The following is a 57,671-nucleotide window of genomic DNA, read 5'->3' as shown; positions in this document are numbered from 1 at the left end:
GGGGCTGCGGCGGCGGCCGGGTCACTAGCGTCGGAACCGGTCCAGCTGTCGCCGACCGACGAAGGGGCGCGAACACCATGCGCGATGAGATGCTCGGTTCCGAGGACGTTCTAGACCTGCTGCTCGACGATGAACTCGGCGGGAATGACCCGGACGGGACCCCTCGGCATCTCGGCGTGACCGCGGCGCACGAGGCGCCGCTGTCCTTCGCCCAGCGACCCGTGTGGTTCTTCGAGCGCTGGCACGCGGGCAGCCCCACCTACAACGTCGCCACGGCGTTCCGCGTCGCCGCGGACCTCGACGTGGACGTGCTGCGCCGGGCCCTGCACGACGTCGCGGCCCGCCACGACAGCCTCCGCACCGTCTTCGCCGAGCGGCACGGCGACCCGGTCCAGATCGTGCAGGCGGAGCCGGTTGTCGATCTGGTCGAACGCTCGGTCGGCGAGCTTCCGGCCGCCGACCGGGACGCCGCCGCGCTGCGGCTGGCCGAGGACGCCGCACGGACGCCGTTCGACCTCGCCACCGTGCACCCGTGGCGGGTCCTGCTGGTCCGCCTGGGCGCCGGCCGCTGCCTGCTCGGCATCACCGTGCACCACATCGCTTTCGACGGCTGGTCACTGGACATCCTGCTCGGTGACCTCGCCGCCGCTTACGACGCGATCGCCGCCGGCGAGCCGGCACCGGCGTCGCCCCGGTCGGCCCGCTACATCGACTTCGCCACGTGGGAGCACCGGCGGTGGCGCGGCGGTGCGCTGGAGTCGGAGCTGCGGTACTGGCGGGAGCAGCTGGCCGACGCCCCGGAGGCGCTCGCACTGCCGAGCAAGGACCGGCGCCCCGCCATGCAGACGTTCGTCGGCCGCACGCGCCAGTTCCCGGTGCCGGTGGGCACCGACGAGGCGATGCGCCGCGTCTGCGAGAGCCACGGCGTCACCCCGTTCATGACGATGCTCGCCGCGTTCCAGCTCCTGCTGGCCCGCTACACCGGCCAGACCGACGTGATCGTCGGCGTTCCGGTCGCCACCCGGGACTCCGCGAAGCTGGAGAACGTCGTCGGGCTGCTGGTGAACACCGTGCCGGTGCGGCTGCGGCTGTCCGGTGACCCGACCTTCGCCGAACTGCTCGACGAGGTGCGCAACGCGACCCTGGAGGCGTACGCGCACCAGAACCTGCCGTTCGAACGGCTCGTCGACGAGCTCAAGGTCGAGCGGGATCTGAGCCACAGCCCGATCGTGCAGGTCGTGTTCGGCATGAACGAGGCGCCGCAGCGCGGTCGTACCCTCGGCGGCGAACCGCTGGAACCGGTGCTGGTCGACCGGTGCACGGCCAAGTTCGACCAGACCTGGTCCATTGTGGATGGACCGCGGCCGATGGTCGAGGTGGAGTACAACACCGACCTCTTCGACGACGACTTCATGGCGGCGATGGTGACGCACTACCTGCGGCTGCTGGACGCCGCGGTGGCGGACCCCGCTCGCCCCTGCGGCGACCACCAGATGGTGACGCCCGCCGAGGTGCCGGCCGGGCCGCAGGTCGATGCCCCCGCCGAGCTCGTCGCCGCCGACCTGCCCGGCCTCGTCGAGTCGTGGGCCCGGCGGCGCCCGGACGCGGTCGCGCTCGTCGACCGCACCGGTGACCACACGGCTGAGCCCGCGGGCGGCCGTACCGAGCTGAGTTACGCCGAGCTCGACCGGCGCGCCGGACAGCTCGCCGCCGGGCTCGCCAGGCGGCGCGGGAACGGAGCCGGCGACCGCGGGATCGTGGGCATCTGCCTGGAGCGCGGCGCGGACATGATCGTCGCGGTGCTCGGCGTGCTGAAGTCCGGCGCGGCCTACCTGCCGCTGGACCCGGCCTACCCGCAGGAGCGGCTGCGGTTCATGCTCGAGGACGCCGGCGTCGACGTCGTGATCGCCGGCGGCAGCACCCGCGGACAGCTCCCGGACGGCGCGTGGTCGGTCATCGGCATCGAGGACGCCGCCGACGACGACCCGGGCCCGGCCGTGCCGGTGCGCGTGGACCCCGACGACCTCGCCTACGTCATCTACACGTCGGGCTCGACGGGCCGGGCCAAGGGCGTCGGCGTCACCCACCGCAACGTGACGCGGCTGCTGGCGAAGACCCAGCAGTGGTACGGCGTCGATCACGAGGACGTCTGGCCGCTGTGCCACTCCTACGCCTTCGACGTGTCGGTGTGGGAGATATGGGGCGCGCTCGGCCATGGCGGCCGGCTGGTCGTCGTGCCGCACGAGGTGATCCGCAACCCGGCGCGGCTGAGCACCGTGCTGCGCGAGGAGCGGGTCACCGTGTTCAACCAGACGCCGTCGGCGTTCCGTCAGTTCGAGGCCGCCGACGCGCAGCAGTCGCAGGACGGCCCGGACCACCTCCGCCTGGTGATCTTCGCCGGTGAGGCGGTGGACCTCGCCAGCGTCGGGCGCTGGTTCGACCGGCACGGCGAGGAGCGGCCCCGGCTGGTCAACATGTACGGCATCACCGAGACCACGGTGCACGTCACGTATCGCGTCCTCACCCGCGCCGACGTCGCCGCCGGGGTCAGCCCGGTCGGGGTGCCGATCCCGGACCTGCGGGTGCTCGTGCTGGATCGGTGGGGCAACGCGCTGCCCGCCGGTGTGCCCGGCGAGCTGTACGTCGGCGGGCCCGGCGTGGCCCGCGGCTACCTCGGCCGGCCCGCACTGACCGCGGAGCGGTTCGTGCCCGACCCGTTCGCGCCCGAACCTGGCGGCCGGCTGTACCGCTCCGGGGACCTCGCCCGCTGGAGCGCCGGCGGCGAGCTGGAGTACCTCGGACGCAACGACAACCAGGTCAAGGTCCGCGGCTACCGCATCGAGACCGGTGAGGTCGAGGCCGCGCTGGCCCGGCTGGACGGCGTCACGGGCGCCGCCGTGCGCATCCGCCGGGACGAGGCCGGCAACGCGTCCCTCATCGGCTACCTCGCCACCGACCGGGTGCTCGGCGTCGAGGACGTCCGTGCGGCGCTCGGTGCGCGGCTGCCGTCCTACATGGTGCCGGCCGTGTTCGTGTTCCTCGACTCGCTGCCGCTGACCCCCAACGGCAAGGTGGACCTGCGGGCGCTGCCGGAGCCGGCGAGCGGGCGCCCGGCGCTGTCGCAGGAGTACGTCGGGCCGCGGAACCCCGTCGAGGAGCAGCTCGCCGCGATCTGGCGGGTCGTGCTGGACCTCGAGCAGATCGGCATCCGCGACAACTTCTTCGATCTCGGCGGCGACTCGATCCGCAGCCTGCAGGTCCTGGGCCGGGCCCGGGAACGCGGGCTGGAGTTCTCGCTGCAGGACCTGTTCGCCACCCCTACCGTCGAGCGGCTCGCCGCCGTCGCCCGGGTGCTGGACGCCCCGCCGCCGCAACCGGACCGGGAGCCGTTCGCGCTGGTGTCCGCGGCCGACCGGGCGAAGCTGCCCGCCGACCTCGCCGACGCGTACCCGATGGCGACCCTGCAGACCGGCATGGTCTTCCACATGCAGCTGGACCCGGAGACCCTGCCCTACCACAACGTCAACAGCTACCACCTGCGCGCGCCGTTCGATGCCGAACGGTTCGGCCAGACCATGCGGGACGTGATCGACCGGCATCCGATCCTGCGGACCGGTTTCGACATCACCGGCTACTCGCAGCCTATGCAGCTGGTGTACCGCGACGCCACCGTGCCGCTCGTCGTGGAGGACCTCCGCGGCGTACCCGCCGCGGAGCAGGAGCGGCTGCTCGCCGAACTCGTGCAGCAGGAGCGGCAGCGTCCCTTCGACATCGCCCGCCCGCCGATGCTGCGGTGCTTCCTGCACCGGCGCACCGACGACACGTTCCAATGGACGCTGACCGAGCACCATGCGATCCTCGACGGCTGGAGCCTGTTCTCCACCCAGGCCGAGATGCTGCGCCGCTATCTGGAACTGCTGGCCGACCCGGCACTGCCGGTCGAGCCGGAACCGGCCTCGTCCTACCGCGACTTCATCGCACTGGAGCTCGACAGCCTCCGCGACAGCACCGACCGGGACTACTGGGCCGGCCGCCTCGCCGGTCTCGTCCCGGCGGACCTGCCGCGCTGGTCCCCGCCCGGCTCCGGCACGGTGCCCGTCGAGCGGTTCGAGACACCGGCCGACGGCGAACCGGCCATCGCCGGTGCGCGACAGTGGCGCACCATCGCCACGGCGTCGGGCTCCCACCGGTCGCTGGAGACGGCGGTGCCGCCGCAGCTGTTCCGGGACGTCATCGCGTTCGCCGCCGGGGCAGGCGTGCCGGTGAAGACCGCGCTGCTGACCGCCCACATGAAGGTGCTGGGGCTCATCAGCGGCCGCACGGACGTCGTGGCCGGGATCTCCTCCAACGGCCGGCCCGAGGACATCGGCGGCACCGAGTCGCGCGGTCTGTTCCTCAACGTCCCGCCGTTGCGGATCCGCCTCGGCGGCGGAAGCTGGGCGGAACTGGCCCGCGAGGTGTTCGGTGCGGAGCAGGAGCTGCTGCCGCACCGCCGCTACCCGCTGGCGCAGATGCAGTGGGACCTCGGGGTGCCCCGCATCTTCGACAACACCTTTCTGTACAACCATTTCCACGTCATGCAGGAGGCGCTGGGCGGCGACGTCGACGTGCTCGACGACCACCCGGACGACGACCTGCTCACCCGCGACGGCGGCACCGCCCGGATCCGGTTCGGCCACTCGTTCCGGGCGGAGCCGACCAGCTTCAACGTCTCCACCGGTTTCCTGCGCATCCCCGGCTCGGACCAGCTGCAGCTGCGCCTGGACTACTACGCCGAGGCGTTCACCGACGAGCAGATCGTCGCGATGCGCGACGCGTACCTCGCCGTCCTCGACGCGATGCGTCGCCCCGATGAGCGGCACGAGACGCTGCCGCCGCCGGACAGCGCCCGCCGGCATGCGCTGATCGCCCGGTCGCAGGGACCGCGGCGGCCCGTTCCGGCGCACGCGTGCCTGCATGAGCTCGTCGCCGAACAGAGCCGCCGGACGCCAGGCGCGGTCGCGGTCACCGACGCCGCCGGGGACCTCACCTACGGCGAGCTCGACCGGCAGGTCAACCGCCTGGCACACCATCTGCGCGGGCTCGGCGTCGGACCCGGCCGGGTGGTCGGGGTGGCCCTGCCCCGCAACCGCCACCTCGTCGTGGCGCTGCTCGCCGTCATGCGGGCAGGCGGCGCGTACCTGCCGCTGGACGACGCGTACCCGGCCGAACGGATCCGGTTCATGCTCGCCGACGCCGGTGCCGGACTCGTCATCGGCCGCGCCGACGGCACGGCGGGCGTGCCGGTGCTCGATCCGGTCGAGGACGCCGTGCAGATCGCGGCGCAACCGGCGGACGACCCGGGCCGCATCGCCGGCCCCGCCGACCTGGCCTACGTGATGTACACGTCGGGCTCGACCGGCACCCCGAAGGGCGTCGCGGTCCCGCACGCCGGAGTGGTCAACTACCTGTCGTGGTGCCGCGACGCCTACGCCCGCAACGGCGACGGCGGAGCGCCGGTGTTCTCCTCGTTCGCGTTCGACATGATCGTGCCCAACCTGTACACCCCGCTCATCATGGGTCAGCGCGTGGTGATGTTCGAGCACACCGACCCGCTCCGGCTCGGCGAGCAGCTCGCCGGCGCCGGACCGTACACCTTCATCAAACTCACACCGGGGCAGCTGGACATTCTGGCGAGCACGCTGGACGCCGGCGCGGCCCGGGCGCTCGCCGGCACCCTCGCCGTCGGCGCGGACGCATTCCCGCACCGAGTGCTTTCGGCGTGGCGGCGCCTGGACCCGGCCACGCCCGTGCACAACGAGTACGGGCCGACGGAGGCCTCGGTCGGCAACTGCGTGGAACTGGACTGCCCGGGCGACGACGTGGCCGGTGGCCTGGTGCCGATCGGTCATCCGATCCCCAACACCACCATGTACGTGCTGGACGACGACTTCGAGCCCTGCCCGGAAGGGGTCGCCGGTGAGCTGTACATCGGCGGCGACTGCGTGGTGCGCGGCTACGTCGGCCGGCCGGCGCTCACCGCCGAGCGGTTCGTGCCGGACCCGTTCGCCGAGCGACCCGGTGCCCGGCTGTACCGCACCGGCGACATCGGCCGCTGGCTGCCCGCCGGCAGCGTCGAGTTCCTGGGCCGCGTCGACGATCAGGTCAAGGTCAACGGCTACCGGGTCGAACCGGGCGAGGTCGAGGCCGCCCTGGCCGGGCATCCCGCGGTCCGGCAGGCCGTCGCCGCGCTCGTCGGCATCGGCGAGCACCGCAGGCTCGTCGCCTACTGGGTGCCCGGCGCACCGGCCACCGAGGAGGAACTCGCCGGCTACCTCGCCGAGCGGCTGCCCGCATACCTGCGGCCGGTCCTGATCGTGCCGATCGACGCGGTGCCGCTCAACGCCAACGGCAAGGTCGACCGCAAGGCGCTGCAGGATCCCCGCACGAACCGGGGCTACCCCCGCGAACTGGCCTACTGGGCGCAGGAGGTGCCCCGGCTGCGGTCCACCACCAGCCCCGTGGCGTCGCACCGCACCGAGGAGGTGACCGTCGCCGTCCCCGCCGCGGCGGCCCGGGCACTCGTGCGGCGCTGTACCGCCGACGGCGTGACACCGTACGCGATGGTGCTCGCCGCGCTCGTCGCCGCGTTGCCGTTCCCCGAGGCCCAGTTCGTCGTCGCGGCGACGGTGCCGTCCGGCGCCGGCGCGCCGGCCGACCAGGTGCCGCTGCGGTTCGAACCGCAGGACCGCGGGGCGCTGCCCGAGGTGCTGGGCGCGGTGCAGCACCGGGTCGCGGCGGGTCTCGGCCATCAGCTGCCGTCGCCGCTGCTGCGGGAGCTCGGCGACGGCACGACCGTGGACGTCGACGTCGACTACGCGGGGGAGACCACGGCGGCGGCCACGGAGGAGCTCGGCACCGGAAACGCCCCGCTCGCCGTCGGTTTCGACCCGGGCGTCACGATGCTGCGCTGCGCCTACGACCCGCGGCTGGTCGAACCGGACCGGGCCCGGCGGTTGCTCACCGCCGCTGTCGCCGCACTGCGCGGCCATGCGGGCGAGCCCGGGGCGGGGGCGGCGTGATGCAACCGACGCACACCGGGCAGACCTCGGCCGCATGGACCCCGCTGTGCGGGGACGGCACCGGCCGCCGGGTCCTGGCGTTCGACTTCGACGGCAGCGGGCGCCGGGAGGCGACCTTCCGTGACCTCGTCACGCTGCTGCCCGCCGGGTTCGACGTGAGCCACGCGGTCCCGCCTTCGACGCCGCCCGCGGAACCGTCCGAGTACGTGCGGTGGTGGCTGCCGGACGACGGCACGCCGCCGGTCGACGCGATCATCGGCTACTGCGCGGGCAGCGTGTTCGCCGGTGCGGTGGCCGACGCGCTCGCCGCCCGCCAGGCACGAGCCCCGGTCCTGGTGCTGTTCAACCCCGGTGCCCCGAGCGTCGGCACGCTGCGCCGCGACGCGGCCGGTGTGCTGGACGGCATGACCGTCCTGACCGCGCCGGAACGGGCGCGGCTGCGGGCGATGCTCGACGAGCCGGGTGACTTCGACTCCCTCGCCTCGCGGTTTCTGCGCCTGTACGCCCAGACCTGCGCCGTGGCGTTCGACCGGCTCGGTATCGCGGCCGACCTCGGCGACCAGCTGATCGGCCTGTTCCGTGCCTACCTCGGCTACCTCACCGCGGCCCGGCAACTGCGACGCCCCAGTTCGTGGGCGTCGGCGACGGCCCTCAACGCGGCCGACCACGAGGAGCCGTCCTGTACCGGCCGGACGCGCAGGTTCGCGGCCGGCCGGGCTGATCTGCTGCGTTCGGCACCCGTCGCCGCAGCCGCGCTGGAACTGATCGACACCGAGTACGACAGGTGGTGACCCGCATGTCCGCACCAGTGGTTCCGCAACTGTTCGCGGCCCAGGCCGCCCGCGTTCCCGACGCGGTCGCCGTGGCCGACGGCGCGCGCGTCCTCACGTACCGGGAGCTCGACGAGAGCTCCGACCGCCTGGCCCGGCTGCTCGTCGACCGTGGCGCCGGACCCGACCGGCTGGTGGCGGTGCTCCTGGACCGCTCCATCGAGCTGGTCGTCACCCTGCTGGCGGTGCTGCGATCCGGCGCCGGATACGTCCCGGTGGCCCCGCAGGACCCGCCGGCCCGGGTGCGTCACATCCTCGACGACGCCCGGCCCGTGCTCGTCGTCGCCGTCGATCCGGCCGACGCACCGCCCGGCGTGGACCGGGTGGATCCCGCCGGTTCGCCGCCGCCGGGCGCTCCGCCCCCGGGTCCCGTGCGATCGGGTGACGTCGCCTACGTCATCTACACGTCCGGCTCGACGGGCCGGCCCAAGGGTGTCGTCATCGAGCACGGTGCCCTCGGCGCCTATCTCGCGTACGCGGTGGGTGCCTACCCGGGCCTCGCCGGTCGCACCCTGCTGCACTCGTCGGCGTCGTTCGACATGGCGGTGACCAGCTTGTTCGGGCCGCTGCTGGCCGGCGGAACCGTCGCGGTCACCGACCTGCAACGGCTGGCCGCCGGGGACGCGCCGCCGCCGGGCACCGCCACGCTGCTGAAGGTCACACCGTCGCACCTGCCGCTGCTGGAGACAATGGCGCAGCCGTGCTGGCCGGTCACCGACCTGATCGTCGGGGGTGAGGCACTCGCCGGCGCCGACCTCGCCGCCTGCCGCCGGGCCCGGCCGCAGCTGCGCGTCGTCAACGAGTACGGGCCGACCGAGGCGACCGTCGGGTGCTGCGTGCACACCGTCGCGCCCGGCTCGGAGGTGCCGGACCAGGTCCCGATCGGTCGTGCCGTGGCCGGGACCCGGCTGTACGTCCTGGACGAGGCGCTGCGACCGGTCGCCGAGGGCGTCCGCGGTGAGCTGCACATCGCCGGCGGGCAACTGGCGCGCGGCTACCTGCACCGGCCGGGGGCCACCGCGGACCGCTTCCTGCCGGATCCGTCCGGCCCGCCGGGTTCGCGCATGTACCGCACCGGCGACCTCGTGCGGGCACTGCCCGGCGGGGACCTGGAGTACCTCGGCCGCATCGACGCCCAGGCAAAGGTCAACGGCTACCGGGTCGAGCCCGGCGAGGTCGAGGCGATGCTCACCACCTGCGCCGCCGTGCGCGCCGCGGCGGTGGTCGTGGAGCGCGGCTCCGGCGGGGCGCGCCTCGTCGCCTACGTCGTGCCCGCGGCAGGAGGCGACCCGGGCACTCTGGACCTTGCCGCCATCCGCTCCCACGCGGCGGCGAACCTGCCGGCGTACCTCGTGCCGGCCCGGCTGGAGGCGGTGCCGCGGCTGCCCCTGACCGCGAACGGCAAACTGGACCGGGCGGCGTTGCGGCCCGCGGACCCGTCGGACCGGCCCGCCGGCCCGCCGGCGCAGCAGCACCGCGAACCCGCCGCCGCGGAGTTGCTGCGGGGACTGTTCGCCGAGGTCACCGGCGCCGCCGAGGTTGGCCTCGACGACGACTTCATCGAGCTCGGCGGCAGCAGCATCGCCGCGGCGCGGCTGGTCACCCGCGCCCGCCGGGCCGGCCTGCAGATCGGGCTGATGGACGTGCTGCGCAAGCGGACCGTGCGCGACATCCTGGCCGCCGCGTGATGCGCCGACGGTCCGCCGTGAAGGGAAGGACTGACATGACCCCTGCCATCCTCGGCGGGCGGCCGATCCGCTCGACGCCGCTGCCGATCACCCGCCCCACGCTGAACACCGATGACGAGGTCGCCGACCGGTTGCGGGCGATCCTCGCCTCCGGTGACCTCACCAACGGCGTGCACGTCGCCGCATTCGAACGGGAAGCCGCCCTGTACCTCGGCGTCGCCGACGTCGTGGCGGTGAGCAGCTGCACCGCCGGCCTGATGCTCGTGCTGCAGGCATTGCAGCTGCGCGGCACCGTCGCCGTGCCCAGCTTCACGTTCATGGCCTCGGGCCACGCCGTCATCTGGAACGGACTGCGACCCGCCCTCGTCGACTGCGCCCCGGACACCCTCACCACCGGCGTGGGTGACGTCACGGGCGCGCTGACCGCGGGCGCGTCCGCGGTCCTCGGCGTGCACACGTTCGGTGTGCCGTGCCCCGCCGACGCCCTCGCCGCCGCGGCCGCGAGGACCGGTGTCCCGCTCGTGCTGGACTCGGCGCACGGCTTCGGCGCCAGGTACCCCGACGGCACCAGGGTCGGCACGAAAGGCGTCGCGGAGGTGTTCAGCCTCAGCCCGACCAAGTCGCTGCCGGTGGGGGAGGGCGGGCTGATCGCGACCGGCGACCCGGACCTGGCCCGGCACCTGCGGACCGCACGCAACTACGGCAACCCCGGCGACTACGACGCCCGCTTCGCCGGCCTCAGCGCCCGCATGCCGGAGATGGCCGCCGCGGTCGGGCGCAGCGGCCTGCCCCACGTGGACGGCTGGCTGGCGCGGCGGCGGGCGCTGGTCGGCCGGTACCTCGACAACCTCGCGGGCCTGCCAGGGCTCACCTTCCAGCGCGTCCCGGCCGGAGCGGTGAGCACCTACAAGGACTTCTGTGTCCTCGTGGACGCCGACGGTTTCGGGCTCGGCCGGGACCCCCTCGCCGCCGCGCTCGCCGCCGAAGGCATCGCCACGCGCAAGTATTTCGATCCTCCGCTGCATCGGCAGCGGGCCTACTCGCAGTACCAGGTGGCCGGCGGGGGCCTGCCGGTCACGGAGACCGTCGCGGGGCGGTGCCTGTCGCTGCCCCTGTACTCCCATCTGGACGGCGCGTCGGTGGACCAGGTGTGCACCGCGGTGCACGCCGTGCACCGGCACGCCGAGGCGATCGCCGCGCGGCTGACCGAGCGTGAGAGTGTCCCCTCATGAGCTACATCGCCGAACTGCGCGCCCTCGTCGGTACCCGCCCCCTCATCCTGCCCGGCACCTCCGTCATCGTCGTGGACGAACGCGGGCACCTGCTGCTGGTGCGGCGGACAGACATCGCCGGCTGGGGGTTGCCGGGCGGGTTCATGGAGCCCGGGGAGTCCTTCGAGGAGGCGGGCATCCGCGAGACGAGGGAGGAGACCGGCCTGCAGATCGAGGACCTCCGGCTGCTCGGCGTCTTCTCCGGTGCCGAGTACTACTACCGCTACCCGCACGGCGACGAGGTCCACAACGTCACCGCCGCGTACGTGGCCCGGCCCGGTGCGCTCCCGCTCGCGGTCGACGGCGCTGAGCTGGCCGGCGCCGAATACTTCGCACCGGACGCCCTGCCCGACGGCATCATCTCCCCGGAGCTGCCCATCGTCGAGCACTACCTCGCAGAGGAGAGGAAACGGACATGAGCGCCGACACCGCTGCCGGTCTGCTGCACAACGCCCACACCGCCGTGCTCGTCCACGACGTCGCGGCAGGCACCGCCGAGGAGCCGCTCGCCTGGGTGACACGGCACCGCGACGGGCTGCGCGCCCGGCTCCGCACCCACGGCGCCGTGCTGCTGCGCGGCCTGCCGGTGGACGTCGCCGTCTTCCACGAGGTCGTGCGGTGCGTCGGCGGTGAGCTGCTGTCCTACACCGAACGCTCCACCCCGCGCAGCGACGTCGGCGGCCACGTCTACACCTCCACGGAGTATCCGTCGGACCAGGCCATCCCCATGCACAACGAGAACTCGTACTCCGATCGCTGGCCCGGCCTGGTGTCCTTCTTCTGCCAGATCGCGCCGGGCTCCGGCGGGGCGACCCCGATCGCGGACAGCCGGCGGGTGTTCCAGCTGCTGCCCGAGCCGCTGCGGGAACGCTTCGCCGGCGGTGTCCGCTACGCTCGCACGTTCCGCGAGGACCTCGGCCTGGACTGGCCGGAGGCGTTCCAGACGACCGACCGGACGCAGGTCGAACGGTACTGCGCCGAACACGACCAGGACTGCGAGTGGACCGGCGACGGCCTGCGCACCCGGCACGTGCGGCCGTCGTACCGGACCGAACCGGTGACCGGCGAAACCGTGTGGTTCAACCAGGCCAACCTGTTCCACGTCGCCGCCTTGGAGCCCGAGGTCCGGGAGGCGCTGCTGGAGGCGTACGGCGAGCAGGACCTGCCCCGCCACGCGTACCTGGCCGACGGGACACCGATCCCCGACGACGACCTGACCACGATCCGCTCCGTCTACGACGAGGTCAGCCTCGCCGTCCCGTGGCAGGAAGGCGACGTACTGATGATCAACAACATGCTGATGGCGCACGGCCGCCAGCCGTACACCGGCGACCGCCGCATCCTGGTGGCGATGTGCTGACGCCGGCCACCACCCCGGCGCCGCCGCTCGCTGTGGCCGCTCGGCAGCTCGAGGCCCTCGCCGACGCCATGCGAACCGCGGCCGTCGCGGATCCGGCCGACCCCGGCTACGACAGCGTGCTGTGCCTGACCGAGTGCGCCGCCCTGGCCGCGGTGGCCCTGTCGGCAGAGCGGGACGAGGGCACACTGCGCGCCGCCCTGGCCGCCGCCCGCGCCGCGGTGCGCAGCGTCTCGTTCGCCCTCATCGAATCCAGCCGGTGATCCGCAGCGGCCGGAACCGGCTGACGTGCCGCACAATTTTGAGAACTGAGCTGTTGGAGCCGCAAAGTTGACGGTCGGTCGCGATACCGGCCTTCTGGCATGACAAAAACGCCCGGTCTACTCGTCGTCGTCCGCCAACGGCGGCGAGTCTGCGATCCGCCACAGGCGGAAGAGGTACTCCTCTTCAGCGTCGCGCCGGGCATGCAGGACGAACGTCCGGTAGGTCGGATGCACGAGCATCCGCCGTCGGACCAGCGGATTCGCCACGCGGGCAGCGTACCGGGACGGTGGGAGACCCACCGTCAAGGCGGGTCACGTCAGAACACCACGCGGACGAAGAGCTTGTCGCCGTCGAGGACCCGCAGGGCGCGGTAGAACTCGCCGGATGTGCCGCGCGCTCTCGTCCTGGTCGTCCAGGCGTTCGTCGACGACGTGCACCGGCCGATGGCCGGGGAGCACGGTCCCCCTGGCTCGGCCGACGTAGCCGGCCGAGTCCGCGTTCGCCTGCGCCGGCCGTGTCCTGTGTGGACACTCGCCATCGGTCAAGACGATCTCCCGGGAGCGCGGTGGGGGCTTGACGTCTTATTGAAAATGATTATCGTTACGGATAGCCCGCCCCTGGCGGGAGACTGAGGAGGATTGGTATGCGGGTTCGTATCCCGTTGCTGGGTGCTGCCACCACGGCGTTGACGGTCGCGGTGCTGGCCGCCGGCACCCCGGCGCAGGCGTCCGGAGTGGTGCTGTCGCAGGGTCATGTCGACGCCGTCGACGTGGCCTTCGAGGGCGGTGCGTTCGAGCTGTCGGTGCATGACGAGACGGTCGATCCGGATGTCGAGCGTGACCCGGCGTCCGTGGTGTTCAAGGTGCCGTCGCGGGCCGCGGTCACGGTGCCGGCGGACCCGGCCTACGCGTTCCTGGGCTCGCCGGGCTCGACCGTCTACGTGCTGCCCGAGGTGCAGGACCCGGCGCTGCTGTGGGCGGGACTCGCCACGGAGGAACTGGAAGCGGGCGTGTTCGCCGGTGACAGCGTCCGGATCCGGTTCCGGCAGGTGCTCGGCCCGGACGGGTTCAGCCTGTTCGCCACCGACCCGGCCGGCGCGCCGCTGGTCGCGGTGGACAGCGAGAACGGCCTGCCCGACATCGTGACGCTGCCGGTGGCGACCCATGCGCACTACAACTGGGCGTTCGAGCGGCCAGGCACCTACCGGATCAAGGTCGACGTCACCGCGCGGCTCGCGTCCACGGGCGCGACGGTCACCTCCGGCGCGGTGTGGCTGAAGTTCGTCGTCTGCGCGTGACCCCCGTTCATCCATCGAGAAGGAAACCCATGAGACTGTTCCGCCGGTCCGCAGCCGTGCTGACCGCCGCCGTGGTGCTGCTGGGCGTGGCCGCCGCGCCCGCGGCCGCCGCCACCATCCAGTCCGGGCACATCGACGGGCTTGACATCGACTACGTCAACGGCGCCCTGAGCCTCGACATCAAGACGTACAGCCCGGTCAACGACGACCTGTCCCCGTCCGGCACGACGCTGCGGCTGCTCTCGTCGTCGGCGATCACCGTGCCGTCCGGCGCCGCCTGGTCGTGCCTCGGCACGGCCGGTTCCACGGTGTACGTGGCGCCGCAGACCCAGAACGCGAACCTGCTGTACGCCGGCTGGAACGCCGAGGACGTGCCGGCCGCGCAGGGCCCGGTGAAGCTGGAGCTGGTGAGCTGGACCGCCCCGGCCGGCGGGCGGTTCGCGGTGTACACGACCGCCGGGTTCCCGGCGACGCCGACGTTCCGGCTCAACACGAACGCCGCCGCCGGCTGCCCGGTGCCGGTGTGGTCGGGTGGCGTCGCCGCCGGCACGCACGCCCACGGCAACTGGGCGTTCTCCCAGCTCGGCACCTACACGCTCACGTTCAAGGCGACCGCCCAGAACGGCGCCGGCGCGACGTCGGGCAACGTCACCTACACGTTCCAGGTGGGCTGACCCCGACCGGTCCGCCCGGCCGCACCGGCCGGGCGGACCGGCTTCCTCCACCGGGCCCTCTGGATAGAACGGTTATTGAAAGTGAAACTCGTTTCAATGTCGGGTGCGGTGCTCGCCGCTGCCGGGGTGCTGGTCGCGATGCTGGGCCCGGCGGCGGCACCGGTGAGCGCCGCCCCCGGTGCGCCGGCGCCGCCCAGCCGTCAGCGGACCGTGCTCAACGACGTGCACACCGACCTGTTGTTCGTGGACGACGCCGACGGCCGGCTCGACGTGCGCACCCGCATCGGCAACGGCGCCGAGGCGACCTTCGCCGACCCGGCCGACGTGCTGGTGCAGCTGTTCGACACCGACACCTCGAGGCTGGCGGTGCCGGACCTGCCGGACTACGCGTTCCTCGGCGCCGCGGGCGACCCGATGTGGATGGCGCCGGAGATCCAGGACTACGCCCTGGTGTGGCCGGGCTGGTCCACCGAGGGCATCGAGCCGGGCGCGATCGCCGGTGACTCCGTGCGGTTCCACCTGCGCGACGTACGCGGGCCAGGGCGGGTCGAGGTGTTCGCGTCAGGCCCGGTGGGGGAGCCGTTGCGCTACTTCAGCTCGGCGGACCCGGCGTACACCAGCGGCTCGTGGCCGGTGATGACGCACGCGCACGCGAACTGGGTGTTCACCGCCCTCGGCCGGTACGTGCTCACGTTCGAAGTCACCGCGGCGCACCCGGACGGCCGGACGATCAGCTCAGGCCCGGTCGAGCTCGCCTGGTTCGTCGGCGGCACCTCGGCGGCCGACATCCCGGCCGCACCGACGTCCACCAGCCTCACACCGCCGACGGCCGTCTCGACGGCAGGCGAACCGGTCATCCTCGCCGCGACGGTCGAACCAGCCGGCGCGGACGGCTGGGTGGAGTTTCTCGACGGCGACACCGTCCTGGGCCACGAGCCGGTCACGGCGGGCGCCGCCACCTTCACCGTCACCGGCCTTGCCGCCGGCGGGCATCAGCTGTCGGCCCGGTTCGTCCCCAGGTACAGCACCGACTTCACGCCGTCGGCCGCCGCGGCCGTCGCCCACCAGGTCACCGGCGGATCGCCGTCCGCCGCACCCAGCTCCTCGCCGGTCTCCAGTCCGGCGCCCTCCCGCACTGTCTCGCCGGAGGCGACGACACTCCCGGCGACCAGTACGACCGCGCCACGTCCTGCGTCGTGCGCGCCGACCTCCCGTACCGGCGGCGTCGTCATCTCCTCGGGACACGCCGACGTCGCCGTCCGGCTGGAGAGCGGCCGACCCGTCACCAGGATCAAGGACGGCACCGGCGGCGGCGCACCGGTCTGGCGTGCCCCGTCGGACGTGGTGTTCCAGCTCGGTGCCGCAGCGACGGCGACGGTACCGGCCGGACCGTTCGACTTCCTCGGCGGGCAGGGCGCCACCGTGTGGCAGGTGCCGCAGACCCAGAAGGCGGGCGTGCCGTGGCTCGGCTGGAACACCGAGGAAGCCGGTCAGACCGGCGGTCCGGTCACCTGGAAGCTCACCGGCGTCGACGGTCCCGGCACGGTCGCGGTGTTCGAGTACGACGCGTTCGGCCAGCCGAAGGTCGTCTTCAACAGCAAGGACGGCCTGCCGGACAGCCTCGCCGTGCCGCTGGGCACCCACGCGCACGGCAACTGGGCGTTCACCAGGCCCGGCGCGTACCGGTTGACGTTCAGCCACACCCTCGGCGGCGCGACCGCGACCTCCGTGGTGACGTTCGCGGTCGGCGGCATCGACCCGAAGACGCTGCTGCCCCGCACGACGAGCACCGGCTGCGCCGCCGCGGACGGCCGGCTGCCCCGCACCGGGACGGCGCTGTCGCCGCTGATCGGCGCCGGAGTGGTCATGGTCGGCGCCGGCGCGGTGCTGGTCGCCCTGACGTACCGGCGCCGGAGGACGGCGTGAACGGCCGGCGCGTTCTCCGCACGCTGATCGCCCTGGCCACGGTCGCCGGCTGCGGTGCCGCCCCGTCCGGCGACGCCGCCGTCAGGGTGGTCGCGACCACCGAGATCCTCGCCGACCTGGTGCGTGCCGTCGGCGGGGACCGGGTCACCGTCGACTCGGTCGTGCCGCCCGGCGGTGACCCGCACTCCTACGAGCCGACCCCCAGCGACGCGAAGACGATCGCGAAGGCGGACGTGACGTTCACCAACCATCTGCTGCTGGAGGAACACGCGCTCATCAAGGCGATCGACGCGAACGCGCCGAAGGACGCGCCCAACGTGTCCCTCGCCGAGTCCGCGGAGGCGTACGGCGCGCAGGTGATCCCCCTTGTGGAGAACATCGCCCTGGACGTGCCGTGGGTCGGGCTCGCGGTGCGGGGCAGCGGCGCCGCCCGCGGCGCGTCCCGCGCGTCGGAGGTCAGGCTGACCGCGACACAGCTCGACGGGCCAGGGCGGCTGGCGGTGTACCTGACGCACGCGCTGGGCCAGCCGGAGGTCTACGTCGACTCCGCAGACGGGCTGTCCCCGGCCGACACCGTGGTGTTGCCCCCTGACGCGCACACCCACGTCAACTGGGCGTTCAGCACACCGGGGAGCTACCGGCTGACGCTGTCCGCGGCCCTGTCCAACCCGGACGGCGTCGTACAGCCGGTGGCGGCGGGCACGTTCACGTTCGCTGTCGGTGTGGACCCGCACACCGTGGCGGGCGGGGCCACCGTGCTGGACCGTGGCCACACCGATGTTGCTGTGGACCTCGACCGCGGCGACATGTACGCCTGGACCGACGCGGACACGCCCGGCACGCAGCGGGCCGTGCCCGCCGCCGACGTGGTCATCGACGTGCCCAACCGCGCCCTGGACACCGTGCCGGACGACCCGCGGTTCGCCTTTCTCGGCCGGGCCGGTCAGAGCATCCACCAGCTGCCGCAGGCGGTCCTCGGCAAGCACGTCCACGGCGAGATCGACCCGCACCTGTGGCAGAACGTGGCCAACGCCAAGGCGTACGTGCAGATCATCCGCGACACCCTCGTCACCCGCGACCCGGCCGGCGCGGACGGCTACCGGCGCCGGACCGCCGGCTACCTCACCGAGCTCGACCGGCTCGACCACGACGTGCGGGCCAGGATCGCGACGATCCCCGCCGACCGCCGGCAACTGGTCACCACCCATGACGGGTTCGGCTACCTCGCCCGGGCGTACGGGCTGACCGTCGCCGGGTTCGTCGTGCCGAACCCGGCGCAGGAACCCAGCGCCGCGCAGGTCCGCAAGCTCACCGAGACCATCGCCAACCTGCGGGTGCCGGCGGTGTTCATGGAACCCAACCTCTCCAGACGGGCGAGCGTGCTCACCCAGATCGCGAAGGATCAGGACATCCGCATATGCAAGCTCTACGGCGACGCGTTCGACGACCAGGCAGGAACCTACCTGGTGATGATGCGGCACAACGCCGACGAACTGGCCACCTGCCTCGGTGGTCCGTGATGGCCGCCGCCGTGCTGGCGGTGTCGCCCGCGCTGCCGGGGCTGCCGGCACGGGCGGCGCCGGCGCCGGTCGTCCTCGCCGCGGGCCACGCCGACCTCGGACCGCGCCTCGTCGACGGCGGCTGGCGCGTCCAGGTCCGCGACGACACCGTGCGCCCGCCGGCCTGGCGGGCCCTCGACGAGGTCGTCGTCCACGCCGTCGACGCCACCCGCGCGCAGGTCCCGGCAACGGCGCAGTTCGCGTTCCTCGGCGCCGCCGGCAGCGACGTGTGGATCCTGCCGCAGGTGCAGCGCCCGGACGCGGTCTGGCTCGGCTGGAACACACAGGACCCGACCGTCGCCACGACGATCCAGCGGGAGGTGACCTGGCGGGTCCATCAGGTCAGCGGCCCCGGCAGGTTCGCGCTGTTCCTCAACGGCAACTTCGGCGCCCCGCAGGTCGTCTTCGACAGCGGCAGACCGCTGCCCCAGGACAGCGGTGTCGAGGTCAACACGCACGTGCACGGCAACTGGGTGTTCACTGCCCCGGGCGCGTACCGCATCGACCTGGAGATGACCGCCACCGGCGCGGCCGGGGAGCCGCACAGCGGACGCGGCACCCTGCGGGTCTACGTCGGCGCCGGCGACCCGGCCACGGCGTTCCCCGCGGCGTCCTCACCCGCGCCGGGCGGCGGCACCGGCCCGGCAGCGCCCGAGGCGGTCGCGGTGGCCGGCGACGCGACGGCGGGCCGCGCATGGTTGTGGCCGGCCACCGGCGCCGGAGTGCTGCTCATCGTGTCGGTGCCGCTGGCCGTCGTACTGGTGCGGCGCCGGAACCGCAGGGCCGAGCGGTGAGCGCCGCGACCTTGCAAGTCCGCGGTGTGGGGGCCCGGCTCGCCGGGCGGGAGGTGCTCGCCGACGTCGACCTGGCCGTGCACGCCGGCGAGATCGTCGGGCTGATCGGACCCAACGGCGCCGGGAAGACCACCCTGCTGCGGGTGGTCCTCGGCCTGCTCGACCGGCATGCCGGCACGGTCAGCGTCGCCGGGCAGCCGGCCGGCCGTGCCCGCGGCAGCATCGGCTACGTCCCGCAACGCCACGAGTTCGCCTGGGACTTCCCGATCACCGTCGAGCACGCCGTCCGGACCGGGCTCACCCACCGCACCCGGTGGCTGGGCCGCCCACCCCGCGACCACACCACCGCCGCGCTCGCCGCCCTGGAACGGGTCGGCATGGCCGGGCTGCGGCACCGGCCCGTCGGCGAACTGTCCGGCGGGCAGCGGCAACGGGTCCTCGTCGCCCGGGCCCTGGTCCTGCGGCCGGCGCTGCTGCTGCTCGACGAGCCCTTCACCGGCCTCGACCAGCCGACCCAGACCCTGCTCACCGACCTGCTGCGCCGCCTCGCCGTCGACGGCACCGCGCTGCTGGTCACCACCCACGACCACACCGCCGCCAACCGGCTCTGCGACCGCATCTGCCTGCTCAACCGCACCGTCATCGCCGACGCGGCCCCCGACGAGCTGCGCGACCCGGCCGTATGGCTGCGGGCGTTCGGCGTCACCGGGGCGACCTCATGACCTTCCTCGACCTCATCGCCGAACCGTGGGACCACGCGTTCATGCAACGCGCCCTGCTCGTGGCCGCCATGTCCGGCATCGTGTGCGGCGTCGTCGGCAGCCACGTCGTGCTGCGCGGCATGGCCTTCATCGGCGACGCCGTCTCCCACGCCGTCTTCCCCGGCATCGCCGTCGCCTTCGTGCTCAAGGCCGACCTCGTCATCGGCGGCGCCGCCGCGGGCCTGGCCACCGCGCTCGCGATCGCCGCCGTCGCCCAGAACCGCAGGCTCAAGGAGGACACCGTCATCGGTGTGTTCTTCGCCGCCGCGTTCGGGCTCGGGATCGTCGTGCTCAGCAGCGCCCCCGGCTACAGCGGCTCGCTGGAGTCGTTCCTGTTCGGGCAGATCCTCGGCATCGGCGACCGCGACGTGCTGACCGTCGCCGGCACCGGTACGGCGCTGCTCGCCGCGGCCGCGATCCTGCACAGCCGGCTGGTCACCGTGAGCCTCGACCGGGAGACCGCCCGCGCCAACGGGCTGCCGGTCGCCGCGCTGGACGTCGCCCTGTACGCGATGGTCGCCCTCGCCATCGTCATCTCCCTGCAGGCCGTCGGCAACATCCTCGTCCTCGCGCTGCTCGTCACCCCGGCCGCCTGCGCCAGGCTGCTCACCGACCGGCTCGGCACCATGATGCTCGTCGCGCCGCTCATCGGCTCGCTCGGCGCCGTGTGCGGCCTGTACCTGTCGTACCACCTCGACCTCGCCGCGGGCGGGCTGATCGTGCTCGTGCTGACCGGCGCGTTCATCGGCTGCTGGCTGCTCGCACCACGGCACGGCCTGCTGGCCCGGACGCGGCTGCGCCGGGCCCGGCCGGAACCCGACCCGGCCGGCAGGCTGCTGCCATCGGAAACGGCGGGCCGATGACCACCGGAATGCGGCACCGCGGTGATGACACATGAGCCCCTCCTCGGCGTCGCACGGAGCGGAGCGGCGCCACGTGGGATGGCCCGCCGCCGGTCGCCAGCACCGCACCCGCCAGCGCCGTGCGGTGCTGGAGCTGCTCGCGGAGACCGCCGAGTTCATCAGTGCCCGGCAGGTCCACGCCCGGCTGCGGGAGCGGGGATCGCCGATCGGGTTGACGACCGTCTACCGAACCGTGCAGGCCCTCGCCGACGCCGGAGAGGTCGACACGGTCCGGGTCGACGGCGGGGAGCAGCGGTTCCGGCGGTGCCGCGAGGAACGGCACCATCACCACCTGATCTGCCGGCACTGTGCCCGCACGGTCGAGGTCACCGGCCCGGGCGTGGAGGCCTGGGCACGGCAGATCGCCCGGGCACACGGCTACTCCGAGGTCAACCACACGCTCGAGCTGTTCGGCACGTGCACCGATTGCCGTCTGCCTGAGTGACGGTCCGATCCCCGGTCCCGTGTCGTCACAACCCGACCCGGTCTGGCAACGATTGCGCGACGACGTTCTGAGCCGGCGGTTTCCGCGCCGAACCGGACACCCGGAATCGCCGTGGTCATGCCCGCCATTTTCGACGACAATCAATGCATGGGGGCACGGGGATTTCTCGCACAACTTGCCGGGCTCACGGCGACGATCGCGCTGTTCTGGACACTGCACGAGCAGTTCGAAGGGCGTTCCGCGGCCCGCCCGGCGCTCGTGCTCGGCGGTGCGCTGCTCGCCTGGTGGCTGCTGCGCTCGGCGTTCACCGGCGTCGAATGGCGGGTGCGGCTCGGCCGGCTCGCGACCGGCCTGATCCTGAGCGGCGGCGCGGTGTACTACGGCCGGGCCCCGCTGCGGTTCCACGTCGTGCTGCTGGCGCTGGCGGTGGCGATGCTCGCCGCGCGGGCACTGTGGTACGGCAAGGTTCCCTGGCGTGCCCTGATCGCGCTGTGGCTGGTGCTCGCGATCGCCGGCCGATATGTCGGTCAGGCGCTCGCGCTCGTGGTGTTCTGGGTCCCCGACCGGCTCACCGGCCTGGTCGACGGCTGGCTCGGCGTGCTCGTCGGCCTCGTGGTCTGGCCACTGTGGGCGGTGGTGCTGGCGTTCACGCTGGGCGTCTACCAGTCCTACACGCTCGTCCGCGAGCGCGTCACCCACAGCGTGTCGACCTCGTGGGGATACGGCCCGACCACGCACACCGACACCACGGAGAACTGGCAGGAGACGGTGTTGCAGGGCCCACCACCGGCGACCCATCTCCGCCCGCTCACGACGCTGGGGTACACGGCCGGCGGCTGGCACACCAACTCGTCGGGCGGTGGCAGCTTCACGTCGATGTCGACGACGTCGTGGTCGACCGGCCGGTGGCACCACCGGGGCCTGCAGTTTCCCCCGGCCTACGTGCCGGTGTGGGCGGCGTCGCTGACATCCGCCATCCGACGGAAACGGGCAGACGCGTAATGCTGTGATCAGGCGCCCCAGCGCGCTCAGGGCGGGCGCCCAGTCGCGTCACGTGCCGCCGAACGGCCGGCCGGCCGCCGTGGCCTGCTGGTCGTGGCCGTTCACGGGCAGTTTCACGCTGAGGGACGTGCCGTGGCCGGCCGAGCTGGTCAGTGTCAGCGTGCCGCCGAGTGCCTCGACTCGGTCGCGCACGCCGGCCAGGCCCTGACGCGGATCGCCGCCGTCGAGGCCGTCGTGGTGGACGGTCACGGTGAGGACCTCGCCCGGCGCCGAGTCGTCCGGCGCTGAGACGTCCGCGACGATGTCGAGGTCCACGTCGATCGCCGAGACGTCGGCGTGCCCGGCGGAGGTGGCGAGCGCTTCGGAGACCACATAGTAGGCGGCGACCTCGACGTAGCCGGGCAGGCGGCGCTTCGGTCCGGTGCGGACCGCCACCGGGACCGGGCAGCGGCGGGCGAGGGCCTTGATCGCGGAGCCCAGCCCGCCCTGCGAGAGGATCGCCGGATGGATGCCGCGGACGATCTGCTGGAGATGCTCCAGGACGCCGGTCAGCCCCGTGGCGGTGTCCGACAGCCGGGACCGTAGCTCGCCGAGCTCCTGGGGGACCAGCGCCTCGGCGGTGCGCATCTCGAGCGCGAGCGAGATGAGCCGCTGCTGCACGGTGTCGTGGAGGTCGCGTTCGATGCCGCGGCGGGCCTCGTCGGCGGCGAATACGAGCCGGGCACGTGACGCGGTGAGCTCCGCACGGCTTTCACTGTTGGCGATCGCGGTCGCGACGAGCTCGGTGAACTGGGCCAGGTCGTGCTCGGTGCCGGGTGGCGGTGGGCCGGTCGGCCCCCACAGGGCGAGCAGGACGCCCCATACCCGGCCGTCGACGACGATCGGCGCGCCGGCGGAGGCGTCGAAGCCCTCGGCGCGGGCGAGGTCGGCGAGCGGGCCGTGGCTGCCGGTGCAGGAACCCATGCGGGCCGGACGGGAGTCGCGCAGCACCATCCCCGTGACGCCGCCGGACGGGTCGAGCCGCCTGCCGAGCATCGGCTCGGCCGCTGACTTGCCGTACTCGGCGACGACGGTCACCGTGCCGGGCCCGTCCCGGCGCAGCACCCGCGTGGCGTCCGCGGCGAACAACTCGGCCGTCTCGGCGGCGACCGCGGCGACGAGCTCGGTGGGGGCGACGCCGCGGGCGACGAGCACCGCCACCCGCCGCAGCGCCTCCTGCTGCGTGAGGAACTCCTCCACCTGTGCCCGGCCCGCCTGCAGCGCACAGCCGGCCCGCAGCGCTGTCGCCAGACCGGGCACCACCCCGTCCCGCAGCCGCTCCATGACACGGTCCGGCAGATCCGCGGGCACGACCAGCGCGCCGGGGCGCAGCGGCAGCTGGACCCGGCCGTCGCGCGGCGGCTCCTCGTCGAGGTCGATCGTCGCGTACGGCACCTGCATCGCCTGCGCGAGCCGGTCCGAGGCCTCGGGAAGTACCGCCCGCACATCGTCGGCGCCGAGGATGAGCCGGGTCAGCTCGGCGACCACGTCGGTCTCCCGGCGCCGTTCGACGGCCTCGAGCGCACGGGCGCGGGCGAGCTGCGCCACCGAACCGCCGACCACGGCGACCATGAGGTACACCGAGAGCTCGAGCCAGTCCCGCCAGTCCTCCACGCTGAAGAGCCTGACCGGCGGGGTGTGGAAGTAGTCGAACGCGAGCGCGCTCACGATCGACGTCACCACACCCAGCCACAGGCCCCACACCGTGGCGACGACGAGCACGCCGAGCAGGTAGACGAGGGCCAGGGCCTCTCGGGGAGCGGCGTGCCGCAGCGGGTAGACCAGCAGGGTCTCCACGACGATGAACCCGGCGCCGACCGCGATCCCTGCCGACAGTGGCGGCGGGCTGAGCCGTACCAGCCAAGCCGCTAAGCGTCCCTGCATCATCGGCACTCTTCTTGAGCACGTCGGTCCCGCCGCGCGGGGCAGCCGGAGCCGGTCGAGTGGAGGCAACGAGTCGATGCTAGGGCGGCGGGGCGCCGAACGCCGCGCTCGTGGCGGTCCGGGCGCCGCGGACCACCCCTTGTTTCACCCCCGCCGCGGCGTTCGGCGGGTGAGGACGGCGCACAGCTACGCGGGAGGTAGCGCCTGGGGGTCTGGCGGGCCGCCGAGCATCCGCTGCTCGTGGGCCGTCACCTCGGCGACCGCCCGGGCCAGCGGGGCGAGCGCCGGCAAGTGCAGCCCGCCCGGGCCGTACACCAGCCGGGCGATGCTCACCGCGAACCACGGCGCCGCCGGGCCGTGCAGCATCACCGGGTCGCCGACCTCGTAGCGCAGCACGAACAGCCACTGCGCCGCGTCGCCCTGCAGCTCCACGATCCCGGAGTGCCAGAAGCTCAGCCACCGGCCGCGGTAGTCGCAGAGCAGGCGCTGGCTGGTGAGCAGCGTGCGGACCGTCGCGTGGTCGCGCCACTGGTGCGCGGCCTGCGCCTGCGCGCGGTTGCGCGCCGCGGCGTTGCCGATCGCGTTCGCCGCCAGCCCGGCGGCCACGAACGTCGCCGAGCCCAGCAGCATCGTGCTGCTCTGCTGGTACGTCACCGTGGTGCCGTAGAAGCGGGCGTAGCCGAGCAGGGCGTCGCCGTAGGCCACCTCGTCCGGGTTGAGCCGGACCGCACCCGGCGGCAGCGCGATCAGATCTCCGCCGCCGTGCAGGTAGCCGTACAGGCGGCAGGCGCTGCTCCAGCCCTCGCGCAGCGCGGCCTGCTGCGGGTCCTCCGATTTGCGTGGCACCGGTGCCTCCAGTCTCCGGGCGTTCAACGGCCCGGCTCGTGCCGGCGCATCGCCCACCTGCCGGCGCCGGTGACGAGCACCCCTTGCAGGGCGAGGACGCCCATCGCCCACCACCACGCGGCGGCGGTGTGCCGCCACAACGCGTCCGCGCTCGGATCCACCGCCAGCGCGCGCAGGTCGACGGTGGCCGCCGCCGCGGCGTACCCCCACCGGGCCGGGGCCAGCCACGACAGCTGCTCGACGCCGGCGCGGCCGACCACCGCGAACAGGCCGCCGCACAGCACCAGCTGCGCCATCACCAGCCCGACGAGGACCGGCATCGTCTGCTCGCCGGTCGAGACGTAGGCGCTGACCAGCAGCCCGGTCACGGTCGAGACCAGCGCGGTCAGCCAGACGACCGCGATCAGCTCCAGCAGCGGCCAGCGCAGCGCCAGCGCCTCCTGCGCCCCCGGCCGCCCGGCCAGGCCCACGAGCACGAACAGCGCCGCCTGTACCCCGTTCACCGCGGCGAACCCGAGCAGCTTCGAGCCCAGGTACGCCCCCGGCGCCAGCCCGACGGCGCGTTCCCGCCGGTAGACGGGGCGCTCCCGGACCAGCTCCCGGACGCCGCCGGCGAGGCCGAAGAACACCGCCCCGATGATGAGCACGACGGTCAGCTGCGCCGCCTCCGTGCTGCGCCCCAGCGGGTTGCCCGGCCGGGCGAAGCCGTCGTCGCCGGGGATCACGTACAGCAGCGCGGCCAGGCCCAGCGGCAGCCCGAGCAGCAGGGCCGCGTACATCCGGTCGGCCAGGGTCACGGCGGCCATCCGCCGGGTCAGGATCGTCAGCTGCCGCCACCAGCCCTGCCGGGGCGGCGGCGGCTCGGCCGGCGCCGGCACCCCGCCCGGGGTCGCGCCGGTGCTCACCGGGGGCGGCGGCGTGGCCATGGCGGCGTACCGTGCGGCCCAGCCGTCCGGGTCGTCGTACACCTGCTTGAACACGTCGGCGTACTCCTCGGCGCCGAAGAACGCCAGCAGGTCGCCGGGCGGCCCGAAGTACGCGACCTTGCCGCCGCGGCCGAGCACCAGCACCCGGTCGCAGACGTTGAGGTGCAGCGGGCTGTGCGTGACCACGACGACCGTGCGGCCCCGGTCGGCGAGGCCGCGCAGGCTCAGCATCACGTCCCGGTCCAGCGACGGGTCCAGCCCGGAGGTCGGCTCGTCGAGGAACAGCAGCGACGGCTCGGTGAGCAGCTCCAGCGCCACCGAGGTGCGCTTGCGCTGCCCGCCGGACAGGGTGTCGATGCGCTGGTCGGCGTGGCCGGTCAGGCCGAGCTGGCCGAGCACCTCGTCGATGCGCTGCTCCCGCTCGGCCGCCGTGACATCCGAGCCGAAGCGCAGCGCCGCGGCGTACCGCAGCGCCCGGCGCACACTCAGCGCGGCGTGCAGGATGTCGTCCTGCGGCACCAGGCCGATCCGCTGGCGCAGGTCGTCGTACTCGGCATACAGGTCCTGGCCCTGGTACACGACCGCGCCCTCGTTCGCCGGGCGGTACCCGGTCAACGCGCCCAGCAGCGTCGACTTGCCGGCCCCGCTCGGCCCGACGACGGCGAGCAGGCGGCACTCGCCGAGCTCGAAGCCGACGCCGTCGAGCAGCCGCTTCCCGCCGGCGACCGTCACGCCCAGGCCCTGCACCCGCAGCGAGACCCGGCCGGTGTCGACGTACTCGCGCAGCTGCCAGCCGTCCACGACCAGCTGGTGCCGCCCGAACGACAGCAGGTCGCCGGGGCGCAGGTCGGCCTCGCTGACCCGGCGGCCGTTGACGAACGTGCCGTTGCGGGTGCCGAGGTCGACGAGCCGCAGCCCGCCGCCGGTGCGCACCAGGTCCGCGTGGTACCGCGACACCTGCAGGTCGGCCAGGACGATGTCGTTGTCCGGGGCGCGCCCGATCCGGGTGCGGTCCGCCGCGCGGTAGGTCGCCGACGGCACCCGGCCCGCCTCGAACCGTGGCCCGGACGCGTCCGGTGCCGCCGCCACGGTGACCGGCGGCGCCGCGTGCTTCGGGTTCTCTGGGTGCTCTGGGTGCTCCGGGTGCTCCGGGTGCTCTGGGCGCAGGGTGAGGGTGGGCCCGTCGACGCCGCCCAGCCGTACCTGGCACGGCCGCGTGAGGTCGAGCTCGTCCACCCGCACGCCCGCGGTGAAGGTGCCGTTGCGGCTGCCCAGGTCGCGCAGCCGCCAGCCACCGGCCCGCCACCGCACCTCGACGTGCTCCCGGGACACCCGCGGGTCCTCGATCACGATTCGGCACAGCGGGTCCCGGCCGATGCGCAGCACCTGCTCCTCCGGGCCGATCCGGCGTTCCCCGTCGGGGGCACCGATCAGCAGCGCCGGCACGGTCACGGGCCCGCCTTCGGCAGCCGCTTGGCCATCGCCGTGGCGAGCTGGATCGCGTCGGACTGGTAGCTGCCGCGGGTGCCGGCCAGGAAGTAGGCCCCGGTGACCGCCACCTCGACGACGACCTGACCGCTGCGGACGAAGACGATCGCGACCTTGTCGCTGTCGCCGTTGTCGGAGAAGATGCCGAGGCTCTCCTCGCCGAGCTTCGCGGTCTGCAGCTCCGACCATCCGCAGCGGGCCGCCGTGGTGCGCAGCGTGGTGAAGAAGACCTTCGCCTCGTCGCTGTAGAAGCCCGCCACCGCCGAGCCCACGAACGGGTACCCCTGGGCTCCGGTCACCTTGAAGTTGTTGGTCTCCGTGCCGGCGATGGCGTCGCCGGCGACCGCGCCGCCGGCGCACAGCTCCAGCTTGGCCAGTCCGCCCCGCAGGTAGGAGTTCTCGGTGCGGGACTCGACCGTGCTCGGCGAGGCGCTCATGACCGCGGCGATGTCTCCGACCGACACCAGCGCCGAGCGCAGCTCCGTCACCGGCGGCGGTGGCCGGCTCTTGTCGAACGAGCGGGTGGCGCCGGGCCGGCCCGCGCCAGGGCCGCCGGTGCCGCCGCCGGTGTCGTCGAGCGACGAGCCGAACTTGTACAGGGAGAAGCAGCAGCCGGCGACGAGCGCCAGCACCACACCCAGGGTCACCAGCAGGGCCTTGCCGGTGCTGCGCTTCGGCTGCCCGGCGCCCAGGTGCCCGCCGGGTGGTGCCGTCGGCGGCATCGGGTAGTCGACCGGCCGCGGCGACGCCGGCGCGCCGGCGAACGAACCGGGTGGCAGCGGGTAGCCCGCCGCCGCGCCGCCGGACGGCCCGACCGGCGCGAACCCGCCGCCGGACGTGGGTCGCGGCGGGGGCGTGTACCCCGGACCCCCCGGAACCATGGTGGGCGGTGACGCGTGCCCGGGGCCGGTGGTCGGTGGCAGGGCCGAGAGGCCCGGACCGGCCGTGGTCTGCAGCGGCGCCGACCGTAGCGCGCGGACCCAGCCGGCGGCGGAGGCGGGCCGCGCGCCGGGCTGGATCGCGAGCATCGCGACGATGCCGCGGATCTCCCGGTCGTGGCCCGGGCCGAGCCCGGCGGCGAGCCGCTGGGTCATGCCGTCGACGTCCCCGGCGACCGGTGCCTCGCCGGTCACCGCGTAGTAGACCGTCGCGCCGAGCGTGTAGCGGTCGGTGGCCGGCGTGTACTCGCCGCGGGCGAGTGACTCAGGCGCCATGAACGGCGCGGTGCCGAAGATCCGCGACGTCCGGTCGGTGCTGCGCAGCCGGACCAGCCCGAAGTCCACCAGGTACACCCGGCCGTCGGCGGCGAGCAGGACGTTCGCCGGTTTGATGTCGCGGTGGATCACCGCGGCGCCGTCGGTGTCCCGGCCGCTGTGCAGGTGGTCGACGGCCTCGGCGACGTGCTCCAGCGACGCGAGCACGTCCAGGCCGCGGACCTCGCCGCGCTCCAGGGCCTCCTGCAGGTTGTGCCCCTCGATCCACTTCATCACGAAGTAGAGCCGCCGGCCGCCGGTGGCCTCCTCGCCCGCGGCGTGCGGCGGCGGGCCGACGAAGACCTCCTTCACCTTCACCAGCGCCGGGTGCTCCACCTGCGTGGCGAGCGCCGCCTGCAGCCGCAGGTCCTCCAGCTGCCGTTCGGCGACCGAGTCGTCGTCGATGCGGATCATCTTCACCGCGTACCGGAAGGACTCGGTGCCGTGATGCTCACGCGCCAGCCAGACCTCGCCCTCGCCGCCCGCGGCACGCCGCTGCACCAGTTCGTACCGCTGCGGCGCGTCCACCGGACCGACGTAGTACGGGCCCCCGTCCGTCGACACGAGATCTCTCACCATTTTCTGAGCTCCGGGCGAATGCCGGGCGAGCGTAACGGAGCCGCGGCACCCGGTTCAGGTCGTTGTTAGCGGCTTGTTAGCGCCGCGGTGCGATATCAATGGCCTGTGCGATTCGCAGTTCTGGGGCCCGTCGAGGTCCGCGAGGAGGGCCGGCTGCTGCCCGCCGGCAGCGGCCGGGCCCGGCTGGTGCTCGCCTCCCTGCTCCTGGACGCCGACCGGCTCAGCCCTGCCGACCTGCTGATCGCCACGCTCTGGCAGGACCCGCCCGGCTCCGCGAAGGCCCAGTTGCACAACCTGGTGAGCGGGCTGCGCCGCCGGTACCGGGCGGTGGACCCCGCGCTCATCGAGACCCGCCCCACCGGGTACACGCTGCGCCTGGGACCGCACCGGCTGGATCTGGCGGAGTTCCGCGAGCTGGCCGGGCGGGGCCGCGCCGCCGCCGGCGCCGGTGACCGCACCGCCGCGCTGGCCCTGCTGGACCGCGCGCTGTCGCTGTGGCGCGGCCCCGCCCTCGCCGACGTCGACGGCCCGCACACCGCCGCGGTCCGCGAGAACCTGCACCGGGAGCGGCTCTCCGCCGCCGAGGTCAAGCTCGACGTGGCGCTGGCCCTCGGCGAGCACGACACCGTCCTGCGGGAGGTCGAGCCGCTGCTGGCCGCGCACCCGCACGCGGAACGGCTCTACCGCCACCAGATGCTGGCGCTGGCCGGGGCCGGCCGCCGCGCGGAGGCGCTCGCCGTCTACCGCCGCGCGTACCGGCGCCTCGTCGACGACGTCGGCGTGGAACCGGGTCCGCTGCTGCGCGCCACGGAACGGCTCATCCTGCGGGGACGGCCGGTCGCGCCGCCGGTCGCGGCACCCACCCGCCCGGTGCCGCGGCAGCTGCCGCCGGCGGTCGAGCTGGCCGGGCGCGGCCCGCTGCTCGACCAGATCACCGCCCGGCTCGACGGCCCCGCCGCCGCGCCGGTGGTGCTGCTGGTCGGCCCCGGCGGGGTCGGCAAGAGCGGACTGGCCGTGGCCGCCGCGCACCGGCTCGGCACCGTCTACCCGGACGGGCAGCTGTACGCCGACCTGCGCGGCAGCCGCGACACCCCGGCCGACCCGCACCGGATCCTGGAGCGGTTCCTGCGAGCGCTCGGCGTGCCCGGCGCGGACCTGCCCGCCGACCCGGAGGAGCGGGTCACGCTGTACCGCAGCCACCTCGCCGCGGCCAGGATGCTGGTGGTGCTCGACGACGCCGCCGACGAGGCGCAGCTGCGGCCGCTGCTCACCGCCACCGGCGGGGTCCTGGTGACCTCCCGCCGGCAGCTGGCGGCGCTGCTGCCCGCGGCCCGGTTCGTGGTGCCGGCGCTGCCGGCCGCCGACGCGGTCCGGCTGCTGGCGGCCGGCGCCGGAGAGGCCCGCGTCGCCGCCGAACCGGCGGCCGCGCGGGAGATCGTGCGGCTCTGCGGCGGGCTGCCGCTCGCTGTGTGCATCGTGGCCGCCCGGCTCGCGGTGCGGCCCGGCACACCCCTCGAGGAGCTGCGCGCCCGGCTCGCGGCACAGCGCGGCCGGCTCGACGAGCTCACCGTCGGCGACCTCGACGTGCGGGCCAGCATCGCGCTGAGCCACGACGCGCTGCCCGGCGAGGCGCGGCGGCTGCTGCTGCGGCTGAGCCTGGTCACCGCCGCCGACTGGCCGCGATGGGTGGCGCAGGCGCTGCTCGACGTGCCCGCCCCGCCCGCCCGCGCGGTGCTCGACCAGCTCGCCGAGGTCCACCTGGTCGAGCCGCTGGGCCGCGACATCGCCGGGCAGGACCGGTTCCGGCTGCACGAGCTCGTCGCCGAGTACGCCCGGGAACGCCACCGCACCGACGAGCCCCCGGCCGGCCGCGAGCACGCCCTGCACCGGCTGCTGCACGGCTGGCTCGCGCTGGCCGGCGCGGCCGACGAGCTGCTGGGCGACGCCACCGGCGCGCCCGGCCCGCCGGTCGGGCCGCCACCGCAGGACGGTGCCCGGGCGGTGCGCGCCGGCGCCCTGGACTGGTTCGAGACCGAACGGGCCGGCCTGGTCGCCGCCGTCGACCAGGCCGCGGCCGCGCACCTGCCGGAGGTCGCCGGCGCCCTCGCGCTGCGGATGTCGACGTTCCTGGGCAACCGCGGCTACGCCGACGACTGGAAGCACACGCTGCACACGGCGATCCAGGGCGCGCGGGCCGGCGGGTCGCACCGGCCGCTGGCCCGGCTGCTCGACGCGCTGTTCAAGGCGCACCTGCAGCGCGACGAGCACCCCCGGCTGCCCGCCGTCGCCGCCGAGCAGCTCGCCGTCGCCGAAGCGCTCGGCGACGCGGAGCTGCAGGTGCTCGCCCTGCGCAACGCCGGGCTCGCCGCGCTGCGCCTCGGCCGGTTCGACGAGGCGTTCGACAGTCTGGAACGGGCGGTGGCCACCGCCCGTTCCAGGGCGGTGTCAGGCCCGCTGCTCGGCGAGGCCCTGGACACGCTCGGCTTCGCCCGCTGGGACACCGGCGACGCCGCGGCGGCCGTGGCGCTGCTGCGGGAGGCGCTCGCAGTCGACGGCTCGACGGCCGGGTCGCTGCGCGCGGCGCTGCGCCGCTACCACTACGGCCTGGCACTCACCGCCGCCGGCCGGCTCGACGAGGCCCGGCACGCCCTCGCCGACGCGCTGGAGACCAGCCTCGCCGTCGGCGACGACCTCGGCACCGCGTACGTCGAGCAGGCGCTCGCCGACGTGGCGACCGGGCAGGGCCGCACGGCCGAGGCTGCGCGGCGGCTGGACCGGGCCCTCGCCGTGCACCGCGAGGTGGAACGCCCCGACGGCCACGCCGAGACCCTGCGCGCCCTCGGCGACCTGGCCGCCGCCGAGGGCCGCTGGGCGGACGCGGCCACCGCCCTGTGCCAGGCCGTGGACATCTGGCAGGGCATCGGCGCGACGGTGCAGACCGCCCGCGGGCTGGCCCGGCTGGAACGGGTCGCGGCCGCCTCCGGCGACGGGGCCGCGGCGGCGTACCGCGACAGGTGGCGGGCGGTCCTCGCGGAGCTGCGGCTGGACGAGGCCGCCCTGCACCTGCCGGCCGACCTCACCGTCCGCCCGTGAGCCGTCCGCAGGTGGTCGGCCTGGCGTACCCGCGGCGCGGCCGGGGCACCGGCTGACCAGCAGCGAAGGAGCTGACATGGGCAAGGCCCGACCCGGCCGCGCGGACCGGCGGCTGAGCCGCCCCGTGTGGTGGTTCGTCGGCGGGTACGGGCTGTCGGCCGTCGGCACCGGGCTCTGCTACCCCTTCCTGGCGATCTACCTGCATCAGTTGCACGGGTTGCCGGCCGGGGAGACGGCGGTGCTGCTGCTCGTGCTGGCCGGCGCCGCGGTGCCGATGTCGGTGTACGGCGGTGCGCTCGTCGACCGGCGCTCGCCCAGGGCGGTCGCGATCGGTGCGCTGCTGGTGCAGGCGGCGGGATGGCTGCTGCTGGCGGCCGGGCGCGGCTACGCGGCCCAACTGGTGGCGCTGCTCGTCATCGGCGTCGGCACCGGACTGTTCCTGCCGGCCGTGATCCCGATCATCGCCAGGCTCAGCGGCGGCGAGGCGGCCAAGGTCCGGGCGATGTCGATGCGGTACCTGCTGCTCAACGTCGGCCTGGGGATCGGCGGCGGGCTCGGCGGCCTCCTGCTGGGTGCCGCGACCGACGCCACCTACCGGTGGTTGTTCGCCGCGGACGGCGCCAGCTGCGCGCTGTACGCCGTGCTGATCGCGGTCTTCGTCCCCCTGCCGCGGGACGCCGGCGCGGCCGGGTCCCAGCGCAAGACCCTGGAGCGGTTCCGGCCCGGGCGCGGCTACGTGCTGCTGCTGGTCGCGCAGCTGCTGCTGGTGACGTTCGGGATGGCGCAGCTGGAGAGCGGCGTGCCGCTCGCCGTGCGCACCGACCTGGGCGGCTCCACGACGCTGGTCGGCGCCCTGTACGCCCTGGGCACGTTCGTCGTGCTGGCCGGGCAGCTGCCGGTGTCCCGTTGGGTGGAGCGGGTGCACAAGACGCGTGCGCTGATCGCGATGAGCCTCGCGTGGGCCGGCGCGTGGCTGGCCGGCCATGCCGCGGGCGCCGTGAGCGGCGGGGCCAGGGTCGCACTGCTCGCCGTCATGATGGTCACGTTCGCGCTCGGCGAGTGCGCCTACAGCCCGGCGTTCTACACGCTCGTGGAAAGGCTGGCGCCGGCCGGCGCCCTGGGCCGGGCCACCGGCGCCGCGTGGGCGACGTTCCAGGTCGGCAACACAATTGGGCCGCCGGTCGCGGTGTACCTGATCAGCACGCCCGTCCCGTTCTGGTTGGTGCTCGCGGCCGCGGCGACGTCCGCCGCGGCGCTGCTGTTCGCGGTGGACCGGCGGATGCACGCGCCGGCGGCGCCGGACCGGCCCCTGACCACCGTCGCCGGGTAACGCCGGACCTCGCTCCTCATGCACGTCACCGGATCGCCGCGCGGGTCGGCGGCAAGTTGTGGTGCCGGAAGGGGCTGAATCCGGGCGAACCGCTTGACGGTGAAAATGAAAACCGATACCACTAGGGTTGTGAAGACAGCGTTCGTGGGCAAGGGTGGCAGCGGCAAGACGACGCTGGCCGCCCTCTTCGCCCGGCACCTTGCCCAGCAACACGTCCCGCTCCTGGCGATCGACGCGGACATCAACCAGCACCTGGCCGTCGCACTCGGCGCCGACCAGGACGAGGCCGCGTTGCTGCCGGCGCTCGGCGACCACCTCGACGAGATCAAGGAACACCTGCGCGGGGACAACCCGCGGATCGCCTCGGCCGCGGCGATGCTGAAGACCACGCCGCCCGGCGCGGGGTCGCGGCTGGTCGGTGTCGGCGACGGCAACCCGATCTACGACCGCCTCGTCCGGCCGGTCGGTGGCGTCCGGCTCGCCGTGACGGGCCCGTTCGCCGTCGACGACCTCGGCGTCGCGTGCTACCACTCGAAGGTCGGCGCGGTCGAGCTGCTGCTCAACCACATGCTCGACGGCCCGGGGGAGTACGCGGTGGTGGACATGACCGCCGGCGCCGACTCGTTCGCCTCCGGCCTGTTCACCCGCTTCGACCTGACGTTCCTGGTGTGCGAGCCGACTGTGCGCAGCGTCGGGGTCTACCGGCAGTACACCGGCTACGCCCGCGACCACGGGGTGCGGGTCGCGGTCGTGGGCAACAAGGTCGACGACGCCGACGACGTGGCGTTCCTGCGCGAGCAGGTCGGTGACGACCTGTTGTGCTGGATCGGCCGGTCCGGATTCGTGAAGGCCGCCGAGCGCGGCCGGCATCTGCCGATCGGCGACCTCGAGCCGTCCAACGCCGCCGCGCTGCGCACGATGCGCGCCGCGCTGGACGGAGCGGTGAAGGACTGGCGCCGCTACGCGGCGCAGGCCGCGCAGTTCCACACCCGCAACGCCGTGGCATGGGGCAACGCCCGCGCGGGCGCCGACCTCACCGCACAGATCGACCCCGACTTCGTCCTGCAGCCGGCGACCGTCGCCGCGCGCTGACCGTAGAGGAGCACACGATGTCACTCGACGTCCCCACCGCACTGCTGGAGCGGGCCGAGGCCGGACCCGTCGACGATGCCGAGTTCGTCGCCTGCGTACGCGACTCGCTGCCCTACGCGTGGACGGTGATCAGCGGCGTCGCCGGCGACCTGCGCGCGTCCGGCGGCGACTTCGCCGACCACGAGGTGCCGCCGCCGAGCGAGGCGGAGCGCGGGCAGCTGCTGCGTGCCCTCGCGAGCGACGCGATCCGTGGCGGCCTGGAGCGGCACTTCGGGGTGAAGCTGGCGTTCCAGAACTGCCACCGGGTCGCCGCGTTCACCCCGGCCGCGGTCGGCGGCGAGCGCTACGAGGCGTTCGTCTCCCCCCGCGGGCAGCTGCTCAACCAGTCGCCGGAACTGCGTGACTGCTGACCCCGGCGCGGCCGGCAGGGAGGTGCGTGTCGACGCCTTCCTGCTGGCCGGCCAGTTCCCCGGCGCCGGCCACGGCGACGCGCTGCGGGCCGCGGTCACCTACGCGCAGGCCGCGGAGCGGGCCGGCTTCGACGGCGTGTGGCTCGCCGAGCACCACTTCGTCACGTACGGCACGTGCCCGTCCGCCGTCGCCATGGCCGGGTTCGTCCTCGGGCGGACGCGCCGGCTGCGGGTCGGCACCGCCGCGGCGAACCTGTCCAACCGGCACCCGGTCGCCCTGGCCGAGGAAGCGGCGCTGCTCGACGCCGTCTCCGGCGGCCGGTTCGACCTCGGCGTCGCCCGCGGCGGCCCGTGGGCCGACCTCGAGGTCTTCGGCACCGGCCTGGACCGCTACACCCCCGACGGCTTCGCCGAAGCACTCGGCGTCCTGCTCGCCACGCTCAGCGGCACCCGTACCGTCCGCGGCGACGGGACCCGCTTCCGCTTCCGCGAGGTGCCGGTCGTACCGCGGCCGCCGCGCGCCCTGCCGGTGTGGGTGGCGGCGACCTCGCCCGCGACGGTGGACCTGGCCGCCGGCCACGGGCTGCCGCTGCTGCTCGGCGTGCATGAGACCGACACGGGCAAGGCCGGGCTGATCCGCCGCCACACCCGACCGGGTGCCGGGCACGTGTCGGCGCATCTGGCGTACGTCGCGGACACCACCGCGCAGGCCGAGGACGTGCTCCGCGCGAGCTTGCCCGGCTGGCTCGCCAGGGCGGCCGAGCACGTCCGCATCGACGGCACCGCCATGACCAGGAACCTCGCCGGCTACGTCGAGCACCTGCTGGCGATCCATCCGATCGGACCGCCCGACAGGTGCGTGCGGCGGCTCACCCGCACGCTCACCGGCACCGGTGTCCGGCGGGTGCTGCTCATGGTCGAGGCCGGCGGCACGCCGGAACGCACGATCCGCAACATCGAACGCCTCGGCGCCGAGGTCCTCCCGGCCCTGCGCGCCGCCTGAGCTGTTCTGAGTGTCCGCCGCATGCGCTCATTGCGATGGGACGTCTCGTTATTGAAAATGAAAACGAGTACCGTCTGGCTCGTTCGGGACGCTGACCGCCCGACGGACGACTCGTATCCGAGGAGCAACCGATATGAAGCTGCGAACACTCGCAGTCGCCGCCACTCTCGCCGGCCTCGCGGCCGGCCTCGCCGCGTGCGGTGACGACGCGGGCAGCACGGCCCAACCGGCGAACGCCGGCGGCACCAAGCTGGCCGTGGTGGCGACCACCACCCAGGTCGCCGACTTCGCCCGCAACATCGGCGGCGACCGGGTCGCCGTCACGCAGCTCATCAAGCCCAACATCGACCCGCACGACTACGAGCCGACCCCGGCCGACCTCACCGCCATCGGCGCGGCCAAGGTGCTCGTCAAGAACGGCGTCGGACTCGAAGGCTGGCTCGACGCGACCATCAGCTCCGCCGGGTTCAAGGGGACCACGGTCGACGCCAGCACCGGCGTGAAGATCCGCCAGGGCGAGGGTGACGAAGCCGACGGGGCCAACCATGGCGACCCGCACATCTGGCACGACCCGCGCAACGCCAAGCTGATGGTGCAGACCATCGAGAAGGCGTTCAGCGCCGCGGCGCCGGCGGACGCCGCGACGTTCGCCAAGCACCTCGCCGCCTACAGCGCCGAGCTGGACCGGCTGGACGCGGACATCGCCGCGAAGATCGGCAAGCTGCCCGCCGGCGACCGCAAGCTGGTCACCAACCACGACGCGTTCGGCTACTACATCGACCGGTACCAGCTGCAGTTCGTCGGCTCGATCATCCCCAGCTTCGACACCTCCGCCGAACTGTCCGCCAAGGACGTCGACGACATCGTCGCGAAGATCAAGCAGACCGGCACGAAGGCCGTGTTCTCCGAGAGCTCGCTGCCGCCGAAGACCGCCGAGTCCATCGCCCGGCAGGCCGGCGTCCGCGTCGTCGCGGGCGAGGACGCCCTGTACGGCGACACCCTCGGTCCGGAAGGCTCCGCCGGCGACACCTACCTGAAGATGGAGACCCACAACACCGACACGATCGTCAAGGCACTCGGTGGCTGAGTCCACGACCGAGCCGGCGACGCCGACGGCCCTCCCCGTCGGCGTCGCCCTGCGCATCGAGCACGCGACGGTCGCCTACGACGGCACCCCCGTCCTGCAGGACGTCGACGCCCACGTGCTGCCCGGCGAGACCGTGGCGCTGATCGGCCCGAACGGCGCCGGCAAGTCCACCCTGATCAGGGCCGTCCTGGGGCTGGTGCCGGTCGCCGCCGGCACGGTCACCGTGCTCGGCCGGTCGCCGGCGGACGCCCGCCGCGACGTCGCCTACGTCCCGCAGGCCGACACCCTCGACCCGCAGTTCCCCATCTCCGTGGCGCAGGTCGTGCTCATGGGCCGCTACCGCCGGACCGGCTGGCAGCGCCGGCCCGGCCGCGCCGACCGGCACATCGCCGCGGAGGCCCTCGCCCAGGTGGGCCTCGCCGACCGGGCCAAGGCCAGATTCGGCACGCTCTCCGGCGGGCAGCGGCAACGCGTGCTGCTCGCCCGGGCCATTGCCCAGCAGCCCCGGCTGCTGCTGCTCGACGAGCCGTTCAACGGCGTCGACGCGCTCAGCCAGGACGCGCTGCTGACCGCGATCGCGGCCCTCAAACAGCACGGCGCCGCGGTCGTCATCAGCACCCACGACCTGACCCTGGCCCACCTCGCCTGTGACACCGCCTGCCTGCTCAACCGGCACGTGTACGGGTTCGGTCCGGTCCACGACGTGCTCACCCCGGACCTGCTGCGCGCCACCTACGGCAGCCAGGCCCTGCAACTGCGCGGCGACCGTGTCGTCGTCGCCCGCCCGATCGCGAACCGCCATGCGTAGCGTCCTCGTCGAGCCGTTCACCGCGCCGTTCATGGGCCGCGCCCTCGCCGAACTGCTGCTCCTGGCGGTGCTCGCCGGCGTCGTCAGCGCGTTCGTGCTGATCCGGCGGCTCGGGTTCGTCGCCGACACCATGACCCACACCGTCTTCCCCGGCGTCGTCATCGGGTTCCTCGCCGCCGGACCGGACGGCGTCTTCCCCGGCGCGCTCGTCGCCGCCGCGGTCACCGCGGCGCTGCTGACCCTGCTCACCCGCTCCCGGCGGGTCACCGACGACACGGCCCTCGCCGTGCTCCTCGCCGCGATGTTCGCCGTCGGCGTCATCCTCGTGTCCCGGCGCAGCTCCTACAGCGCCGACCTCACCGCGTTCCTGTTCGGGCGGCTGCTCGCCGTCACCACCACCCAACTGGCCCAGACCGCCGCCGTCGCCGCCGCCGTCCTGCTCACCCTGGCGCTGCTGGCCAAGGAACTGCGGCTGCGGGCGTTCGACCCGCAGACCGCCGAGGCCATGGGCTACCGCGTGTGGCTGCTGGACCTGCTGCTCAACCTGAGCGTCGCCCTCGTCGTCGTCGCGGCCGCCCAGTCCGTCGGCACCATCCTCGTCGTCGCGCTGCTCGTCGTCCCCGCCGCGACGGGCCGGCTGCTCTCCGACCGGCTCGCGGTGATCGCCGCCGTCGGTGTGCTGGCGGCGGCGGGCGCCGGATACGCCGGGCTCGTCGTCAGCTACCACGCATCCGTCACGTACGGGCTGCGGCTGGCCAGCGGCGGCACCGTCGTACTGGCCCTCGTCGCCCTGTACCTGCTCGCCCTGCTCGTGCCGCTCGTACGTCGGAGGCCGTCCGATGTCGTGGCTTGATGCCGCCTTCAACCGGGCCCTCGTCGAAGCGGTCCTGATCGGCGTCGCGACCGGGCTCCTCGGCGTGCAGGTCGTCCTGCGGCGCCTGGCGTTCTACACCATGGCGATGACCCACGCCACGTTCCCCGGTGTCGTCGTCGCCGCGGTCGTCGGCGTCGACCTGTACCTCGGCGGCGCCACCGCCGGGGTCCTCGCCGCGCTCGCCGTCGTCGCGCTGTCCCGGCGGCGCGGGCACGACCCGAGCACCGCGACCGCGGTGGCGCTCGCCGCCGGGTTCGCGCTCGGCGTGGTGCTGCTGTCCGCGCAAAGTGGCTTCACCAAGGACCTCACCGCCTACCTCGTCGGCTCGATCCTCACCGTGACCACCGAAGACCTGTACGTCGCCGCGGCGGTAACCGCCGTCGTCGCCGCCGCGCTGAGCCTGGGCCACCGGGCCTTGCTGTTCACCGCCTTCGACCGTGGCGGCGCCCGGGCCGCCGGCTACCGCACCACCGCCATCGACTTCGGGTTCCTGCTGCTCATCTCGGCGGTGGTCGTCACCGCCGTGCCGGCCGTCGGCACCATCCTCACCCTCGCGCTCGTCGTCGCCCCGGCCGGCGCGGCCCGGCTCTGGACCGACCGGATCGCCACCATGACCGCCGTCGCGGTCGGCCTCGCCGTCGCCAGCACCGTCGGCGGGTTGCTGCTGTCACGCACCTGGGACGTCGCCGCCGGCGCCGCGATCAGCCTGATCGCCACCGGCTGCTTCGCCGCCTCGATGCTCGTCGGGGTGCGGCACAGCGTGCTCGCCCGGTGGCGGCACCGCCGTGCCCTCGTGCAACCGTCCGGAGCCGGAGGGTCGGTTGCCATCCAACCCTGAGCCGACGCCGGTCCGCGCCGCGAGGGTGCGGTCGGCGCGGTGACGCCGGTCCGCGCCGCGAGGGAGCGGCCGGCGCTCTTCCGCGCCCTCGGCGCACCGATCCGGCTGGCGATCGTCGAGCTGCTGGCGCAACACGACCACCTGCACGTCCACCAGATCGTCGAGGCCGTCGGCGCCACCCACACCCTGGTCTCCCAGCAAAGCGATCGACAAGATCAAGGCCGCGGACGCCAAATTCGTCCGCATCGCTGCAACTTGGCAATTGGCGGGTCTGTCCGTCAGGTACCAGATGCAGGAGGTGATGCTCGTGGAACCCAGCGGCAACGAACGGCAGCGTGACTTGGCGTCAGCCAGGTTTCGTCCCGCGCGCCATGACTGACACCGTGCGCAAGGCACTCATCGTCGGCATCGACCATTACGAGCGGATCAACCCGCTGAGCGGTTGCGTCCAGGACGCGATCGCGGTGAAGGCGATGCTGGAACGCAACGCGGACGGGTCGCCGAACTTCACCGGGCCGGTCCTGCTCACCTCGCCGGACGCGAGCAAGCCGCTGTACAAGCGCGAGCTCAAGGAGGCCGTGCGTGACCTGTTCGCCGGCGACCCGGACGTGGCGCTGTTCTACTTCGCCGGGCACGGGCACGTCGAGGACACGGGCGGCTTCCTGTGCAGCAGCGAATGCGAGAAGGGCGACGAAGGACTGGCCCTGTCCGAGGTCATGTCCATGGCGAACAAGTCGCGGGCCAAGAACAGGATCATCATCCTGGACAGCTGCCACAGCGGGATCGTGGGCGGGCACGCGGTCAACACGACCGTCTCGGAGATCTCCAAGGGCGTGACGATCCTGACCGCTTCGACCGAGGAGCAGCTCGCTTACGAGCGCGACGAGGGCGGGGTCTTCACCAACCTGCTCCTCGACGCGCTCAACGGTGCCGCGGCGAACCTGGTCGGCGAGGTCACTCCCGGCAGTGCCTACGCCCACATCGACCAGTCGCTCGGTGCATGGGCGCAGCGTCCCGTCTTCAAAACCAACGTGCACCGGTTCGTGTCGCTGCGCAAGGCGAAGGCGCCGATCACGGTGGAGCACCTGCGGGACCTGAAGCGGCACTTCCCGGCGTCGCGGCACGAGCTGTCGCTCGATCCCACATACGAACCGGAACGCCCCGGTAGCGACACCGACCTGTCGATCCCGCCGCCGAATCCGGTCAACAACGCCACGTTCCGAGTACTGCAGCAATACGCGAGAGTGAACCTCGTGGAACCCGTCGGCGCGCCCCACATGTGGCACGCGGCCATGGGCTACAAGTCGTGCCGGCTGACGGCGCTCGGACGGCACTACTGGAACCTCGTCGACAAGGGCCTGATCTAGAGCCAGCCGGACTCGCCACGTTGCGCAGCCTCGAACTCATGGAAGCCCTCGCCACGCTGGAGCACGAGCTGGTGTGTCGGCGGTCGCGCTGGGCCGTCGGTCAGGGCATCATTTCTGGCTGAGGCGAAGGATGTGGCCGTCCGGGTAGCCCAAGATGATGGCGCCGCGGTCGGTTACCGTCATCACATCGAAGGAGGTGTCCACCACGGGCACCCGACGGGTCGGGCCGCCGTCCCGGATGAGCGAAACCCACTCCATTCCCTGGATCGCGAGCCAACGGCCGCCACCCGCGATCTGCGGCACCTGGACGCTGAGGTATTGCGGTTCCCGCAGGGCTGTGCCCGCGGGCCGCGCCAGCTCTAGCAGCTCATGACCCTCGCAGGTCGTCACGAATACGCGGGCACCACTCACGGCCAGGCGGCGTGGGCCACCCGGCGCGTGGATGTGAGCGGTGACCGACAGTGTTGCCGGGTCGATCCGGAGCACCTCGTCCTGCGTCGCGATGCTCACGTAGCCGAAGCCATCACCTACGACGACCACGTATGGGGCGGCCGGCAGGTCAGCGACCTGTTCGACGGCTCCCGTCTGTGCGGACAGTGCCACGATTCGGTGACCCGCGGTGTCGGTCGCCAGTACCCGGTCGCCGGCGACCGCGACGCTGCCGGTACCCGCCCCGACGACCGTCGACCACACCGTCTGCCCGCTCAGCAGGTCGACCCGGCCCACCGACCCGGTCGGGGTGGAGGCGAAATACCCGACGTTGCGCTGCACGACCAGGTCGCTGATCGGCAGATTCAGCTCGGCGACCGGAGCGGTGATCGAGTCGTCGCCACCGCCCGTCCAGAGCTTGTAGATCGTCCGCGCGCCGGCGACGGCATACGTCGAGCCTGCCGCGTCAACGGTCAGGAAGGTGACCTCGTCGGGCAGCGTGACGCTCGCTGTTGTCGTATTCGCGGTGCCGAACAGGCAGGCCGACGCGACGGTGAGAATCGCACTGCCGATCCGGCCCATGAGACTGAACCGCCGCCACCACGGTTTGAAGGCCGGCGCCCGGCCCGGTGGATACACCTCGATCAGGGGTGGTGGCTTCGCCGGACCTGCGTTGAGGACCGGTGCCCGCCGCTGGGCGAGTTCAACGTACCGGCGGGACAGGAGCAGCACGTCCGACCGTGTCCCAGGCTCCGGCCCGATGGCGGCAGCACCGAAGACCTGCAGTGCCAGCTCGTACGTCAGGTCGTCGGGGGCGGAGCCGGTGAACACGATCGGGACACCTGCCGGAACGGAGACCGCGATGACGTCCGTACCGATGCGGGTGTGGTCCAGCTCCCGCCAGTCGACGCCCAGGACGTGTCCGAGGACCGCCAGGCGCCGACGCTGCTCGGGCTTGGATACCGGTGGCACGAGGAAGACGGCCCGTCCGAGCGCGCCGTGCACCCGCAGCTGCCTGATTTCCCACAGCAGCGACTCCGACCGCCCCAGCGTCACACAGATCATGCGCGAACGGCCGATCAGGTCGGCTACCCCCGCCTGCCACTCCTGCATGCTGAAGCTTCGACGGGCTGCGCCCAGCGGTGGTGGCAGCCGTTCACCGACCTGGCTGAGTGCCAGCACTGGCCCCCGCTCGGCCAGCGCCGCGGCTACGACCTCCTCAAAACGTTCGAAACGGCGGGCAGTGAAGCGCTCCAGCACCGACGCCCGGCTGAGATTGCGGGCGCGCAGGATCCGGCGGTCGTCCGCGAAGGACCGCAGCAGCAGCGCCGGCGGCCGCGGATCGCTGTCGGCCGCGGTGCGCAGCTGGCGCATGCCGATCCGGCGTACCAGCAGGACTGGCAGACGCGACAGCATGACGATCACGATTGCGATGACGATGAACGCGTATCCGAGGCGGACACCGACCCAGTCGCCGGTCTCCGGCAAGGGGGCGCCCAGTGTGGTGAGCGTGAAACCGAGTACGGCGAGGTAGCCACCGCCCGCCATCATCGACAGCGAGACGGTTGCGCCGACAAGCATCACGAAACGCATACCACCGCGGAACACGGCAGGCTGCCAACGCTTCGGCCGTAGCGCCGGGATCAGCCGCTCCGCACCGTAGGTGAGGGCCACCGCGCCGAGAACCAGAGCGATCGAACCCCACGTGCCCAACCGCCATGCCTCGGCGCAGCGGAACGCCCATGCGTATACGACGATCCGTGCCAGCACTCCCGCAGTACGGGCGGCGAGACGTCGTCGCGCCGGGCGGTCCAGCGAGACGGTGCCCATGCGATGAACGAAGGACAGCCGCGCGACCGCCCGGCGCCACGTCGCAGTGTCGAACAGAAGGGTGCTCAGCGCGATCAGCAGCGGCAGCCCGACCCCGAAGAGCATGGCGATCGAGTTCATCGCGGTGCGGCTGTCGGTGTTCCGCCACGACAGGGCCGGCAGGTCCGCTTGCACTGGCAGCCGGGCGAGCTGCCGCGCGTAGATCGCCTGGATCCACTCCCCGACGATCCGCCGCGGCACCTCGGCTCCGGCCGCGGCCTCGGTGGTGCTGCCCGCCGGGCTCAGCCCGGCGCTGTCAGTGCCTGCCGGATTCTGTGCGGCGCCGCTGGTGTCCGCCTCGGTCTGCATTGCGGAAGTGCCGACGGCAATCTGAATGAACGTCCGGCCGCGCACGGCGGTCGCGCAGGCGGCCGCGAACGTCGGCGTCACCTGTATAAAGCCCGCCACCGTCGCTGGGCCAAGATCCAGCGCTTCGGTTGGCACACACTCGGAGCGGTGGGTTTCCGCCGACCGCGCGGAACGGAACTCGATCACCTGGACGAGTGCCCCTCCGTGGCGGTTGGCCCGGCCCCAGACCCGTTGCCAGGCGTCGACGACCGTCTTCTGACGCAACTCGGCACGCAGGCGTCCGCTGCCGACGAAGAGTCCGGTGTCCGGCGGGCCGTCCTGCTCGATCAGCCACTCGCCACCTGCGGGCAGCGCCTCTACGGGCAGAATCTGGTCCCTGACATGCTCCGAGGTGTACGGCGGAACGACGAGCGCGACCGGCGGCGGAAAGGCCTGCCGGTGCCAGAAGACGGCGGCCAGCGCCGCGACGCAGTACAGGAGGGACAGCACGCGGATCACGCCGATGCGCATTGAACCCCCAAGCCGCCGGATACACCGCTCCCTGACGGACAGCTCGCGTGGGCCTATATGACAGCACGACGACCTGAGCTCACTTCTTGCCAAGCCGGCCTGTCGGTCAGGCAGTAGTGGAAAAGGCGGCCGCTATCCGAAGGGTCGCCACCATCGGTAAGAACGCTTGGGATCTGCGGCCCCCGTCAGAGTCGCCCTTGCCGCGTTGAGTTTCTTGATGGTGTTTTCGCTGAGCTTCGGGCTGGCGAGGTATGAATCCACAACCTTGAGCGCCTGGTCTCGCGTTGTGTCGCTGAACGATGCCTGGTGTTTCACGATCCACTCCGCCACTGTGTACACGGGTCTCCAATAGGACAATCTCCCCGCGGCCAGCATGAGCACGTTGAGGACCTCCACGCTGTCGTACTCGGCGGCCGCCGCGACAGCGATCGAGCGAGCCTCCCAGGTGGGGCCACCCGCGCCGAACTCGAGTAGGTCGATGCCGGCCAGGCCTTCGCGGATGAGCCGCGAGGACAACCGCACGCCGGCCTTTGCGACTTCGGAGTGGGTGTCGGACTGCAAGGCCCGGGCGCTGTCGACGATTCTATCGACGTACTGTTCGGGTAGCGTTTCCAGGACCGTGAACTCCTCGGCGGCCAGGCGCCGGAGATTCGGATCATGAAGGTGATCGTTCGCGATCGCGAGGAGTGCCTCGATGGGTGGCGCGCTCGACCTGGAATCGAGGTACCGGCGCACAGCGTACTCGGACGAGTCTTCGATTCGCTTCACCACGCGCTGCTTCAGGTGTGACTCGAATTCCTGTGCGAAGCTTTCGACGGTGTCGTACACATTGAATCCGCGTCTATCGGCGGACAGATCCGCGAAGAATGCTTCCACCAGGTCGCGCTGGGAGAGTTCCTCGCTGTCCGCCGCGTCGCGGTCAGGCAGGGTGGCCGGGTCACGGCGATAGACAAGCACCTCAGGAAGTCCGGACTTCTCGGCACTCGTCACAGCGTCCAAGTATTCCCACTCGGTACCCGAAGCGTAGCTGGACCCGTCGGGCTTGCGGTAGCTGTCGGGCAGTGGTGTTCCCATGCGGGCCGCGAATATTACGATCACGAACGTGCACTCGCTCGGCAGCGGAAGTCCCATCGCAACGGCGCTTTGCGGGTCGACCTCAGCCAGAAACGGAATGCTCTCGAACGGGCCGTCCCAGGCGACGATCTCGGTCGTTATCTTGCCCCGCAGTGCCGGATCGTAGGGCAGTTTGCTGACGATGCTGTAGGCCGCCAAGCGCTCGTTGGCCACGTCGCCGGGCGACGCGATGAAAACCTTCTCGTGTTCCCGCACGCACGGAGTTAACCATGCTGCTGCCGGGTCGGATGCGTCTGGTTCCAGATCAACGTACGGTCGAGTAGTTCGTGGCGACTTTGATCCATTGTTCCATGATCGAGTGCATGCGGGCATCCGCATCTCTGGCATCCGGCGGGTTGCGTGCTCGATCGAACCCGGCCGGCATCAATGCTCGCGGCGCCGTGGCCGGGGGTTGACGAATTTCGGCCGGAATCAGCGGGAGCGGCGCCGTATCGCGGCGATGGCGTCCGCGATCTTCTTGAGCTCCCGACCTAGGGGTGATTCGGGTGGATGTACCTCGCGCAGCCTGCCGACCTTGACATCGATCGGTGCCAGCGACGCGAGCATGTTCCGCACCTCCACTCCGTAGAGTGATCTGCCGCCGTACACGGCCATGACGCGGTTGTAGTCGGTGATCACCGCGCTGACTTCGTGGATGGCGCTTTGCCGGATGAGGTCTTCCGAGATCACCCGCAGGTGTTTCTCGATGGCTGCCGCCAGTGGCCCGTGCTCAGCGCGCAAGGTCTCGTCGTCGGCGGAAATTCTCACGAACTTTCTGGCCTCCAGCAGGAGCTTCTGCAGCGCCTCCAAGCCGGGCTGGGGTCGTCGGACGACCGCGGTGTAGTACATGCCCAGCAACGCCTGAGCTGCCAGGAGCGCACATTGGCGGCCGCGGGGGGCAATCATCCAGGCCGATCTGCAGGCCTCGCCTGCCTGGTTGTAGTTCTGCTTGTCCAGGGCCTGCCGCGCGGCGGCGAGTTCCTCCCGGGTGAGCCAGCGCAGGACGACTTCCAGTCGTGGCAGGTCGAGGTGGCGGTTGCCGCGCGCGTAGGTGACGATGTCGGCCGGCGCGTCGGGGACGCGTCCGAGATGTTCCAGTGCCCCCTGCCGATCCCCGCGCCGCAGGCTCGCCCGGGCGCGTTCGAGGTCCGCGGCCGTGATCGCCGCCCGGCACCGCGCCCGCACCGCGTCGATCCGGGCGGTCAACGCCGTGTCGCTGGTGCAGTGGCGTGCGGTCTCGGCGGCCTCCAGTCCGCGTGCCGGCTCATCGCAGGCGAGCAGGCACTCGGCCTGCAGCAGGTGCGTCGCGGCGTGCGTGCGGTTCATGCGGAGGGCCTTGTTGATCAGCGCCATCGCCGCGTGGTGCTCCGCGTCGGCCAGCTTCTGCCGCGCGTCACGCAGCAGCCGGTCGAGGTCGCTTCCGCCCGGTTCCGGCCCGTCCGGCACCGTGTCGGGCGCGGTCCACAGCATCGAGGCGTGCCGGCGTGATCGCTCGTCGGCCTCCGGTTCCGGTGCTGTGTCGAAGCCGGTCATCTGACCTTGTCGTTCTTGACGAACTCGTCGACCAGTCGCATTTCGCTCACGTGGTCGAGTCCGGCGATGGTGAGCACGGACCGGCGCAGCTCGATCGGGCGCAAGTCGCGCAGCGGGTTGTCGTCCTCGTCGATGTCGAGCGTCGGCTCGGGCAGCCGTGCGAGGCATGCCGCGGGAGTGAGCGGGACCGGTGCGGGTGGCTGCGTCATGGTCGTCTATCCCCTCGTGTCATTGAGCAGTGCGGCGCCGATGAGCGCGAGGACGGCGGCCTCGCGCTGCTCGACGGCGTGGGCCTGGGCGGCGAGCAGCGCGCTGGCCTTCGCCAGTTCGTCGGCGGCGCCGAGAGCCGCCGCGACGGAGGGGTCGGCGGTCGACAGCTGCCGGACCCGTGCCATGAGTAGCGCCGCCCGCTCGCCGACCTCCGTGACGGTTGGTTCGATGTTCCCGCCGGAGGACAGGTCCGGCCGCTGGTCGGTGTCACGCGGCTGGCCGAACTGGGCGCGGTGGCGCAGGAGCGCGTCGCGGATCTCCGCACGTACCTTCGGGTCGTCGGCGTACGAGTCGATGATGTCGAGCAGTGCCCGCGGTTCGGTGCCTGGCCGGGTGTCGTGCTGATTGAGGATCCGCACGAGCTCCGGGTCGCGCGCGCCGCGTTTGCGCGCCTCCCGCAGCGCCTCCAGGCCGTGGCGCCGGACGCGTTCGTTTCCCTGCCGGAACGACAGCAGTCCGACGACGAGGTACACGTCAGCGAATGTGTGGTCCGCCAGCCGTGCGCAGGCGAAGCGGGCAACGGCCCGCGACCGGGCAGCGGCGGCGTCACCATCTGCGGCCCGCAACGCCGCCATACCGCGCAGGAAGTGCAGGTCTCGCAGCACGCGCCGGCTGTCGGCGGCGTTGTCGGAGCCGTCCGCCGGCCGGGCGTCGAGGGCCGCGACGTCCTCGGCCAGTGCGTCGTGCGCGATGGCCAGCTGCCATTGCGCGGTCAAAGGTGCCGTGGGGTCGATCGTGCGGATCGCGTCCTCCAGGAACCGTTCGACGTCCGGCATCGTGCCGTCGAGCCACGCGGCGATGCCCAGACCGATCTTCGCCGAGGCGAGCAACTCGTCACGACGGTCCGGCGGCAGCTGATTCGCCACATCCTCGAGCCGCTCGAAGTGCGCGCGAGCGGCGGTGACGTCCTTGTCCATCAGGGCGCGTGCGCCGAGCAGCACCTGCCGGTTGCGGAGGTCGGCCGGCACCTGGTCGCGGAGGTCGCCGAGGCGTTCGACCCGCTCGAACAAGCTCGCCGCGGCGTCGATGTTGCCCTCGCGCAGTGCGCTGAGCGCGCGTTGATATTCGACGATGCTGTACAGCTTCCGGGTGGGGGCGGTCAGCCGGTGGCGCCGCGAGAGAGGCTCGAGCACCTGCTCGGCACCGTCGAAGTCACGGCGTTGCACGCGCAGCCGGACCAGCAGCTGGGCGATGTCGGCGTCGCCCGGGTCTTCGCGGTGCAGCGCGGCGAGGCGATGCTCGGCCTCGTCGAGGAACAGCGTCTGGTAGAGCGAGAAGGCGATGTAGAAGCCGGCCTCGGTGCGCAACCCGTCCGGCAGCGACGCCTCCATCCTGGTGAGCCGCGGTAGCGCGTCGTGATAGCGGCCGGCGTCGACCAGTCGTACGGCCGCCCGGTAGGCTTCCACGACGGTCGGACCCGCTGTGCCGGCATCGGCGGGCGATGCGGCAGGCCCCGCCGTCGCTGCGGGCCCGCCGAGCTCGGACCGGCGGAGGCGGAACACCAGCACGGCCGCGATGATGAGCAGGACGATCAGCGTGATCGCCACCAGCGCGGTCGCTGAGAGGCCGGCGTCGTCGCGGTCCGCGGTGATGGTCACCGTGGTGACGGTGCTCGTGCCGTTGCCCGTGATGACGACCTCGTAGGTCCCCGGCGGCAGGACGGTGCCGGCCGGCAGGGGCACCTCGATGGTGTGGCTGGCCGGCGCCGATGGATCGGGCGCCGCCTGTGCGGGCAGCGGCGCACCCATCAGGAGCGACGCTATGAGACCGGCGGTGAGCAGTCCCGCAGCGCGTCGAATCGGCGGTGCCACAGCAGCCTCCCTTCCTCGCTGAGCCGCCCTGCCTGGGCGGCGGTGTCGATCCGGGCCTTGGCCAGCCGCACGAGCGCTTCCACGTCGGCGGGCGTACCGAGCTCGCGGAGACACTCGCCGTAACGCCGTAACTGGTCGAAGGCGATGGGGTCGAGCTCGAGGGCGCGGTACAGGGCCGCTGCCTCCTCGTCCCGGTCGTCCAGGCGGCGCCATGCCTCGGCGATGTGGCAGCGCCGTTCGAAGCTGTGCGCCGGGTCGCGCCGCTCGACGAACTCGAGGTCTTCGATCAGATCGGTAAGCCGGTCCGTCGGGCAGTCGCGCAGCAGGAGCTCGATGCGCTCCTGGCGCACGTCGAGCAGGTCGGACATGATCAGCACGGCTTGGTCGAGGCGCCCGAGCGCGCCGGTGTGATCACCACGATCCGCGCAGATCGAGGCGGCGAGCCGCAGCGCGGTCACCAGTCGCCCGCGGTCCGCGTCGTCGATCCAGGTCAGTACCTCGAGCGCGCCGTCCGGGTCCGTCGTACGCAGCGCCACGGCGAGCCCGAACATGTCGGTGGCCTCCTCGATCGCGCCGCGCAGCTGACCCACCCCGACCGGGCGGGCGTCCGGCACCGGGTGCCGGTAGCGCCGGATGACATCGATGAGGTTTGTCATCTGCGGCGTGCCGCGCAGGAACGGCTCGATGCCGTCTTCCGCGGTGAGCAGCGCGCCCCGCGCTTGTGCCTCAACCCGTTCGGCGTCGTCACCCGCCAATGGTGACGGCCGGCAGCCGATCACCTGGGCGGCGAGCGTTCCGAGGGCGTACCGGTCCTGGGCGGATCGGTGCGACGGTACGCCCCGCACGGTCTCCGGCGAGACCGCGGCGAGCGTCGTCGCGTCCAGACCGAACAGGTCGTCGGGTGCCGAAAGGATGAAGGCCGGGCACGGCAGCAGGTACGGGCCGACGGCGTCGGCGTCGAACACGAGGTTGTGCAGGCCGATGCCGAGATTCAGCTGCGGGTTCCGCTGCCAGTCGGCGAGCGTGTCGCACAGCCGGCCGAGCAGCCGTAGCCGGTCGGTCCATCGTGGACACGCATCCAGCAGCTCGCCGAGGGTCCGCATCGGACCGTCGAGCGCGTAGGTGATCGCGTAGTCGGCCTCCGACCATCCCTCATCGACGATCCGGAGGGCGTGGCGGTGCGGCCGTTCGCGGAGCCGGCGCAGCGTCTCACGGAACCGGTCGTCGCAGAACCGCGGATCGACCAGGCGGACGATCCGGTCCTCGGCGCGCAGTTCTGTCGCCCGCCACAGCACGCCCCGGTCGGTCGGCCCGATCAGCGTGGTCAACGTGACCCCGCCGGGTCCCGACCTGGTCATGTCGGCCGACGCACGGCGTGGAAGGCGTCTTCGAGCGCGTCCGCGAGGTCGTCGAGGTCCTCGGTACCGGCGGTGATCGCGTCGACGAGCGACCGGTATGGCACCAGGAGCTTCGGCTGGTCGTCGGCGCCGAGCTGGCCGAGCAACGCGTACGAGCGGTCGAGGATGCGTCGGTGCACGGCCGGTGTCGTGTCCGGCGGGCGTGGGATGTCCACCGGTCGCTGCCGCACCGGCGGCTTCGGCAGCTGCATCGCGCGTTCTACCTCGTCGCCACGTTGCTTCAGCTGATCCGCGCTCATCCGCACCCGGCACTCCAGCTCGGTGCGCCAGACCTGGTTGTCGTTGAGGCACTTCACCTCGACAGCAAGCAGGCCGTTCTCGTCCAGGGTGAACTTCACAGCAAACCTGTAGTAGCCGCGTTCGCGGGGTTCGGGCAGTTCGATCGGCACCTTGCCGATGAGGGTGTTGTCGAACGCCACCCGTTCCTCGCCCTGGAAGATGAGGACGTCGACGGTCTTGTAGGCGTCGCCGTTGATGAAGTTGTCCTGCATCGCCTCGGCGGGGATGCGGCTCTCCTTGGGCAGGATCGTGACGAAGTCGGACCGGTTGGCCAGGATGCCGAGGGTATGGCTGGTCACGTCCTGCAACACCATGCCGGAGGAGGCGTCCGGCTGCGGGGCGTCGCTGGGGCCTTGGACGGGAGCGATCTCGGGCCCGGTGTAGCGTTCCGAAGGCGCGTATTCCCGCGCCACCATCCCTGCACCCCGCGCCACAACCTCGTCGGGGCTGATGTCGCTGCGGATGTCGCGCAGGTCCAGCCCGAGGTGCTCGGCCAGCAGCTGCTTCACGCAGGCGATGCGGGTCGAGCCGCCGACGAGCAGCACTTGTTCGATCTCCCCTCGTTCGACGCCGTTGCTCTCCTCGGCCGACCTGATCGCCTCGTCGAGGCATTGCAGCGACCGGTCGAGCAGTGGCCTGATGAGTGCTTCGAACTTGGTGCGGGTGACAGTCACGTTGGCGCTCACGGTCGGCGTGAGGTACGGCAGGTTGAGTGTCGCCGCGCCCGCCACGGACAGGTCCCGCTTGCGCACCTCTGCCTCACGCTTGATGCGCTGCCGCACGCCGGCGTCGTTGCGCAGGTCGACGCCGTGCCGGGTGCGGATCTCGTCGAGGGCGAAGTCGACGATCAGGTCGTCGACGTCGCCGCCGCCGAGGCGGGAGTCGCCGCCGGTACCGACGACGCTGACATTGCCGGGACTGACCTGGATGATCGACACGTCGAACGTGCCGCCGCCGAGGTCGTAGACGGCGTAGGTGTGAATGCGGTCGTCCTCGGTCTTGTCGGCGCCGAAGCACACGGCCGCGGCCGTCGGCTCGTTCAGCAGCCGCCGCACGTTCAGCTTCGCCATCCTCGCGGCGTCCTCGGTGGCCCCGCGCTGCGGTTCCTTGAAGTACGCCGGCACGGTGATCACCGCGTCGTGGATCGGCTCGCCGACGAAGTCCTCCGCCAGGCGTTTGAGCTCGATGAGGATGTACGCCGAGATCTCCTGCGGCAGGTGGTCGCGGCCGCGGAACCGTACGACCCGCGGCTCGCCCGGGTCGTCGGCGTCGCGCGGTTCCCGTTCGTAGGCGCCCATCTCGCGCTTGACCTCGATGACGGTGTTGCCGGGGTCCATCACCAGGTTGTTCTGCGCCGGGGCGCCGACCACGACCTGGCCTTCGGAGTCGAGTCCGACCACCGAAGGCACGGTGCGCGCACCGAACGGCGTCTCGATCACCTTCGTCTCCCGGCCGTCCCAGATCGACACCGCCGAGTACGTCGTGCCGAGGTCGATCCCGATGACTTTGTGAAATGGCATGGTGCACTCCCTGCCTCCGGGCTACCGCCGGGTCGTCGCGGGTTGCTTGTCGTGATTCACCGGTGACCGTCCAGCAGCGGCGTCGGGGTCAGATCGTCGCTGAAGTCGGTACGGTCCAGATCGGACAGTGGCGGGAGCGGCGTCCCGAGGAGTCGGAGGTGGTCGCTGATCGCCCGGTAGATCGCCGCCAGACGGTCCTGCGGGGCGACGAACATCGGCGCGGCCGCCGACCGGACCGCGAACAGCCGTAGGTGCGCGTGCTCCCGGTCGTACTTCGCGCGTTCCGCCGGCGCGGTCAGCGTCCGGCCGGCGGCGTTCACCCGCATCTGCCGCGCCGTCAGCTCGTCGCGGTTCGCCGCCTCCCGCCGGGCGCGCTCACGCAATGCCTTGATCATGTCGTCGCGGGCCTTGCGGATCGTCGCCGCCGACGCGTTGGGGTCGACGCCGAGCAGGCCGTAGTGCGAGTCGGCGTCCAGCTCGACCATGAACATCACGTGCTCCTCTCCGGCAGGCGGGTGCGTTCCTCGGGGGTGAAGCCGTCGCGGACCGCCCCGACGAGTTCCGCTAGGCCGTCGTACGGCATGGCCAGCGCCTCCGCGGCCGCTGCGAACGCCTCACGGCCCCGGCCCGCAGACTGCAGCAGCAGGCACCGGTGCAGCCGCACCGCCACCAGGTCGGGGACCGCGGCGACGCAGTCGTCCAGCGCGGCGAGCCGTTCGGAGACCTGGGCCGCCCCGGTCGGCGGCGGGCGGTCCCAGGCCGCCGCCACCACCACCAGGTCCGCGCTGAAGATGCCGCTGAGGGTCTCCTCGCGGTCGATCACACCTCGGTCGACGCACAACCGGGTGAGCCTCGCGAGCGGCAGGGCGAACTGGTGGCCGGCCACCGCCGCGCCCAGCGGCAGCGCAGCCGCGGAATGCAGGCCCACGACGTGCCGGCTCAGCCGTCGCAGCCGCAGCGCCCGGTCCAGCGTCTCCTCGAGCAGCGCGTCGGCCTCGGACAGTTCCGTGTCGTGGTGCCGGTCGGGATCGCGCGCCGTGCGCAGCGCCGTGTCGATGCGCGCCTTCGCGAGGTCGCAGAACACCGCCGCACCGGCCCAGCCGCGCGGGCGCAGCACCCGGTCGACGTGGCGGCGCAGCCGGTAGTGGGCCTCGGCAAGCTGCTCGGGGCGCGCGTCGCGGGCGACGCCGAGCAGGTGCACGGGGGAGCGGAACCGCAGTCGCCGGTTGAGGTAGTAGAGATCCCACTCCCGCAGCCATACGTCGAGGGCGTCGCGGTCGGCGACCCAGGCGGCGAGTTGTTCGTGGTCGTTGCCCGGATGACTCGCCGCGGCCTGCTGGCTCAGCGCGAGGTGCAGTGCGATCCGGTCGTCGACGTGCGCGGAGAGGTCGCCGAGGCCCGCGCCGGTCAGGTACATGGTCTCCGCGAGGTGCTCCCAGGCCGGGCCGTACTCCGCCGTTGCCTTGGTACGCGCGGCGTGCAGCGCCAGGTTCAGCGCGACCGGCACCTGATGCGGGTCGATCGCGTGCATCTCGTGCCACAGCAGGCGGGCCAGGTCCAGCCGCCCGTCCGTCCAGGCCCGCAGGGCGTACACGTCGAGGATCGCGATCCGCAGCTCCGGGTCCGGCACCGCGCGCGCGAGCCGGATCGCCGTGAGCAGCGGCGGCGGCTCCCGCAGGAACCTCGCGTAGTAGAGCCACCAGGCGAGCGGCGCCGGCAACGTCCCCCGCCGGACCGCCGCCACCGTCGCGTCGAGCCGGCGCGCCGGGTCGTCGACCGTCGCCAGGTCGAGCGCCGCGTCGAGCATCGCGGCCGCGGGGTGGTCGGCGGCCACGCCCGCCGTGGCCAGCAGTTGCCGAACGCCGGCGACCGGCTCACCGCTGGCGAGCAGGAGTGTGCACGCGGTCACGTGCCCGGCGGGACCGTCGTCGGCGGCTGCCCGCAGATGGGCGTCCACGTGCCGCCTGCTGAGCGGGGACCGTGCCAGCCGGTCCAACAGCCCCGGCCGCCACGTGTCCATCGTGGACCCGACGGCCTCCTTGATCGGTGCCTTCGCGGCATTGCCGGGGTCTTCCAGTGCGGCCAGCACGGCCGTACGCGCAGCGTCGTCGTCGGTGGCGAGCGCGACGAGCAGCCGCCGGCCCTGCTCGTACGCCGCCTGGTCGAGGTCGAGCAGCGCGAGGGCGAGGAGCAGGTGGGCCCGGCGGCTGCCCGGGGCGAGCCGGATCGCCTGACGGTAGGCCGGCACCGCGGCGCGCTGCCGGCCGTCGTGGTGCAGCAGCCGTCCCAGGTGCAGGTGCAGTTTGGGCTGCCACGGATCGTGGCGGATGGCGCGTCGCAACCGGATGACGGCCTCGTCCGGCGGCGTGCCCGGCGCGATCGCGACCCGGAACTCCGCCTCCGCCAGGACGAGGCGGTGCTCCGGCGACGGCGGCAACTGCTCCAGGGCGTCGATCGCGCTGAGCAGCGCCGCCCGGTCGCGCATCATGCGGAGTCCTCGTACAGGTCGACCCTGTCCGGCCGGATCACCGTCACCATCCGGCCGTCGTCGGACACGTTCGCCGAGACCGCCTCCGGCCAGGCATGGACCTCGGTGCCGTCCCGGCGGTAGGCGCAGCCACCCCCGGCCCGCGACACGGTGAGACGGTCCCCGCCGGGCGTGACGGACAGCACCCGATCCCCGGGCGGGAGCGTGAACGACGCCAGCCGGCGTTCGCTCTCGTCGATCCGCCACGCCTGGACCGTGGCGTTGCCGGAGACGACCATGAGCAGACAGCGCCCCGGCTCGGCGAGCGGGCGCAGGGCGAACGCACCGGGAGACGGCACCGGATCTGTGCGGCTGCCGTCGAGCCGCACGCCGCAGAGCATCTCCTCGCCGAGCACGATCAGCCGGTTGCCTGCGTACGCGATGTCCCGCACCGTCCCGACGGGAGCCAGCACGTCGACCCGCCGGTCGCCCGAGTAGCCGGTGAGACCGCCGGACTGGTCTGCGACGGTGAACCGGTCCGCGCGGTCGCTCACCGCGATCCGGTGCACCCCGCGGTCGACGGCCAGCAGTCGATGCACCGTGCCGTCGTCCGCAACCCGGCACAGCGCGCGGTTCCAGGAGCCGACGAGCAGACCGTCGTCGGTGTAGACCAGGTCACCGACCGCCCCGTCGAGCCGGGTGCGCGCGGTGAGGGCACCATCGGTGAAGCACCGGACCGCGCCGTCCCACCCGCCGACGGCGAACCGGCCGCGGGTGCCCGGCACGGTGCGCCGCAGCGGCACCGGAGCGTCGTCACGCCAGCCGAGCTCGCCACCGCGGACCACGGCCAGGGTCCGGGTGCCGCGTTCCCAGACGAGCACGGCGTCGCCGCCGAGCGGCCACGCCGCCCGCGCGGCGATCGGGGTGCTGTCCCGCAGCCGCAGCTGCGAGCCGCCGGTGACGTCGGGCAGATGACGACGAACGACGGCGGCGAGCGACTCGCCGTCGGGGACGTCACGCAGCACCCGGCTGGCGTCCTGGGCGGTGCCGCAGCCAGCGAGCAGCGCCAGCCACCGCTCGGCCTCCGGGTCGGCCGGACGATGCTCGTGCGTGCCGGTCAGCAGGTAGGCGAGCACGGCGCGCAACGCGAAGAGGTCTGTGGACGGCGTGAGCGGCCGTCCGGCCCGCTGCTCGGGGCTGGAGAAGTGATACGAGTCGACCCTGCCGTCGGCGTTCTGTGACAACGCGGCCGTGCGCGACGATGCCACCTGGTGCCCGATGCACAGCACCCCGACCGTGCCGAACCGGCTGACGAACACGCTCGCCGGCTTGATGTCGCCGTGCACCACCGGCGGATCGGTGCCGTGGAAGCCGATGAGCGCCGTCGCGATGCCGAGCGCCAACTCGACCGCCGCCCTCGGCGGCAGCGGCCCGTTACGGTCGAGCAACTCCTGCGCGTCGATCCCGTCCAGCACGGGCAACACGAGGTACAGACACAACCACTCGCCGTCCACGACGATCCGCCCGGCGTCCTTCGGCGAGATGATGTTGGACCCGCTCAGCCGCCGGAACCGGGCCGCTTCCTCGAAGAAGCGCTCCTCGGCGCTCTCCGACAGCGCCACCAGGTTGACCGAGACCGGCTCCCGCCGCTCGCTGTCATAGCCGGGGTGGATCGGCCCGAGACTGTTGACGCCGAGGCGCGGCTCGCGCAGCCGGTAGCCGGTGCCAGGGATGCGGCGTTCAGAGAGGCTCGCGCCGACCGGAAGACTGTCCCAGACCGTCTCCAGGGTCCGGGAGTGTCGCAGGTCAGGAAACATCCAGTTGGCGAGCACCCGCAGCGCGTTCACCGCCGGGGCGGCGATGTCGTGGGTCAGCAACGGATCGTCGACCTCGGCCTGCCGGCAGAACCGGTGCAGCAGCGCCAGCGGCGCGCTCGCGTCCGCCGGTGTGTTTCCGGACCGCACCACCCCGTCGATGAGCCGGTCGAGGTCGATGTCGGCCGACAGCGGACCGACGTACTGGGTGTGCAGTAGCTTGGCCAGTCCGACCGTTGCCCGGCGCACGTGGAAGAGTGTCAGCAACGGGTCGTCGAGATGCGTGAACGCGTCGGTTGCGGCCTTCCTGAACTCGGCAGGGTCGACCGGTGGCAGGGTGGCCGCCGCTCTGCTCTCGCTGAGCTGGCGCACCAGCTTCTGGTATTCGACGTCGTAGCGGGCCGGATCGCTGAAATCGAGGCGGGACAGCGGATCGACGTACCCGGGAAGCTTGAGCGTCACCTGTTCGATCAGGACCGGGATGGTGCTGGCGGACCGGCTGGTGGGGTCGCGGTAGACGCTCTGGGCCAGCTCATGGATGGTCCAGTTGTGGGTGATGTAGTTGTCGCTCAGGCACGCGATCAGATGCCTGGCGTCGTCCATGGCGTCGGCGACCAGCATCGGCACGGAGATCCCGGCCCGCGCGTCCCGCCGGTCGAACCACACCTTGAACCCGTCGCGCTCCAGCGCCGTGACGAGCCGCTCCTCGACGAGGGCGCGGTCGTCGCTGGCGTAGCTGATGAACGCGTCATAGGGCTGGCCCATGGAGTCCTCCAACTCCGCCGGGCACCCGAGACAGTGCCCGATCCGGTCCCCGTCCCTGACGGACAGCGTGTCCGTGCGCCAGCGCGCCGCTCGGCAGTTCGAACGTGGCGCCGACAGGTCTGACCGTGTGTCCGTCAGGACTTTGACCGCAGGGCGGCGTCGGCTTCCGTCCGCGGCATGCTGACATCGACGTCCTTGACCATGTGGTCGCGGCTCTGCCAGGCTCGTCATATCCACGTCAGGGGCAGGCAGTTCGATGAGGACGTTCATCTCGTACGCGCACGCCGCGGAGGGCACGCCCGCGGCGGAATTCGTCACGTGGCTCTATGAACGGCTCAGACAACCTGACTCGCCGCTACGGCCACTGCGCGACCAGCAGGACATGATCCTCGGTGACTGGCGTCGTCAGATCGACCGGCTCATCCCGATGTGCGAGGTCATGCTCGTGGTCTGGACACCCGAATGGGACGCCCGGTCGGAGTGCCAGAACGAGTTCCACCAGGCGGAGAACACCGAGCCGATGACCATCGTGCCGGTGATGTTCACCGAGCCGGTGCCGCACCATCCGCGGCTCAGCAGGTACACCCCGGTCCACTTCGCCAAGGACCGGGAAGGGGCGGCACAGGAGCTGTTCCGGAAGGTGGTGCCGACGGGCGACCCGGTCAACCGCGTGCTGCATCTCGGCAAGGTGCTGGACGCGCTGCGGGTCCGCGCCAGCCGACCCGGGTTCACCGAGCACGACAGGCTGGCCGAAGTGGAGGGTGAGCTGCGCGAGGTGCAGGGGCGCGCCGGTCGGCCCGGCACCGGATCGGCGCC

At 72.7% G+C, this 57,671-nt stretch carries 43 protein-coding genes (1 of these 43 only partly in view); 28 read left to right on the top strand and 15 right to left on the bottom strand.

Features of this window, described 5'->3' with window-relative positions; translation table 11 throughout:
• The first annotated feature begins 77 nt into the window (after positions 1 to 77).
• From ACZ6TV_RS44555 to ACZ6TV_RS44525, 7 genes are read left to right on the top strand one after another with little or no spacing between them, the layout of a single operon-like run.
• Positions 78 to 7,061 carry an amino acid adenylation domain-containing protein gene (locus ACZ6TV_RS44555; protein ID WP_465305730.1) on the top strand — a complete coding sequence of 2,328 codons (6,984 nt, stop codon included), beginning with the start codon at positions 78 to 80 and terminating at the stop codon, positions 7,059 to 7,061.
• The gene (locus ACZ6TV_RS44550) at positions 7,061 to 7,852 is read left to right on the top strand and encodes a hypothetical protein (RefSeq protein ID WP_465305728.1); all 792 of its coding nucleotides are present in this window, start codon (positions 7,061 to 7,063) and stop codon (positions 7,850 to 7,852) included. Before ACZ6TV_RS44555 ends, ACZ6TV_RS44550 begins: the two co-directional genes overlap by 1 nt.
• 5 nt (positions 7,853 to 7,857) lie before the next feature.
• Positions 7,858 to 9,579 carry a non-ribosomal peptide synthetase gene (locus ACZ6TV_RS44545; RefSeq protein WP_465305726.1) on the top strand — a complete coding sequence of 574 codons (1,722 nt, stop codon included), beginning with the start codon at positions 7,858 to 7,860 and terminating at the stop codon, positions 9,577 to 9,579.
• Between the two features lie 35 nt (positions 9,580 to 9,614).
• Positions 9,615 to 10,811, top strand: a complete 1,197-nt coding sequence (locus ACZ6TV_RS44540; RefSeq protein WP_465305724.1) for a DegT/DnrJ/EryC1/StrS family aminotransferase — start codon at positions 9,615 to 9,617, stop codon at positions 10,809 to 10,811.
• Positions 10,808 to 11,269 carry an NUDIX hydrolase gene (locus ACZ6TV_RS44535; protein WP_465305722.1) on the top strand — a complete coding sequence of 154 codons (462 nt, stop codon included), beginning with the start codon at positions 10,808 to 10,810 and terminating at the stop codon, positions 11,267 to 11,269. Before ACZ6TV_RS44540 ends, ACZ6TV_RS44535 begins: the two co-directional genes overlap by 4 nt.
• Positions 11,266 to 12,210, top strand: a complete 945-nt coding sequence (locus tag ACZ6TV_RS44530; RefSeq protein WP_465305720.1) for a TauD/TfdA family dioxygenase — start codon at positions 11,266 to 11,268, stop codon at positions 12,208 to 12,210. The genes ACZ6TV_RS44535 and ACZ6TV_RS44530 overlap by 4 nt, the downstream gene beginning before the upstream one ends.
• Positions 12,204 to 12,470 carry a hypothetical protein gene (locus ACZ6TV_RS44525; protein WP_465305718.1) on the top strand — a complete coding sequence of 89 codons (267 nt, stop codon included), beginning with the start codon at positions 12,204 to 12,206 and terminating at the stop codon, positions 12,468 to 12,470. The genes ACZ6TV_RS44530 and ACZ6TV_RS44525 overlap by 7 nt, the downstream gene beginning before the upstream one ends.
• A gap of 117 nt (positions 12,471 to 12,587) precedes the next feature.
• Here the strand turns inward: ACZ6TV_RS44525 and ACZ6TV_RS44520 are convergent, their stop codons facing one another.
• A complete protein-coding gene (locus ACZ6TV_RS44520) occupies positions 12,588 to 12,737 on the bottom strand; it encodes a hypothetical protein (RefSeq protein ID WP_465305716.1) in 150 nt (49 codons plus the stop codon).
• Between the two features lie 377 nt (positions 12,738 to 13,114).
• On the opposite strand from ACZ6TV_RS44520, the gene ACZ6TV_RS44515 reads away from it, so the two are divergent.
• The 9 genes from ACZ6TV_RS44515 to ACZ6TV_RS44475 all read left to right on the top strand — a co-directional run bounded on the left by ACZ6TV_RS44515 (position 13,115) and on the right by ACZ6TV_RS44475 (position 21,831).
• Positions 13,115 to 13,768 (top strand): choice-of-anchor M domain-containing protein, encoded by a 654-nt coding sequence (locus ACZ6TV_RS44515; protein WP_465305714.1) that lies wholly within the window; start codon positions 13,115 to 13,117, stop codon positions 13,766 to 13,768.
• 29 nt (positions 13,769 to 13,797) lie between these two features.
• Entirely contained in the window at positions 13,798 to 14,442 is a 645-nt protein-coding gene (locus tag ACZ6TV_RS44510; protein ID WP_465305712.1) for a choice-of-anchor M domain-containing protein, read from the top strand.
• A gap of 81 nt (positions 14,443 to 14,523) precedes the next feature.
• On the top strand, positions 14,524 to 16,368 hold the full coding sequence (locus tag ACZ6TV_RS44505) for a TIGR03773 family transporter-associated surface protein (RefSeq protein WP_465305710.1): 1,845 nt from the start codon (positions 14,524 to 14,526) through the stop codon (positions 16,366 to 16,368).
• The gene (locus ACZ6TV_RS44500; RefSeq protein ID WP_465305708.1) at positions 16,365 to 17,888 is read left to right on the top strand and encodes an anchored repeat ABC transporter, substrate-binding protein; all 1,524 of its coding nucleotides are present in this window, start codon (positions 16,365 to 16,367) and stop codon (positions 17,886 to 17,888) included. Before ACZ6TV_RS44505 ends, ACZ6TV_RS44500 begins: the two co-directional genes overlap by 4 nt.
• The gene (locus ACZ6TV_RS44495; protein ID WP_465305706.1) at positions 17,888 to 18,721 is read left to right on the top strand and encodes a choice-of-anchor M domain-containing protein; all 834 of its coding nucleotides are present in this window, start codon (positions 17,888 to 17,890) and stop codon (positions 18,719 to 18,721) included. The genes ACZ6TV_RS44500 and ACZ6TV_RS44495 overlap by 1 nt, the downstream gene beginning before the upstream one ends.
• Positions 18,718 to 19,443, top strand: a complete 726-nt coding sequence (locus ACZ6TV_RS44490) for an anchored repeat-type ABC transporter ATP-binding subunit (protein WP_465305704.1) — start codon at positions 18,718 to 18,720, stop codon at positions 19,441 to 19,443. Before ACZ6TV_RS44495 ends, ACZ6TV_RS44490 begins: the two co-directional genes overlap by 4 nt.
• Positions 19,440 to 20,345, top strand: coding sequence for an anchored repeat-type ABC transporter permease subunit (locus tag ACZ6TV_RS44485; protein ID WP_465305702.1), 906 nt, complete (start codon positions 19,440 to 19,442; stop codon positions 20,343 to 20,345). The genes ACZ6TV_RS44490 and ACZ6TV_RS44485 overlap by 4 nt, the downstream gene beginning before the upstream one ends.
• A gap of 31 nt (positions 20,346 to 20,376) precedes the next feature.
• Positions 20,377 to 20,829, top strand: coding sequence for a Fur family transcriptional regulator (locus ACZ6TV_RS44480; RefSeq protein ID WP_465305700.1), 453 nt, complete (start codon positions 20,377 to 20,379; stop codon positions 20,827 to 20,829).
• A 147-nt stretch (positions 20,830 to 20,976) separates the two neighbouring features.
• Entirely contained in the window at positions 20,977 to 21,831 is an 855-nt protein-coding gene (locus ACZ6TV_RS44475) for a hypothetical protein (protein ID WP_465305698.1), read from the top strand.
• Between the two features lie 48 nt (positions 21,832 to 21,879).
• Here ACZ6TV_RS44475 and ACZ6TV_RS44470 read toward each other — a convergent pair whose 3' ends face one another.
• From ACZ6TV_RS44470 to ACZ6TV_RS44455, 4 genes are all read right to left on the bottom strand, one after another.
• Positions 21,880 to 23,757, bottom strand: a complete 1,878-nt coding sequence (locus ACZ6TV_RS44470) for a DUF4118 domain-containing protein (protein ID WP_465305696.1) — start codon at positions 23,755 to 23,757, stop codon at positions 21,880 to 21,882.
• Between the two features lie 183 nt (positions 23,758 to 23,940).
• The gene (locus tag ACZ6TV_RS44465) at positions 23,941 to 24,600 is read right to left on the bottom strand and encodes a hypothetical protein (RefSeq protein WP_465305694.1); all 660 of its coding nucleotides are present in this window, start codon (positions 24,598 to 24,600) and stop codon (positions 23,941 to 23,943) included.
• Between the two features lie 23 nt (positions 24,601 to 24,623).
• Positions 24,624 to 26,978: an FHA domain-containing protein gene (locus ACZ6TV_RS44460; protein ID WP_465305692.1), complete on the bottom strand. Its 2,355-nt coding sequence runs from the start codon at positions 26,976 to 26,978 to the stop codon at positions 24,624 to 24,626.
• Positions 26,975 to 28,831 carry a serine/threonine protein kinase gene (locus ACZ6TV_RS44455; RefSeq protein WP_465305690.1) on the bottom strand — a complete coding sequence of 619 codons (1,857 nt, stop codon included), beginning with the start codon at positions 28,829 to 28,831 and terminating at the stop codon, positions 26,975 to 26,977. Before ACZ6TV_RS44455 ends, ACZ6TV_RS44460 begins: the two co-directional genes overlap by 4 nt.
• Positions 28,832 to 28,951: 120 nt before the next feature.
• Between ACZ6TV_RS44455 and ACZ6TV_RS44450 the strand changes: the two genes are divergently transcribed.
• From ACZ6TV_RS44450 to ACZ6TV_RS44400, 11 genes are all read left to right on the top strand, one after another.
• Positions 28,952 to 31,939: an AfsR/SARP family transcriptional regulator gene (locus ACZ6TV_RS44450; RefSeq protein WP_465305688.1), complete on the top strand. Its 2,988-nt coding sequence runs from the start codon at positions 28,952 to 28,954 to the stop codon at positions 31,937 to 31,939.
• Between the two features lie 76 nt (positions 31,940 to 32,015).
• Positions 32,016 to 33,269, top strand: a complete 1,254-nt coding sequence (locus tag ACZ6TV_RS44445; RefSeq protein WP_465305686.1) for an MFS transporter — start codon at positions 32,016 to 32,018, stop codon at positions 33,267 to 33,269.
• A gap of 129 nt (positions 33,270 to 33,398) precedes the next feature.
• Entirely contained in the window at positions 33,399 to 34,361 is a 963-nt protein-coding gene (locus ACZ6TV_RS44440; RefSeq protein ID WP_465305684.1) for an ATP-binding protein, read from the top strand.
• Between the two features lie 17 nt (positions 34,362 to 34,378).
• A complete protein-coding gene (locus ACZ6TV_RS44435) occupies positions 34,379 to 34,771 on the top strand; it encodes an SCO5389 family protein (RefSeq protein ID WP_465305682.1) in 393 nt (130 codons plus the stop codon).
• Positions 34,761 to 35,774: an LLM class flavin-dependent oxidoreductase gene (locus tag ACZ6TV_RS44430; protein ID WP_465305680.1), complete on the top strand. Its 1,014-nt coding sequence runs from the start codon at positions 34,761 to 34,763 to the stop codon at positions 35,772 to 35,774. The genes ACZ6TV_RS44435 and ACZ6TV_RS44430 overlap by 11 nt, the downstream gene beginning before the upstream one ends.
• 133 nt (positions 35,775 to 35,907) lie before the next feature.
• The gene (locus ACZ6TV_RS44425) at positions 35,908 to 36,861 is read left to right on the top strand and encodes a metal ABC transporter substrate-binding protein (RefSeq protein ID WP_465305678.1); all 954 of its coding nucleotides are present in this window, start codon (positions 35,908 to 35,910) and stop codon (positions 36,859 to 36,861) included.
• The gene (locus ACZ6TV_RS44420) at positions 36,854 to 37,669 is read left to right on the top strand and encodes a metal ABC transporter ATP-binding protein (RefSeq protein WP_465305676.1); all 816 of its coding nucleotides are present in this window, start codon (positions 36,854 to 36,856) and stop codon (positions 37,667 to 37,669) included. The genes ACZ6TV_RS44425 and ACZ6TV_RS44420 overlap by 8 nt, the downstream gene beginning before the upstream one ends.
• Positions 37,662 to 38,522, top strand: a complete 861-nt coding sequence (locus tag ACZ6TV_RS44415) for a metal ABC transporter permease (protein ID WP_465305674.1) — start codon at positions 37,662 to 37,664, stop codon at positions 38,520 to 38,522. Before ACZ6TV_RS44420 ends, ACZ6TV_RS44415 begins: the two co-directional genes overlap by 8 nt.
• Complete coding sequence (locus tag ACZ6TV_RS44410) at positions 38,509 to 39,381, top strand: metal ABC transporter permease (RefSeq protein WP_465305672.1); 873 nt, start codon at positions 38,509 to 38,511, stop codon at positions 39,379 to 39,381. The genes ACZ6TV_RS44415 and ACZ6TV_RS44410 overlap by 14 nt, the downstream gene beginning before the upstream one ends.
• 39 nt (positions 39,382 to 39,420) lie before the next feature.
• Positions 39,421 to 39,720, top strand: a complete 300-nt coding sequence (locus ACZ6TV_RS44405; protein ID WP_465305670.1) for an ArsR/SmtB family transcription factor — start codon at positions 39,421 to 39,423, stop codon at positions 39,718 to 39,720.
• A gap of 32 nt (positions 39,721 to 39,752) precedes the next feature.
• On the top strand, positions 39,753 to 40,748 hold the full coding sequence (locus tag ACZ6TV_RS44400) for a caspase family protein (RefSeq protein WP_465305668.1): 996 nt from the start codon (positions 39,753 to 39,755) through the stop codon (positions 40,746 to 40,748).
• A gap of 108 nt (positions 40,749 to 40,856) precedes the next feature.
• Here ACZ6TV_RS44400 and ACZ6TV_RS44395 read toward each other — a convergent pair whose 3' ends face one another.
• From ACZ6TV_RS44395 to ACZ6TV_RS44350, 10 genes are all read right to left on the bottom strand, one after another.
• The gene (locus tag ACZ6TV_RS44395) at positions 40,857 to 43,865 is read right to left on the bottom strand and encodes a hypothetical protein (RefSeq protein ID WP_465305666.1); all 3,009 of its coding nucleotides are present in this window, start codon (positions 43,863 to 43,865) and stop codon (positions 40,857 to 40,859) included.
• A gap of 132 nt (positions 43,866 to 43,997) precedes the next feature.
• Positions 43,998 to 45,194, bottom strand: a complete 1,197-nt coding sequence (locus ACZ6TV_RS44390) for a hypothetical protein (RefSeq protein ID WP_465305664.1) — start codon at positions 45,192 to 45,194, stop codon at positions 43,998 to 44,000.
• Positions 45,195 to 45,410: 216 nt separating this feature from the next.
• Positions 45,411 to 46,511 carry a hypothetical protein gene (locus ACZ6TV_RS44385; protein ID WP_465305662.1) on the bottom strand — a complete coding sequence of 367 codons (1,101 nt, stop codon included), beginning with the start codon at positions 46,509 to 46,511 and terminating at the stop codon, positions 45,411 to 45,413.
• Complete coding sequence (locus ACZ6TV_RS44380) at positions 46,508 to 46,720, bottom strand: hypothetical protein (RefSeq protein WP_465305660.1); 213 nt, start codon at positions 46,718 to 46,720, stop codon at positions 46,508 to 46,510. The genes ACZ6TV_RS44385 and ACZ6TV_RS44380 overlap by 4 nt, the downstream gene beginning before the upstream one ends.
• A 6-nt stretch (positions 46,721 to 46,726) precedes the next feature.
• Positions 46,727 to 48,529: a tetratricopeptide repeat protein gene (locus ACZ6TV_RS44375; RefSeq protein WP_465305659.1), complete on the bottom strand. Its 1,803-nt coding sequence runs from the start codon at positions 48,527 to 48,529 to the stop codon at positions 46,727 to 46,729.
• Positions 48,530 to 48,540: 11 nt separating this feature from the next.
• On the bottom strand, positions 48,541 to 49,950 hold the full coding sequence (locus tag ACZ6TV_RS44370) for a tetratricopeptide repeat protein (protein ID WP_465305658.1): 1,410 nt from the start codon (positions 49,948 to 49,950) through the stop codon (positions 48,541 to 48,543).
• Positions 49,947 to 51,809 (bottom strand): Hsp70 family protein, encoded by a 1,863-nt coding sequence (locus ACZ6TV_RS44365; protein WP_465305657.1) that lies wholly within the window; start codon positions 51,807 to 51,809, stop codon positions 49,947 to 49,949. The genes ACZ6TV_RS44370 and ACZ6TV_RS44365 overlap by 4 nt, the downstream gene beginning before the upstream one ends.
• A gap of 56 nt (positions 51,810 to 51,865) precedes the next feature.
• Positions 51,866 to 52,300, bottom strand: a complete 435-nt coding sequence (locus tag ACZ6TV_RS44360) for a hypothetical protein (RefSeq protein WP_465305656.1) — start codon at positions 52,298 to 52,300, stop codon at positions 51,866 to 51,868.
• The gene (locus ACZ6TV_RS44355) at positions 52,300 to 54,297 is read right to left on the bottom strand and encodes a hypothetical protein (protein ID WP_465305655.1); all 1,998 of its coding nucleotides are present in this window, start codon (positions 54,295 to 54,297) and stop codon (positions 52,300 to 52,302) included. The genes ACZ6TV_RS44360 and ACZ6TV_RS44355 overlap by 1 nt, the downstream gene beginning before the upstream one ends.
• Positions 54,294 to 56,855: a TIR domain-containing protein gene (locus ACZ6TV_RS44350; protein ID WP_465305654.1), complete on the bottom strand. Its 2,562-nt coding sequence runs from the start codon at positions 56,853 to 56,855 to the stop codon at positions 54,294 to 54,296. Before ACZ6TV_RS44350 ends, ACZ6TV_RS44355 begins: the two co-directional genes overlap by 4 nt.
• 256 nt (positions 56,856 to 57,111) lie before the next feature.
• Here ACZ6TV_RS44350 and ACZ6TV_RS44345 point away from each other — a divergent pair, with 256 nt between their 5' ends.
• Positions 57,112 to 57,671: the beginning of a TIR domain-containing protein gene (locus ACZ6TV_RS44345; RefSeq protein ID WP_465305652.1), read on the top strand. The gene runs 2,386 nt beyond the window's last position; the window shows 560 of its 2,946 coding nt (coding positions 1-560); it begins with the start codon at positions 57,112 to 57,114; the stop codon falls past the right edge of the window.

Source organism: Dactylosporangium sp. NPDC051087 (genome assembly GCF_055586325.1).
This window is presented reverse-complemented; position numbering and strand designations above follow the sequence as displayed.

Excerpts from the sequence above, each read along its gene's own strand:
- ACZ6TV_RS44555 (WP_465305730.1), top strand. The coding sequence starts at position 78 with ATGCGCGATGAGATGCTCGGTTCCGAGGACGTTCTAGACCTGCTGCTC.
- ACZ6TV_RS44550 (WP_465305728.1), top strand. The coding sequence starts at position 7,061 with ATGCAACCGACGCACACCGGGCAGACCTCGGCCGCATGGACCCCGCTG.
- ACZ6TV_RS44545 (WP_465305726.1), top strand. The coding sequence starts at position 7,858 with ATGTCCGCACCAGTGGTTCCGCAACTGTTCGCGGCCCAGGCCGCCCGC.
- ACZ6TV_RS44540 (WP_465305724.1), top strand. The coding sequence starts at position 9,615 with ATGACCCCTGCCATCCTCGGCGGGCGGCCGATCCGCTCGACGCCGCTG.
- ACZ6TV_RS44535 (WP_465305722.1), top strand. The coding sequence starts at position 10,808 with ATGAGCTACATCGCCGAACTGCGCGCCCTCGTCGGTACCCGCCCCCTC.
- ACZ6TV_RS44530 (WP_465305720.1), top strand. The coding sequence starts at position 11,266 with ATGAGCGCCGACACCGCTGCCGGTCTGCTGCACAACGCCCACACCGCC.
- ACZ6TV_RS44515 (WP_465305714.1), top strand. The coding sequence starts at position 13,115 with ATGCGGGTTCGTATCCCGTTGCTGGGTGCTGCCACCACGGCGTTGACG.
- ACZ6TV_RS44510 (WP_465305712.1), top strand. The coding sequence starts at position 13,798 with ATGAGACTGTTCCGCCGGTCCGCAGCCGTGCTGACCGCCGCCGTGGTG.
- ACZ6TV_RS44495 (WP_465305706.1), top strand. The coding sequence starts at position 17,888 with ATGGCCGCCGCCGTGCTGGCGGTGTCGCCCGCGCTGCCGGGGCTGCCG.
- ACZ6TV_RS44485 (WP_465305702.1), top strand. The coding sequence starts at position 19,440 with ATGACCTTCCTCGACCTCATCGCCGAACCGTGGGACCACGCGTTCATG.
- ACZ6TV_RS44480 (WP_465305700.1), top strand. The coding sequence starts at position 20,377 with ATGAGCCCCTCCTCGGCGTCGCACGGAGCGGAGCGGCGCCACGTGGGA.
- ACZ6TV_RS44475 (WP_465305698.1), top strand. The coding sequence starts at position 20,977 with ATGGGGGCACGGGGATTTCTCGCACAACTTGCCGGGCTCACGGCGACG.
- ACZ6TV_RS44470 (WP_465305696.1), bottom strand. The coding sequence starts at position 23,757 with ATGATGCAGGGACGCTTAGCGGCTTGGCTGGTACGGCTCAGCCCGCCG.
- ACZ6TV_RS44445 (WP_465305686.1), top strand. The coding sequence starts at position 32,016 with ATGGGCAAGGCCCGACCCGGCCGCGCGGACCGGCGGCTGAGCCGCCCC.
- ACZ6TV_RS44435 (WP_465305682.1), top strand. The coding sequence starts at position 34,379 with ATGTCACTCGACGTCCCCACCGCACTGCTGGAGCGGGCCGAGGCCGGA.
- ACZ6TV_RS44425 (WP_465305678.1), top strand. The coding sequence starts at position 35,908 with ATGAAGCTGCGAACACTCGCAGTCGCCGCCACTCTCGCCGGCCTCGCG.
- ACZ6TV_RS44415 (WP_465305674.1), top strand. The coding sequence starts at position 37,662 with ATGCGTAGCGTCCTCGTCGAGCCGTTCACCGCGCCGTTCATGGGCCGC.
- ACZ6TV_RS44410 (WP_465305672.1), top strand. The coding sequence starts at position 38,509 with ATGTCGTGGCTTGATGCCGCCTTCAACCGGGCCCTCGTCGAAGCGGTC.
- ACZ6TV_RS44400 (WP_465305668.1), top strand. The coding sequence starts at position 39,753 with ATGACTGACACCGTGCGCAAGGCACTCATCGTCGGCATCGACCATTAC.
- ACZ6TV_RS44395 (WP_465305666.1), bottom strand. The coding sequence starts at position 43,865 with ATGCGCATCGGCGTGATCCGCGTGCTGTCCCTCCTGTACTGCGTCGCG.
- ACZ6TV_RS44385 (WP_465305662.1), bottom strand. The coding sequence starts at position 46,511 with ATGACCGGCTTCGACACAGCACCGGAACCGGAGGCCGACGAGCGATCA.
- ACZ6TV_RS44380 (WP_465305660.1), bottom strand. The coding sequence starts at position 46,720 with ATGACGCAGCCACCCGCACCGGTCCCGCTCACTCCCGCGGCATGCCTC.
- ACZ6TV_RS44375 (WP_465305659.1), bottom strand. The coding sequence starts at position 48,529 with ATGGGTGCGCCGCTGCCCGCACAGGCGGCGCCCGATCCATCGGCGCCG.
- ACZ6TV_RS44370 (WP_465305658.1), bottom strand. The coding sequence starts at position 49,950 with ATGACCAGGTCGGGACCCGGCGGGGTCACGTTGACCACGCTGATCGGG.
- ACZ6TV_RS44365 (WP_465305657.1), bottom strand. The coding sequence starts at position 51,809 with ATGCCATTTCACAAAGTCATCGGGATCGACCTCGGCACGACGTACTCG.
- ACZ6TV_RS44360 (WP_465305656.1), bottom strand. The coding sequence starts at position 52,300 with ATGTTCATGGTCGAGCTGGACGCCGACTCGCACTACGGCCTGCTCGGC.
- ACZ6TV_RS44355 (WP_465305655.1), bottom strand. The coding sequence starts at position 54,297 with ATGATGCGCGACCGGGCGGCGCTGCTCAGCGCGATCGACGCCCTGGAG.
- ACZ6TV_RS44350 (WP_465305654.1), bottom strand. The coding sequence starts at position 56,855 with ATGGGCCAGCCCTATGACGCGTTCATCAGCTACGCCAGCGACGACCGC.